Annotated in this window: 46 protein-coding genes, 1 tRNA gene and 1 riboswitch (2 of these 48 running past the window's edge); of the genes, 24 read left to right on the top strand and 23 right to left on the bottom strand. The window is 44.4% G+C overall.

Translation table 11 applies throughout. The features are described from left to right. The 9 genes from BQ8014_RS10650 to BQ8014_RS10605 all read left to right on the top strand — a co-directional run. Positions 1–281, top strand: the final stretch of a protein-coding gene (locus BQ8014_RS10650; RefSeq protein WP_160150072.1) for a 6-bladed beta-propeller. Its footprint begins 928 nt before the window's first position; only the last 281 of its 1,209 coding nucleotides appear in the window; the start codon falls outside the window, past its left edge; the stop codon is at positions 279–281. Between the two features lie 572 nt (positions 282–853). Beyond that, the gene (locus BQ8014_RS10640; RefSeq protein ID WP_160150071.1) at positions 854–2,059 is read left to right on the top strand and encodes a 6-bladed beta-propeller; all 1,206 of its coding nucleotides are present in this window, start codon (positions 854–856) and stop codon (positions 2,057–2,059) included. Between the two features lie 101 nt (positions 2,060–2,160). Beyond that, positions 2,161–3,273 carry a BF3164 family lipoprotein gene (locus BQ8014_RS10635; RefSeq protein ID WP_160150070.1) on the top strand — a complete coding sequence of 371 codons (1,113 nt, stop codon included), beginning with the start codon at positions 2,161–2,163 and terminating at the stop codon, positions 3,271–3,273. 149 nt (positions 3,274–3,422) lie between these two features. Next, positions 3,423–4,871, top strand: a complete 1,449-nt coding sequence (locus BQ8014_RS10630; protein ID WP_080904312.1) for a TlpA family protein disulfide reductase — start codon at positions 3,423–3,425, stop codon at positions 4,869–4,871. Between the two features lie 49 nt (positions 4,872–4,920). Further along, complete coding sequence (locus BQ8014_RS10625) at positions 4,921–7,500, top strand: hypothetical protein (protein WP_369808791.1); 2,580 nt, start codon at positions 4,921–4,923, stop codon at positions 7,498–7,500. Positions 7,501–7,841: 341 nt separating this feature from the next. Continuing rightward, on the top strand, positions 7,842–8,912 hold the full coding sequence (locus tag BQ8014_RS10620; RefSeq protein WP_080905927.1) for an efflux RND transporter periplasmic adaptor subunit: 1,071 nt from the start codon (positions 7,842–7,844) through the stop codon (positions 8,910–8,912). 16 nt (positions 8,913–8,928) lie between these two features. Then, on the top strand, positions 8,929–12,063 hold the full coding sequence (locus tag BQ8014_RS10615; protein ID WP_080904310.1) for an efflux RND transporter permease subunit: 3,135 nt from the start codon (positions 8,929–8,931) through the stop codon (positions 12,061–12,063). Next, positions 12,053–13,540 carry a TolC family protein gene (locus tag BQ8014_RS10610; protein WP_080904309.1) on the top strand — a complete coding sequence of 496 codons (1,488 nt, stop codon included), beginning with the start codon at positions 12,053–12,055 and terminating at the stop codon, positions 13,538–13,540. The genes BQ8014_RS10615 and BQ8014_RS10610 overlap by 11 nt, the downstream gene beginning before the upstream one ends. Then, the gene (locus BQ8014_RS10605; RefSeq protein WP_080904308.1) at positions 13,537–16,761 is read left to right on the top strand and encodes an efflux RND transporter permease subunit; all 3,225 of its coding nucleotides are present in this window, start codon (positions 13,537–13,539) and stop codon (positions 16,759–16,761) included. Before BQ8014_RS10610 ends, BQ8014_RS10605 begins: the two co-directional genes overlap by 4 nt. Positions 16,762–16,838: 77 nt before the next feature. Here BQ8014_RS10605 and BQ8014_RS10600 read toward each other — a convergent pair whose 3' ends face one another. The 8 genes from BQ8014_RS10600 to hisH form a co-directional block, all read right to left on the bottom strand. Next, entirely contained in the window at positions 16,839–17,936 is a 1,098-nt protein-coding gene (locus tag BQ8014_RS10600; RefSeq protein WP_234998029.1) for a glycoside hydrolase family 88/105 protein, read from the bottom strand. Positions 17,937–17,973: 37 nt separating this feature from the next. After that, a complete protein-coding gene (gene lysA / locus BQ8014_RS10595) occupies positions 17,974–19,131 on the bottom strand; it encodes a diaminopimelate decarboxylase (RefSeq protein ID WP_080904307.1) in 1,158 nt (385 codons plus the stop codon). 75 nt (positions 19,132–19,206) lie between these two features. After that, positions 19,207–20,529 (bottom strand): aspartate kinase, encoded by a 1,323-nt coding sequence (locus BQ8014_RS10590; protein ID WP_080905925.1) that lies wholly within the window; start codon positions 20,527–20,529, stop codon positions 19,207–19,209. 78 nt (positions 20,530–20,607) lie between these two features. Then, on the bottom strand, positions 20,608–21,312 hold the full coding sequence (locus tag BQ8014_RS10585) for a cell division ATP-binding protein FtsE (protein ID WP_080904306.1): 705 nt from the start codon (positions 21,310–21,312) through the stop codon (positions 20,608–20,610). A gap of 8 nt (positions 21,313–21,320) precedes the next feature. After that, on the bottom strand, positions 21,321–21,917 hold the full coding sequence (hisIE, locus tag BQ8014_RS10580) for a bifunctional phosphoribosyl-AMP cyclohydrolase/phosphoribosyl-ATP diphosphatase HisIE (RefSeq protein WP_080904305.1): 597 nt from the start codon (positions 21,915–21,917) through the stop codon (positions 21,321–21,323). A 21-nt stretch (positions 21,918–21,938) separates the two neighbouring features. Then, complete coding sequence (gene hisF / locus BQ8014_RS10575; RefSeq protein ID WP_080904304.1) at positions 21,939–22,694, bottom strand: imidazole glycerol phosphate synthase subunit HisF; 756 nt, start codon at positions 22,692–22,694, stop codon at positions 21,939–21,941. Between the two features lies 1 nt (position 22,695). After that, positions 22,696–23,430 carry a 1-(5-phosphoribosyl)-5-[(5-phosphoribosylamino)methylideneamino]imidazole-4-carboxamide isomerase gene (hisA, locus tag BQ8014_RS10570; protein WP_080904303.1) on the bottom strand — a complete coding sequence of 245 codons (735 nt, stop codon included), beginning with the start codon at positions 23,428–23,430 and terminating at the stop codon, positions 22,696–22,698. Further along, the gene (hisH, locus tag BQ8014_RS10565; RefSeq protein ID WP_080904302.1) at positions 23,427–24,026 is read right to left on the bottom strand and encodes an imidazole glycerol phosphate synthase subunit HisH; all 600 of its coding nucleotides are present in this window, start codon (positions 24,024–24,026) and stop codon (positions 23,427–23,429) included. The genes hisA and hisH overlap by 4 nt, the downstream gene beginning before the upstream one ends. A 682-nt stretch (positions 24,027–24,708) precedes the next feature. Between hisH and BQ8014_RS10560 the strand changes: the two genes are divergently transcribed. Next, positions 24,709–27,150 carry a TonB-dependent receptor gene (locus tag BQ8014_RS10560; RefSeq protein WP_234998028.1) on the top strand — a complete coding sequence of 814 codons (2,442 nt, stop codon included), beginning with the start codon at positions 24,709–24,711 and terminating at the stop codon, positions 27,148–27,150. Positions 27,151–27,189: 39 nt separating this feature from the next. Here BQ8014_RS10560 and BQ8014_RS19720 read toward each other — a convergent pair whose 3' ends face one another. Next, positions 27,190–27,693: a fibronectin type III-like domain-contianing protein gene (locus BQ8014_RS19720; RefSeq protein ID WP_139785113.1), complete on the bottom strand. Its 504-nt coding sequence runs from the start codon at positions 27,691–27,693 to the stop codon at positions 27,190–27,192. Here BQ8014_RS19720 and BQ8014_RS10550 point away from each other — a divergent pair. Next, on the top strand, positions 27,643–28,959 hold the full coding sequence (locus BQ8014_RS10550; RefSeq protein ID WP_234998027.1) for an outer membrane beta-barrel family protein: 1,317 nt from the start codon (positions 27,643–27,645) through the stop codon (positions 28,957–28,959). The two genes, BQ8014_RS19720 and BQ8014_RS10550, sit on opposite strands and share 51 nt — an antisense overlap. Before the next feature lie 39 nt (positions 28,960–28,998). Here the strand turns inward: BQ8014_RS10550 and xyl3A are convergent, their stop codons facing one another. The 4 genes from xyl3A to glyA form a co-directional block, all read right to left on the bottom strand. Then, positions 28,999–31,605 (bottom strand): xylan 1,4-beta-xylosidase, encoded by a 2,607-nt coding sequence (gene xyl3A, locus BQ8014_RS10545; RefSeq protein ID WP_080904299.1) that lies wholly within the window; start codon positions 31,603–31,605, stop codon positions 28,999–29,001. Positions 31,606–31,624: 19 nt separating this feature from the next. Further along, positions 31,625–32,302 carry a tRNA (guanosine(37)-N1)-methyltransferase TrmD gene (trmD, locus tag BQ8014_RS10540; RefSeq protein ID WP_080904298.1) on the bottom strand — a complete coding sequence of 226 codons (678 nt, stop codon included), beginning with the start codon at positions 32,300–32,302 and terminating at the stop codon, positions 31,625–31,627. Positions 32,303–32,312: 10 nt separating this feature from the next. Then, the gene (locus BQ8014_RS10535; protein ID WP_234998121.1) at positions 32,313–34,598 is read right to left on the bottom strand and encodes a family 20 glycosylhydrolase; all 2,286 of its coding nucleotides are present in this window, start codon (positions 34,596–34,598) and stop codon (positions 32,313–32,315) included. Positions 34,599–34,687: 89 nt separating this feature from the next. Continuing rightward, positions 34,688–35,968 (bottom strand): serine hydroxymethyltransferase, encoded by a 1,281-nt coding sequence (glyA, locus tag BQ8014_RS10530; protein WP_080904296.1) that lies wholly within the window; start codon positions 35,966–35,968, stop codon positions 34,688–34,690. Positions 35,969–36,201: 233 nt separating this feature from the next. Between glyA and ligA the strand changes: the two genes are divergently transcribed. Genes ligA through dapA form a run of 3 tightly spaced genes read left to right on the top strand, consistent with a single transcriptional unit; the run spans position 36,202 to position 39,663 of the window. Continuing rightward, a complete protein-coding gene (ligA, locus tag BQ8014_RS10525) occupies positions 36,202–38,205 on the top strand; it encodes an NAD-dependent DNA ligase LigA (RefSeq protein WP_080904295.1) in 2,004 nt (667 codons plus the stop codon). Next, the gene (locus BQ8014_RS10520; RefSeq protein ID WP_080904294.1) at positions 38,202–38,723 is read left to right on the top strand and encodes a DUF6913 domain-containing protein; all 522 of its coding nucleotides are present in this window, start codon (positions 38,202–38,204) and stop codon (positions 38,721–38,723) included. The genes ligA and BQ8014_RS10520 overlap by 4 nt, the downstream gene beginning before the upstream one ends. A gap of 46 nt (positions 38,724–38,769) precedes the next feature. Then, positions 38,770–39,663, top strand: a complete 894-nt coding sequence (gene dapA, locus BQ8014_RS10515) for a 4-hydroxy-tetrahydrodipicolinate synthase (protein ID WP_080904293.1) — start codon at positions 38,770–38,772, stop codon at positions 39,661–39,663. A gap of 171 nt (positions 39,664–39,834) precedes the next feature. Here the strand turns inward: dapA and BQ8014_RS10510 are convergent, their stop codons facing one another. Together BQ8014_RS10510 and BQ8014_RS10505 are read right to left on the bottom strand one after the other, a co-directional pair. Continuing rightward, complete coding sequence (locus tag BQ8014_RS10510; protein WP_234998026.1) at positions 39,835–41,214, bottom strand: DUF4270 domain-containing protein; 1,380 nt, start codon at positions 41,212–41,214, stop codon at positions 39,835–39,837. 3 nt (positions 41,215–41,217) lie between these two features. Then, complete coding sequence (locus BQ8014_RS10505) at positions 41,218–42,039, bottom strand: glycogen/starch synthase (protein WP_080904292.1); 822 nt, start codon at positions 42,037–42,039, stop codon at positions 41,218–41,220. A gap of 191 nt (positions 42,040–42,230) precedes the next feature. On the opposite strand from BQ8014_RS10505, the gene panC reads away from it, so the two are divergent. The 4 genes from panC to BQ8014_RS10485 all read left to right on the top strand — a co-directional run bounded on the left by panC (position 42,231) and on the right by BQ8014_RS10485 (position 45,206). Then, the gene (panC, locus tag BQ8014_RS10500; RefSeq protein ID WP_080904291.1) at positions 42,231–43,085 is read left to right on the top strand and encodes a pantoate--beta-alanine ligase; all 855 of its coding nucleotides are present in this window, start codon (positions 42,231–42,233) and stop codon (positions 43,083–43,085) included. A gap of 6 nt (positions 43,086–43,091) precedes the next feature. After that, the gene (gene panD, locus BQ8014_RS10495; RefSeq protein ID WP_080904290.1) at positions 43,092–43,442 is read left to right on the top strand and encodes an aspartate 1-decarboxylase; all 351 of its coding nucleotides are present in this window, start codon (positions 43,092–43,094) and stop codon (positions 43,440–43,442) included. Between the two features lie 78 nt (positions 43,443–43,520). Next, the gene (locus BQ8014_RS10490) at positions 43,521–44,843 is read left to right on the top strand and encodes an MATE family efflux transporter (protein ID WP_080904289.1); all 1,323 of its coding nucleotides are present in this window, start codon (positions 43,521–43,523) and stop codon (positions 44,841–44,843) included. A 286-nt stretch (positions 44,844–45,129) separates the two neighbouring features. Next, a tRNA-Pro gene (locus tag BQ8014_RS10485) sits at positions 45,130–45,206 on the top strand. A 61-nt stretch (positions 45,207–45,267) separates the two neighbouring features. On the opposite strand, the gene BQ8014_RS10480 is transcribed toward BQ8014_RS10485, so the two are convergent. From BQ8014_RS10480 to eno, 3 genes are read right to left on the bottom strand one after another with little or no spacing between them, the layout of a single operon-like run. After that, positions 45,268–45,702, bottom strand: coding sequence for a universal stress protein (locus BQ8014_RS10480; RefSeq protein ID WP_080904288.1), 435 nt, complete (start codon positions 45,700–45,702; stop codon positions 45,268–45,270). Further along, a complete protein-coding gene (gene crcB, locus BQ8014_RS10475; protein ID WP_234998120.1) occupies positions 45,699–46,070 on the bottom strand; it encodes a fluoride efflux transporter CrcB in 372 nt (123 codons plus the stop codon). Before crcB ends, BQ8014_RS10480 begins: the two co-directional genes overlap by 4 nt. Before the next feature lie 15 nt (positions 46,071–46,085). Further along, on the bottom strand, positions 46,086–47,369 hold the full coding sequence (eno, locus tag BQ8014_RS10470; RefSeq protein ID WP_080904286.1) for a phosphopyruvate hydratase: 1,284 nt from the start codon (positions 47,367–47,369) through the stop codon (positions 46,086–46,088). A 277-nt stretch (positions 47,370–47,646) separates the two neighbouring features. Continuing rightward, positions 47,647–47,715: riboswitch (Fluoride riboswitch) on the bottom strand. A gap of 219 nt (positions 47,716–47,934) precedes the next feature. Between eno and BQ8014_RS10465 the strand changes: the two genes are divergently transcribed. The 6 genes from BQ8014_RS10465 (at position 47,935) to BQ8014_RS10440 (ending at position 54,234) form a co-directional block, all read left to right on the top strand. Then, entirely contained in the window at positions 47,935–49,095 is a 1,161-nt protein-coding gene (locus BQ8014_RS10465) for a PCMD domain-containing protein (RefSeq protein ID WP_080904285.1), read from the top strand. Further along, the gene (locus BQ8014_RS10460; protein ID WP_080904284.1) at positions 49,092–49,853 is read left to right on the top strand and encodes an outer membrane beta-barrel protein; all 762 of its coding nucleotides are present in this window, start codon (positions 49,092–49,094) and stop codon (positions 49,851–49,853) included. The genes BQ8014_RS10465 and BQ8014_RS10460 overlap by 4 nt, the downstream gene beginning before the upstream one ends. A gap of 54 nt (positions 49,854–49,907) precedes the next feature. Continuing rightward, positions 49,908–51,149, top strand: coding sequence for a M64 family metallopeptidase (locus BQ8014_RS10455; RefSeq protein ID WP_087880503.1), 1,242 nt, complete (start codon positions 49,908–49,910; stop codon positions 51,147–51,149). 117 nt (positions 51,150–51,266) lie between these two features. Beyond that, positions 51,267–52,760 carry an IMP dehydrogenase gene (locus BQ8014_RS10450; RefSeq protein WP_080904282.1) on the top strand — a complete coding sequence of 498 codons (1,494 nt, stop codon included), beginning with the start codon at positions 51,267–51,269 and terminating at the stop codon, positions 52,758–52,760. A gap of 144 nt (positions 52,761–52,904) precedes the next feature. Beyond that, positions 52,905–53,699, top strand: coding sequence for a threonine/serine exporter family protein (locus tag BQ8014_RS10445; protein ID WP_080904281.1), 795 nt, complete (start codon positions 52,905–52,907; stop codon positions 53,697–53,699). 13 nt (positions 53,700–53,712) lie between these two features. After that, positions 53,713–54,234: a threonine/serine exporter family protein gene (locus tag BQ8014_RS10440; protein WP_080904280.1), complete on the top strand. Its 522-nt coding sequence runs from the start codon at positions 53,713–53,715 to the stop codon at positions 54,232–54,234. Positions 54,235–54,304: 70 nt separating this feature from the next. On the opposite strand, the gene BQ8014_RS10435 is transcribed toward BQ8014_RS10440, so the two are convergent. The 5 genes in view from BQ8014_RS10435 to pstC are tightly spaced (at most 33 nt apart) and all read right to left on the bottom strand, a layout consistent with a single transcriptional unit that may run on beyond the window. Further along, on the bottom strand, positions 54,305–55,006 hold the full coding sequence (locus BQ8014_RS10435; protein WP_080904279.1) for a response regulator transcription factor: 702 nt from the start codon (positions 55,004–55,006) through the stop codon (positions 54,305–54,307). Next, on the bottom strand, positions 54,990–55,658 hold the full coding sequence (locus BQ8014_RS10430) for a phosphate signaling complex PhoU family protein (RefSeq protein ID WP_234998025.1): 669 nt from the start codon (positions 55,656–55,658) through the stop codon (positions 54,990–54,992). Before BQ8014_RS10430 ends, BQ8014_RS10435 begins: the two co-directional genes overlap by 17 nt. 33 nt (positions 55,659–55,691) lie before the next feature. Next, positions 55,692–56,489 carry a phosphate ABC transporter ATP-binding protein gene (locus BQ8014_RS10425; RefSeq protein ID WP_080904277.1) on the bottom strand — a complete coding sequence of 266 codons (798 nt, stop codon included), beginning with the start codon at positions 56,487–56,489 and terminating at the stop codon, positions 55,692–55,694. Next, positions 56,474–57,352, bottom strand: a complete 879-nt coding sequence (gene pstA, locus BQ8014_RS10420) for a phosphate ABC transporter permease PstA (RefSeq protein WP_080904276.1) — start codon at positions 57,350–57,352, stop codon at positions 56,474–56,476. Before pstA ends, BQ8014_RS10425 begins: the two co-directional genes overlap by 16 nt. After that, positions 57,349–57,671, bottom strand: the final stretch of a protein-coding gene (pstC, locus tag BQ8014_RS10415) for a phosphate ABC transporter permease subunit PstC (RefSeq protein WP_080904275.1). The gene runs 526 nt beyond the window's last position; only the last 323 of its 849 coding nucleotides appear in the window; its start codon lies beyond the right edge, outside the window; the stop codon is at positions 57,349–57,351. Before pstC ends, pstA begins: the two co-directional genes overlap by 4 nt.

The following is a 57,671-nucleotide window of genomic DNA, read 5'->3' as shown; positions in this document are numbered from 1 at the left end:
GGGGGTATTATTCTAAATCTAATAAGAATACTTTATGTTCCGTTTTTTATACAATAGGGGATAACGAACTATTCGACGGGAGTGCAAATATATTATCTACGTATAACTCTTGGTTCATCGCAGAATACAACATAAGTTCTCTGATAGGTTGGAGCAATAATATCGATAAAAAGAAAATAATTTTTGATAATATATTCTTAAAGGAGAGAAAACAAATAGCAGAAAGTCTTTCGCCAGAGGACAATCCAGTATTAATGTTTTACAAATTTAAATCAATCTGAAATGAAAGACAATATCGATAAATATATCATCATATTTATTTTTATAGCATCGTATATAATGCCTTTGCTAATAATGAATTGGGGAAATATGAATCACCTTGTTTTTTTTATTCTACATTCTAACATGAGAATCTCTAATATCTCTATACCAGATCAATCTCTTCCAATTTTATTATTATGATACAGGTTCAGCGGAGAGTAGATCTATTATTAAAAGAAGATGATAATGACGTGATCGTTCTCTTTAAAGTAAAAGAATTATGAATAAGAAAACAATATTTATTGTTTCGATAATTATTTCCCTGAATTTAAATTTATAAAGACAAGAAAGGTCCGCATTAACTATTGTTGACAAAAACATATTAGGGTAAACCCTTTTTTTATTGTTCCTCTAATAAAATCGTTAATCTAATGCCATGGAGGAAAAAATAGAAAGAGCTATATATTCTGTAAAAAAATGCGAGAGTTACTTAAATTGAAATCCAGTTACAAATTCATTACCTATTAAAAGGCCATCATCTAAAGGTTAAATAATAGAAATGGCATTAATATTAAAAATAAAATATTGGTACATGAAAAAACTATATTTAATACTTTGCATTTCCATTTTATACTCTTGTTCTTCAGATAATAAAGATCAAAAATATTCTGATGGACTAACTTCCTATTTTTACGTAGTCGATCTTGATAAAGCAACAAAACAAGATACGATCAAACTTTCGTCTTATTTTAGGAATGTTAAGACCATTCTCTTGGAAACCAATAAAGAATCTTTATTCGGCCATATCGATGGCGTGCAAATTTGGAAAGATAAGATATTTATTTTAGATAAACAATACATAAAAGGAGTACTGGTTTTTAATAAAGATGGCCGTTTTATCAGACGAATAGGTTCTATTGGCCAAGCTCCGGGGGAGTATATAGCCACTTCCGATTTTACCATTGATGAAAATAAAGAAGGAATATACCTGATGGACCCAGAGTCGAGAAGAATTAATAAATATAAAATAGAAACAGGAGAATATATCAATGCAATCGGAATAAAAGAAAAGGGAATTAGCATACAACATATTCAATATGAAGACGGTAAATTATTTGGAGATGCTTTCTATGATAAAGAAACCGATAAAAGATATATGCTGAGAGAAATAGATTTACAAACTGGGTTATCTTTAGAGAAATACTTAAATGTATCAATTTATAATTGTGATTATAATGCATTTACGTTTAAAAATGAAAGTTTTTTCTATTGTAGAAACCAAGGTAGTCCAAAATATACACAATTTTTTATGGATACAGTTATGACAATTGATAAGGGTAAAATCAGACCATACTTGGTAATAAAATCTAAAGAATGGGTTACAAAAGATATTATAAAAAAAGTAAGAGAGAACAATTCTGATTTTTTGGAAAGCCCCTATTTCTTTGAACATTCTATAGCTCACGATGTATCGAACTTAATGGAATTCGGAGATTTTATTTATTTTAAATATTATAAAAAAGGGATTCCAACGTATGTTCTTTATAATAAAAAAACGGGAGAAACTCAATGTACAAACTTTTTGATCAATGACTTATTATACTCTATTAATTTTAGACTTCAAAATATCGGGTGTTCTTATGAAAATAAGATTTATGGTTATGTTGATAATCAACAAATTCCTATGTTTCTTGATGGAATACCCTATTTAGTTCCGGACTTAGACAAAATAGATAAAATACGCACATTAACACCAGACTCCAACCCAATTATTTTTTATTATGAATGTAAAAAATAAGTTTAAGGGTACGGAAGAAAATAAAAATGAAAAAGGATTGCATAAATTACGAATAATCCGTAATTTTCATGCCTTATTGTAACCTTTTAAAACTACCGAAGATGAAAACAGGCTGTTATTTTATGTTATGTTCGCTGATTACTCTCTGTTCCTGTTCGGGAAAGCAAAGTTCAGGACAACAAACGGATCAAAACGATACGGCCCGGATGGCACAGGAGTTAAAGATACCGGAACTCGAGGGTGGAGATATCTTTTACAAAGACAAGGATCCTTTCGGTCCGGATATCGAACTAAAGGGGGAACAAGTCATTGCGGATACTGTTATCTTCCAGATTAATCAAGCAGAAGCACTGATCAAAGGCGACCAACTGCTGCTGAAAACCGGCAGGTCGCTCATGTTATTCCGCCTACCGGAGATGAAATTTCTCGGATACAAGGGTAGATTTGGGGACGGTCCGGATGAGTTTCGATCTCCCCGTTTGGTAGAAACACCCGATACGACTTTGCTTTGCTATCTGTTTGAGAGCACTAACCAGAAATTGTATAAGGTTGACCGGCAAGGGGAAATCAGCTCCTATCCATATGCTTTTACAAAAGCACAAAGCCGTATGTACAGTGATAAAGACATCAAGAATATCGCTGATGCTGATTTTATCTATGCCGAAACCAGTTCGACAGGAAAAAGTATTTTCCGGACACATAATACCGGAGATTCAATCGGCACAAAGCTTGTTTTCGATCTGGGATTGAACCCTAAAATAAAATCGTGGACGGCCTATATCGGTGATTTTGCCGTCAATCCTTCCCAAAACAGGATGGTATATGCTTACAAGTATTTTAAACTCCTGAAATTTATGGATATGGATGCCCGGGCTGTAAGAACGATCGATTTCGAACGGGAAAAGTATGACGAAAACACGATATATAAGGTAGACGGCATGGATCAGAACGTAACGCATTATTGGGGGGTATGCCCGCAGGAGAAATATGTCTATTTTTTGTATAGCGGACGAACGCCCGCCGAAGTCTGGAAGGAAAATAATCAAAAGAAACATTATATCTATGTAGAACAGTATGATTGGAACGGCAATCCGATCCATAGGTATAAATTGGATCAATGGGGATATTTTACAGTCGACGAAAAAAATAAAAAACTGTACCTGTTATCCACAAACCATGACGATCCTTTCTTTGTATACCCAATACCCGAATAGGTATAATGTCTGTAGATAACAATTTTGAGTACATCATTAGGGGCTCCTTGGGATACTTCTTTTTTCATGGGATACTCCTTTTTTTCTTTTCTTTGTATGAAAAGAGGAACGAATGAAAGTTCTAAGTTAACCTTAAATATAGAATATAAATGAAACAAAGAAAGTTATACTTCATCTTGTTATTACAATTTGTAATAACTTTCTCTTTGCCGGCACAGCATAAAGCGTCCTTAACGCTTACGACATTGCCGGATAAGGAATTTATGTATTGGTTTTCTGGTACGGAGTATTTATCGGATTATGAGCAGGGGTTTGCCAGAAGTACCGCAGCAAAAACGGATCGTACGGGTCTCTTTTTTATGAAGTTTTCTATCGGTAAATCCGTCACCCTGAATATAGCAAAGATGAATCAAACGATAATGACCGTCCTGCCCCTGCATTTCACCCCCGGCAGCCGGGACACGGTTGCTATCTCGGAAGAATGCATCACTTTCCGGGGAACGAATGCAGACTATAATCGTTGTTTGCAGAAAACGGAGCAATACCTGGATTATTGCAACCAATTAATTATAAGAAAACCAGGTAATGATCTGCTTCTTCAAACAAATTCATTGCCGGAGTTTATAAAGCTGTTGGATGGGAAAAAGACGGAAGCCGAAAAGAAAATAAAAGGATCCGGTCTCGAGGCCGCTTTTGTTGATGAGCAGCTTACCCATCTGGATTTGGGAAGCCGTTTGGCATTTATGTATAAAATATTGTTCTATGTGCCGGACTCGTTGCAAACCGCCGATTGGAAAAAAGCTTTGGAAAATTGGATGGATAAGTCGGTCGATACGCCCTATTTCTCATCCTTCCGTGAGGTTTCTTTTCTGTTGGACGCTCTTTTAGCACTGGATTATAAATTGGAAAACGGGAATCTCGAAAACATCAGAAAAGCCTCTTTCGATAGTTTTGAAAGACTGGCTAAATATCTGAACGGTAAAAATCTGGAATATGCCTGGGCATCGTTGATCAATGAGGATATTTGTTATAAAACCTATGATCCGATCGTTCCGGAGCTTTATGATTTGCTGAAGGAACGCTTCCCCGGGAATACCTATCAGTCGTTTCTGGAAGCCGGAATTGAGGAGAATCACCGTTTTAATGCTGCCATGATAGCGGATGCCTCCGATAGCGATTATCACATCCTTCCATGCGATTCTTCTTTTCACTCTTTAGCGGATGCCATGAAATCGTTAAAAGGGAAAGTGATATATGTAGATCTTTGGGCAACATGGTGCGGCTCTTGCCTCAATGAATTTCCTTATTTGCCTCGGATAAAGGAAAAGGTCAAAGACTTGGGTATTGCTTTCCTTTATATCTCTACGGACAAACCGGAAAATAAGGAAAGATGGGAAAAGTCGATCCGACACTACAAATTGAAAGGCTACCATCTGTTGGCAAGTCCGGCGCTATCTAAGGCTATTTATAAAGAGTTCGGTAACTATATTCCTCATTATTTGATCATTGATAAAGCGGGTAATATCGTGGAGCGTAATGCCCCAGCATTAAAACAGACCGATACCCTATATGAAAAACTTGCCCGATGGAGTAAATGAACGAATAAAACGAATGCTATTCTGACTATAATCATAAAATAGTATTTTTATGATTTCATTAAATATGAGAGTTAATAGATTAATAGGATTCCTTTTCTTATGCCTGCTTTGTTTTCAAGTTTCGGGACAAAGTACAGACAGTATTATCGGTAAGTTAACTCATTATATCCATGCTATTGATAACTTTTCCCAATATATACCCCGGGAAAAGGTTTATTTACATTTTGATAATACGGGTTATTACCAAGGAGACAATATCTGGTTCAAATGCTACATTGTGGCTTCCGGATTATATAAAGCTACCGAATTAAGCAAAACTTTGTATGTAGAATTGTTGAATCCGGGAGGGGAAATGATTGACAAGCGAATATTAAAAATAGAAAAGGGGCAATGCCATGGTGATTTTTCCTTGAATTCACTTCCGTTTTATTCGGGTTTTTATGAAGTCCGGGCCTATACCAAGTATATGTTGAATTTTAGGGAAGACGCTATCTTTTCGAGATTGTTGCCTGTTTTCGACAAGCCTAAGCAAGAAGGTCGCTTTGAAGAAAAAAACATGCGAAGATACGGTACTGGTGGTTATCCGATGAAGCGGGAAAAACCTCAAAAGGAGAAAAAAGTAAATTTGCAATTCTTTCCGGAAGGAGGGAATTTGGTTCAGGGCATTGAATCGAAGGTCGCCTTTGAAGCAACGGATGCCTATGGCAATCCTATAGAAATAACCGGAGCTATTGTTAATGAAGCAGGAGAAGAGATAACTCCCCTCTCTGTTCTGCATGAAGGACGAGGAGTTTTAACTTATCTGCCCGGCAATGAGAAACAAAAAGCTGTAGTTTACTATAAAGATAAGAAATACAAGTTCGATATGCCTGTCGCCTTGCCACAGGGATTTGTCCTGAGAGTCGATAATTTATCGTATGCAGACAGTATCGAAATAGCCGCATGCAAGAACAAGCATACGCCAGGTGATATGCTTGGCATGGCAGTATTAAGCAGAGGGCGACGACAAAATTTTTATGTTGTCGACGTCACCGGTGACGAGGACGTTCGTTTTAAAATTGATAAAACACAATTACCTCCGGGAGTCTCCCAAATTGTGCTGTTCAATAGCAAAGGAGAGATTCTCTGTGACCGATTGATATTTGCCGGGCAGAATGAGTTTTTAGAGATTAAAGCAAGAACGGAGAAAGAGACGTATGAACCTTACGAATTGGTTGATATGGAATTTTCCGTCACGGATAAAGCGAAGAATCCGGTTCAAACGACATTTTCATTATCGGTGAAAGACGGTATGAATGAATTGGAATATGGGCATAATATTCTGACAGACCTGTTGTTGATGTCGGAAATTAAGGGTTATGTTCGCAATCCCTCTTATTATTTCGAGGCGAACGACCATACACATCGTACTGCACTCGATCTGTTACTGATGGTGCAAGGTTGGCGTCGTTATTTATGGGATCAAATGAGGGGGAAAGAAGCCTTTGAATTAAAATACGGACCTGAACAAGGGATAGAAACACAGGGACAAGTGGTTTCTTTTGTAAAAAAAGTGCCTAAACCCAATGTGGATGTATCTTTAGCCTTATTTAAGAAAGGAGATGAAAAGACAGCCAGTTATATTGAATCGATGGTGACAGATAGTCTTGGACGATTCTCTTTCATTTCGGATGTATATGGGAAATGGGATATGATATTGGCCGTAATGGAAAAAGGGAAGAAAAAGGATTACAGAATCATCTTAGACAGACTTTTTACTCCTATGCCAAAAAGATACCGGTATAATGAAATGCAAATAAATATGGCCGAAGCCTGGAAAGAAGAAGCTGCGGAAACAGAAATACTTGAAGACCTTGACACGATTTCTTCCATTAATGAAGATTCTTTGATAAAAGTAGGTATTGACAAGAAAATTCATCGGTTAAAAGAAGTGGTAGTCAGTGCTAAAAAAAGAAGTAGAGAAAAAGACATTTATAATAATAGATCGAAATCGATTGCCTATTATGATGTTCAGTCGGAATTAGACGACATTAAAGACCGTGGTAAATATATTGGCGATGACATACATGATTTTCTGAAAACTATCAATAGATATTTTTCCGTTATATGGGATAGAGGGGAACAGTATGTATTATATAAAGGAAAACTTCCGCTTTTTGTTATTAATTATGAACGGACGGATATTAAAGGGTCGGACAAATATAAGATAATAAGGGTCGGAGCCATCAAATCAATCTATATTAACGAAGAATTATCAGTCATGTGCCGATATGCCGATCCGCTTCTTTCTCCGTTTCAGGTAGACAAATTATATGGCTGTGCGGTATTTATTGAAACTTATCCTGAGGGTATGATACCGACAGAGGCAGGCAAAGGAGTAAGAAAAACCAAACTGGAAGGATACAGCTTACAAAAAGAATTTTACAGTCCGAACTATTCCGAACTTTCACCGGAACCGGATTATCGTCGTACATTATATTGGAATCCTTCAGTAAGTACCGATAAAGAGGGATATGCAAAAATCCGATTCTATAATAACAGCAGATGTCGTAAATTTAGTATCGATGCCGAATCGATTACTTCTGACGGAAGGATCGGTTTGTTTAATAGTATACCATCGACTCTATGAATATTGAACGATGGACAAAAATAAAAAAGAATTACAACCATGGCCTAAGTTAATTCCAGAGCCTTTAGTAGTACGAATTCTTTATAAAATAAAAAAGGAAAAAGAATTGTGTATATTACGAATAATCCGTAATTTTCACGCGCCTATTACAGGCTTATGAAAGCTATGAGAAATGTAAGTTAAAATAAATAAGTGCTTCCCTAAGCAAAAAAGTAAGAATTGAGTAAGAATTGAGTAAGAATTAGATGTGGTAAATCCTATTTCCTTTCCTTACTTTTACTCTGTTTTTAGAAGACAAGATGAAATAACCGGTTTGAATTGAATTATATATGAATTACCCGATGAAAACAGCTACGATTATTGCCTGCGCACTAGTATCCTGTGCCGTTTGTTCCTGCTCTTCTTCCAAAGAGAAAGGGGGGAAAGAAGAAAATGTATCTACCGTCTTGCCGGACGAACCCAACAGGGTAAAGGCCAAACGGCTGGTCTACTCGGATTTCCATCACGAATTGATCTCCAACGGTACCCTGTCGGCGCTTCAAAGGGCAGAACTAAAGTTCGAATCGACCGAAACGATCGCCGCCGTCTATGTAAAAAACGGGACACATGTCGCCAAAGGGCAGAAGATTGCCGCACTGGATGAATTCAAATTGAAAAATACCCTCGCCCAGGCGAAGGATAACCTGGAAAAAGCCCGGCTGGAGCTACAGGATGTATTGATCAGTCAGGGTTACAGCCTGAAGGATTCAGCCAGGGTACCGGCTGAGGTGATGAATATCGCCAAAATAAGAAGCAATTATAACAGTAGCCTGGCGCAATATGAATTGGCTTCCTACCAGTTGGAGAAGGCAGTGCTCTATGCCCCTTTCGAAGGAATAGTAGCCAATCTATCTTCCAAAGCATACAATCCCGCCTCTACAACCGATGCTTTCTGTACGGTTATGGGAGGAAATCAAGTGGAAGTGAATTTCAAAATTCTGGAAAACGAACTGCCGTTGATTAACAATGGAGACAAAGTTTCCATCCTTCCCTACTCCATCAGCGACCGCACCATTGAGGGGCGTATCACGGAGATTAATCCGGCGGTAGATAAAACCGGAATGGTCAGCGTGAAAGCCTTCCTAACAGGTGGAAACAGGGAAAAACTGTATGACGGCATGAATGTAAAAGTTAAGGTTCAGCGGCTGATTCCGAAGCAACTGATATTGCCCAAGGAGGCGCTGGTGTTACGAAGTAATAAGAAGGTCGTTTTCACGGCGAAAGACGGAAAAGCGATCTGGAACTATGTACAAACCGGTATGGAAAACTCAACGGATTATGTAGTCACCGAAGGGCTTTCCGAAGGAGACAGCGTTATCTACGAAGGGAATATCAACCTGGCGCATGAAACGCCGGTAATCGTTGTAAACTAAATAGGAATGACGAGAAATGATTAATTTTTTGATTCATCGTCCGGTTGCTGTACTGATGGCGTTCACGGCCTTTTTCATATTGGGAATAATCACTTACCTGAACATCCCGGTATCGCTTTTGCCGGATATTGCCATACCTGAAATTTCCATCCGGATCTCGGGGAAGAATACCTCGGCCAGGGAACTTGAAAATACGGTCGTCGCTCCGATCCGCCGTCAGCTCCTCCAAGTGGGAAAGCTCCGGGATATGCAAAGCGAGACAAGGGACGGAAGCGCCATCGTCCACCTGAGTTTTGAGTATGGTACCAATACGGATCTGGCCTTTATTGAGGTGAATGAAAAAATCGATGCGGCGATGGACCAACTTCCGCGTGAGATCGACCGGCCACAGGTAGTCAAAGCCAGTGCGACTGATATCCCTGTCTTTAACCTCAACCTGACACTAAAAAACGAGGCCGCTTACCAGAGGAATGACGATGAAGAGGAGTTTATGGATTTGAGCGAAGCGGCTGAATCCGTGATTAAACGGAGGATCGAGCAGTTACCCCAGGTAGCGATGGTGGATATGACCGGACTGGTACATAAGCAAATCGTTGTCATTCCGGATCAAAACCTACTGGAAACGACCGGCATCACCCAGAGTGAAATCGGATCGATTTTACAAAACAATAATATCGAACCGGGAAAGATGACGGTCAAAGACGGTTATTACGAATATAGCATCGCTTTTTCCACCGTCCTGCGCTCTATCGAAGACATACAAAACATATACATCCGCAAAAACGAACGCATCTTCCAATTGAAAGACCTGGCCGTCGTCAAGCTCGTTCCGGAAACGGAAACCGGTTTCGCCTTCTATAACGGTAAGCGTGCAATCAGTATGGGAATCATCAAGCAGGCGGATGAAAACATGAAAAACATGCAATCCGCCCTCGATGGAGTCATAAATGATCTGAAAAAAAGTTTCCCGGAGGTTGAATTCAATATCTCCCAAAGCCAGACGCAATTACTCGATTATACCATCTCCAATTTGCAACAGAATCTTATATTGGCTTTTCTTTTCGTCTGCCTGGTCTCCTTCTTTTTCTTGAACGACGTTAAGTCGCCTTTCATCATCGGCTTAAGCATGTTCGTGTCATTGATCATCAGTCTTCTGTTCTTCTACCTTTGCCACGTTTCGTTAAATGTCGTTTCACTGACCGGCTTAATCCTGGCGCTCGGAAATATGATCGACAGCTCGATCGTCGTCACGGATAATATAAGTCAGTACCGGAAGCGGGGACTCAGTATCGACAATGCCTGCGTAAAGGGTACGAACGAGGTGATCGCCCCGATGCTCAGCTCGTCGTTAACCTCCATTTCGGTATTCTTCCCGTTGATATTCCTCAGTGGAATTGCGGGTGCTATTTTCAGCGACCAGGCCTTTTCCGTCCTCGTCGGCTTGATGGTCTCTTACCTGACCGGTATTATGCTCCTGCCCGTTCTTTACAAAATATTTTATTCCCTCAAGACACCGGGTTTTCTTTCCAAACTAAGCCTTCTCAAAGAAAAAATCCATTCCGAATCTTCTTCCCGGGAGTCGATTCTTCAGAAGGGTTATCACTGGGGAATCGGCTGGATATTCCGCCATAAAACGCTGACCACTGTGATCATGATCGTCGTTCTACCCTTATGTGTCGGATCATTTTCCTGGATACGAAAAGAGAAAATGCCGGATATTAGTCAGAACGAACTATTGGTTTATATCGAATGGAACGAAAATATTCATATTGGGGAAAACCGGAACCGCTCCGAGGCTTTTATTGAAAGTATCCGTCCGAAGATTGTTGAAAACAATGTACTGGTCGGAGAGCAACAATATGTTCTAAACCGCGAACGGCAACGAAGCATTTCCGAGACTGAAATCTATCTGAAAGTACCCCAGCCCAAAGATCTTAAGGGAATCAAACAGACGATCGAAACTTATTTCCAAAAGAATTATCCGGGAGCCTCCGTATCGTTCGCTCCGACAGGGACGCTCTTTGAAAAAATATTCGTCACCGGGGAAGCCGATCTGACGGCCGAATATTATACCAAGAACCCGAACGTGGCGGTTACTCCGGAAGCTATCAAAGGAATTGCCGCCGGATTGAGACAGCAAACCGGCTTTACCTCTTCCATCCCTTCGTTCCAGAAGCAACTGGATCTCCGGATCGACCGGGAGAAACTGTTGCTTTATCATGTTTCCTACGACGAAGTATACCAGGCTTTACAGGCCGGTTTCAGAGCAAATGAAGTTACGACCCTTCGTTCATTTCAGCAATACCTGCCGATCATGCTCGGTAGCGAAGCCTCCAAGGTGAAAGAGGTAATCGACAATACTTTTGTTTACACCTCGAATGAGGAGCAGGGAAGAAAGATACAGGTTCCGCTCAGCGCCTTTGTAAGCCTTTCTCCTTCGGAAGATTTGAAAAGCATTGTTGCCGGGCGCAACGGGGAATACATTCCGTTCCATTTCTACGAAACCGGCAATCCGGAAAAAATAGTCGAAACGGTGAAAGCCGGCAATAAAGAAGAGGAAGATTGGGAAGTAGATTTTTCAGGATCGTTTTTCTCCAATAAAAAGATGCTGGGTGAATTGTTGGTTATCCTGTTCGTTTCGATCCTGCTCATGTATTTCATCCTGGCAGCCCAATTCGAGAGCTTTATTCAGCCGCTCATCGTCCTGTTGGAAATACCGATCGATATCACCGCTGCACTTCTGCTTCTGATGGCGTTGGGTCATAGTCTGAATCTGATGTCCGCTATCGGAATCGTAGTCACCTGCGGTATCATCATCAATGATAGTATCCTGAAAGTAGATGTCATGAACCAACTTCGCAAAAGCGGAATGCCGCTGATGGAAGCTATCCATGAAGCGGGACGGCGACGGTTAAACGCCATTCTTATGACTAGTCTGACATCCGTTGTTTGTATGGTACCGTTATTGTTCGGTCATGACCTGGGCTCTGAACTGGAAAAACCGCTGGCACTCGCCACCATCGGAGGAATGGCCATCGGAACCCCTGTGAGCCTGTTTGTAGTTCCGTTGGTTTACTGGTGGATCTACCGGAAAAAAGAAATTATCAACAAGATTGAACCCGAAGAAAAAAAGAACGACTATGAGAAATAAACTACTCCTTGCTTGCCTGCTTTTAACAGGAGCCAGTCAATTACCGGGTCAGACGGTAAAGACTTTAGACCTGGGTGAATGTATCAATCTGGCGATCGATAGTTCCCTTCAGGCTTTCAGGGCCAAAAACCTATACCAGTCGAGTTATTGGGAATACCGCAGCTATAAAGCGGGTCGTCTGCCCTCGCTCACGCTCAATATGACGCCGATCCAATATTACCGTGATTTTACGCGGAGATATGATTCCGAAAACAACATGGATGTCTATCGCCGGCAGCAGTCGCTTTACTCCTACGGCAATTTAGCCATTAAGCAGAATTTCGATTTGACGGGTGGTACCTTCTTCATTGATACCGAGCTGGGTTATATGCGTAATTTCGGAGACAACACTTATACCCAATACAACACTGTCCCCATCCGGGTCGGTTATAGCCAATCCCTCTTCGGTTTCAACAGTTTCAAATGGGAAAAGAAAATAGAACCCCTCAAATACGAAAAAGCGAAAAAACAATTCATTTATTCCCGGGAAGAGATTTCCGAATCGGTGATTCAATATTTCTTCGCCCTGGCCATGGCGCAAGCCGAATATGATATGGCCAGGGAAAATGTAGCCTCATCCGACACTCTGTACCGTATCGGACAGGAACGGCACAAGATCGCTGCTATCTCACAGGGCGACCTGCTCACGTTGAAACTGGATGCGGTGAATGCGCAGAATACATTAAAGAATACTGATATCGAACTGAAAAGGGCCATGTTCAGCCTTGTCTCTTTCCTGAACATGGATAAGGAAACGCAAATCCGCCTCAAACTGCCCGACCGTCCTCGTGACCTGACGCTCGAAGCCGGAACGGCGCTGGATTATGCACGGGAGAATAATCCGGATTTCTTAGCTAATAAACAAGAAATTCTGGAAGCGGAACAAGAGGTAGACCGGACGAAGAAAAGCTCCAATTTCGACGCCAGTTTCTCGGTTAGCGTCGGGTTCAACCAGGCGGCCGACCAACTCTCCAACGCCTATAAGAACCCGCTGCAGCAGGACGTCGTCAGTATCGGTCTGACCATCCCTCTGGTCGACTGGGGAGTACGGAAAGGAAAGGCGAACATGGCCAAGAACAATCTGAACGTGACCAAAATCTCCGTGCAACAAAAAGAACTGACACTCGAACAGGAGGTTGTCATGACGGTTAACGACTTCAATATTCAGCAGGATCTGATCGCCAGCGCCGAAGAAGCCATGGAATTGGCCAATAAAGCCTATGAGATTACCAAGCAGCGGTTTATCATCGGAAAAGCGGATATCAGCAGCCTGACCCTTTCCCTGAACCGGCAGAAAGAGGCGCAGAAAAACTATATCTCATCCCTTAAAAACTACTGGTTAAGTTACTTTCAGATCCGGAAGCTGACCTTGTTTGATTTTGAGCAAAGACTTCCCCTCTCCTCCTTGTTCGACCGACAGATAAATATCATAGAATGAGTGAAAAGAAACACATATCCTCTTTTTCCGTTATCCTGGCTTTTGTATGTCTCACGCTCGTCGGATTGGCCATGATACCCAAGCTTTCGGTAAAGCTCGCTCCTTCACAATCTTTGCCGCAGGTCAACGTCAATTTCTCCGTGTACGGCAGTTCCCCCCGTATGGTGGAGATGGAGGTCACTTCCAAGCTGGAGGCGATGTTCAACCGGATGAGCGGCGTACAGGAAATTACTTCCAACTCCGGTAGTGGCTGGGGACAAATCACGATCCGCTTCGACAAACATCGTGACATGGAGACAGCCCGTTTCGAAGTCTCTACCCTCATTCGCCAACTATGGCCTCTACTTCCATCCAACGTCTCCTACCCCACGCTCTCCCTGAACCGGACAGATGACAAAGCCAACCGACCTTTCCTGAGTTATACGATCAACGCTCCGACCGCTCCGTTGCTGATACAGCAATACACCGAAAAACAGATCAAGCCCAAACTTTCTCAGATCGAAGGAATATACCGGGCTACAGTCAGCGGAGCCACTCCGATGGAGTGGCAGTTGGTCTATGACTATAAGCAATTAGTCACTACCGGCGTTCGGCTCCAAGATATCCAGACTGCGATAAGCAAAGCCTTGGATAAAGATTTTCTGGGAATTGCTTCGCTCGAATCGGAACAAGGGGGAAAACAGTGGATCCGTCTGGTTTTAACGCCTGAAGAAGAGCAGCAAGGATTCTCTTTCGAAAAAATCGAAGTGAAGAACCTCGAAGGAAGAAACATCGCACTGAAGGATCTGGTACGGATCAACCGGGTCGAATCACAACCCCAAAGCTATTATCGGATCAACGGACTCAATTCGATCTACCTCTCTCTTTACGCCGACGAACAGGTGAATCAACTCAACTTGAGCCGGAAGATTAAGGATAAGCTTATGGAAATCGAATCAAACTTGCCGGCAGGATACGAGATACACCTCAGTTATGATGCGACCGAATACATCCAAACGGAACTGAACAAGATCTATTTCCGGAGCGCCCTGACACTGGCGATCCTGCTCCTGTTCGTTTTAATCACCTACCGGAACTGGAGGTATACCTTGCTCATTATCCTTTCTCTTTTTATCACCTTGAGTACGGCCATTATCTTTTATTACCTGCTAAGACTGGAAATGCAACTCTATTCTTTAGCCGGCATCACGATTTCGCTGACACTGATCATAGACAATACCATTGTAGTCTCCGACCAAATCATCCGCCGGAAGAACAATAAGGCGTTTCTCGCCATACTTACCGCTACGACCACAACAATTGTCTCCCTTTCCGTTATTTTCTTTCTTGAAGAAAAGCTGCGGCTTAATTTACAGGACTTCGCTCTCGTGATTATGATCAATCTGGCCATTTCCCTCTTTGTGGCCCTGTTCCTGGTGCCGGCCTTGTTGGAAAAATTACGGATCACCGGCAACCGTCCGAAGCGGGAGAAAAGAAATCGTCTGCCCCGCCGCTGGAAAATATTCGTACAGGAAAAAATAAACGGCAAACGGTTCATTGCCCGTTTAGACCGGGCCTATGCTTCTCTCTGCCGTTTCATGTACCGTTGGAGAGCTCTCTTCCTGATTTTACTCATACTGGCTTTCGGGCTGCCCGTTTTTCTATTGCCGGACAAATTGCAGGAGGAGAATCGATGGGAGGCGTTTTACAATAAAACACTGGGTAGTGCGACCTATAAGGAAAACATCAAGCCGTATGTAGACAAGTTGTTGGGAGGGACACTCCGCCTTTTTGCCCAAAAAGTACATGAAGGTTCTTATTTTGCCGATCGGGAGGAAACTTCCCTCTTTGTAACGGCCAGTCTTCCCAGCAATGCGACTATCTCACAGATGAACGACCTGATCAAACGTATGGAAAGCTATATCAGCCAATTCCCGGAGGTCAAACAATTTCAAACGAATATTTATAACGCCAGACAAGCCAACATTTCGATTCATTTCACTAAAGAACATCAACGAAGCAGTTTTCCCTATTTACTGAAATCCAAATTGATCAGCCGTTCTCTGGAATTGGGGGGCGGAAGTTGGGGAGTCTATGGCTTGGGAGACGGATTCAGCAACGATGTACGGGAAAATGCCGGTTCCTACCGCGTAACCATGTACGGTCCCAATTACGACGAACTATCCCTCTGGGCCGAACGGTTCAAGTCTCGCCTGCTACAACACCGGCGGATCAAAGAGGTGCTCATCAATTCCGAGTTCAGTTGGTATAAGGACGACTACGAAGAGTTCAAATTCGACCTGGACAAGGAACGATTAGCGCAGGAAAACATACAGCCCTACCAACTCTACGAAGCGATTCGCACGGCTTTCGGACAAAACATCTATGCCGGTGAGTTGCCTGTCAGGGAAGGAATGGAAGGTATTTATCTCTATTCACGCCAATCCCGCGAATATGATATCTGGAACCTATACAACATTCCGCTGAGAATCAATGAACGGGAATATAAACTTTCTGAACTGGCGGAGATCCGGAAAGTGCAAGCCCCGCAGAAGGTCGCGAAGGTAAACCAGCAGTACAGGCTTTGCCTGCAATATGAATATATCGGAGCGAACGAACAGGGAGAAAAAGTACTGGACAGGAATATCGAAGAATTCAGTAAGACCCTGCCTATGGGTTATACCATCGAAAAAGATAAGAACCGCTATTTCTGGTGGGGCGAAAAGGACAAAAAGCAATACCTGCTCCTGCCCCTTATTTTCGTTATTATTTACTTTACGACCAGCATTCTTTTCAACTCTTTAAGACAGCCGTTCCATATCATGTCCGTGATTCCGATTTCCTTTATCGGCATTTTCCTCACCTTCTATTTGTTCGATCTCACCTTTGACCAGGGAGGATTTGCCTCGTTTATTCTCCTTTCGGGTATCACGATCAATGCCAATATTTACGTGTTGGACGAATACAACAACATCCGGAGGAAATATAAGGGCAGGATCTCTCCCCTCAAAGCATACCTGAAAGCCTGGAATGCCAAACTCAGTCCGATCTTCCTGACGATTACCTCCACGATCCTGGGCTTCACGCCTTTCCTGTTGGGAGAATACAAAGAAGCCTTCTGGTTCCCGTTGGCGGCCGGCACTATCGGCGGGCTGATTGTCTCCTTTATTGCCACTTTCCTCTTCCTTCCCCTTTTCATGGGCGTCGGGAAAACCGTTATTAAGAAAAAAGATCCTGCGTAGAAGCAAACGCAGGATCGATATCTTTCTATAAACTCCTTCCAATCCGTAGTAGGAATTGGAGGAGTCTGGACGGCTTTTTATTTCAATTTAATGATTTCACTGCCGGCCAGGAGGAAGGCGCCGGTTCCGTAAACTTCCCAACTATCGGCGTCAAAGTTCTTACGCGGATCCGCCCCTACCGGCTGAACCCAACCAACACGGCCTTCTTCATTGACACAGTTTACCAAACTGACCCAAGCTTTTTTTACCGCCGGAAGATAGGTTTTCTTATCTAATAGTTTGTTGTTGATGCCCCAGGCCAATGCATAGCAGAAGAAACCCGAACCACTGACTTCCCCGCCCGGATAGGATGCCGGGTCCAACAAACTGGCTCTCCACAAGCCATCCTCCTGTTGTAGGGAAAGGATGCGCGCCGCCATCTCCTTATACAGGTTTTCATAGAACGGACGATTCGGATATTTTTTTGGCAGTTCCTGTAAAACGCGGACAAGGCCGCCCATTACCCATCCGTTCCCACGCGACCAGAATATTTTCTTCCCATTCGCTTCATAACGGTCTTTGCCGTCATTCTTGATGACATAACCCAAATCGCGGGCAAACAATTTTTCTTCCTTATCATACAGCAAATCGTATGATTCCTTAAAATATTGGTCGTTATATTTGAAATAAGTCGGATCGTTTAGAGTAACGCCCAATTTCACCAAGGTCGGAGGGCCCATAAACAGAGCGTCGCACCACCACCATTTGATGACTTCAATTCCCCGCGTAGGATAGGGATTGGCGAAAAGTTTCTTCACCGTATCGATGGTCGGCTGGATCATTTTTCGGTCTTTTTCGATCCGGTACAAGTCAATATAAGTCTGGCCTATCACAATATCGTCGGCATGGTACCAGCGATGGTAAGGACGCCAATGGACAGAATCTTCGCCCATATCCATCATCGCCTTGTAAATAGCTGGGGACTTAGTCGTTTCCCATGCGGCGAACATTCCGGCATAGAAGGCGCCGTTCGTCCAGTCGTTCTGGACATGTTTCGGATGGAGAATCTGCCATTCCGCAGCCTTATTCATTACATTTTTAATGTATTCTTTTTTGAAATACTCCTTCTCCGGCGATTGTCCGGATGCGAAAATTGCCGTCAGAAGCATAAATGCAAATAAAACTTGTTTTCTCATAGGTATTAAATTGTGATGATTATATATTTATGAATCCTTATAATGTATCGGAGTAATAGGCTTTGGGAAGCGACCGGCAGTTGTATTGCGACGCCATTACCTCCCCATAGGCTCCGGCGGAGCGGAGTGCGACGAAATCACCGCGACGGGTTGCATTTAATTCGACTTCTTTCCCGAACACATCCGATGACTCGCAGATCGGGCCGACCACATCATAGGTATCGACAGCCCCTTCGCTGGAAAGATTTTCAATGCGATGGTAGGCATCATACATGGCCGGACGGATCAGTTCGGTAAACCCGGCGTCGAGGATAACAAACTTCTTCACCTCTCCCTCTTTCACGTAGAGTACCCGCGAAATGAGCGAACCGCATTGCGCGACAATGGAACGGCCGGGTTCAAAATGTACTTGCTGTCCGGGGCGCACTTTCAGCAGTTTATGAAAAACGGCGAAGTAATTTTCGAAAGCAGGGATCTCCAGATGATTGGGGTGATAATAATCAATACCCAGGCCCCCCCCGAAGTTCAGGTTTTCGATTTTTACGCCGCGGTTTTCCAGGTCATCCTGCAGTTCATTGCAACGGATGCAAAGATTCTGAAAGGTCGAAAGATCCGTTATCTGGGAACCGATATGGAAATGAAGGCCGGTCAGCGTGACGTTTTTCATCTTCACTAATTCATCGATCACCTCATTCAGCATGCTGAGGTTGATTCCGAACTTATTTTCCTTCCTTCCGGTCGTTATCTTTATATGGGTATGGGCGTCTACGTTCGGATTGACACGCAAAGCAACGGTCGCCACCTTCCCCTTTTGGGCTGCCAGTTCGTTGATAATACGCAGTTCTTCTTTGGATTCGACATTGAAACAAAAGATATCCTTATCCAAGCCGAGATTAATTTCCCAATCCGCTTTTCCGACGCCGGCAAAGACGACTTTCCGGGCAGGGAACCCGGCATCCAAAGCGGCTTGGATCTCACCTCCGCTTACACAGTCTGCGCCCAGGCCATACGAGGCGATCAGCGAAAGAATGCGCGGGTTGGCATTCGCTTTCACGGCATAATGCACATGATAACCAAAAGCCGAAGACTCTTTGCATACGACATCCAATGTTCTCTTCAAAAGTGCTACATCGTAGTAATAAAACGGAGTAGCTAAATCTTTGAATTTATCTAAGGGGAAAGTTCCTTTTAGCATTATTTTCTTGTATTTGGTATGACAGAAAAGAAGGGTAAGTCCTACCGGGCCCACCCTCCGTCTTATTTGTTTGAATTATTTCTTATCGTTGAACAAATGATTGCTCAATGCCTGCAAAGCCCGTTTCTTGTCGGTAGCCTTCACAAGCAAGCTGACGTTGTAGTTGCTTCCTCCATAGGAGATCATGCGTACCGGAATATCTTTCAGGGCATAAATGATTTTAGCTTCAAAGCCTACATTATCCCATTCCAGATCCCCGACCACACAAACAATAACCAAGCCGTCATCTACGGTAACCGTTCCGTATTTTTTCAGATCGTCTATAATTTCCTCGAGACGTTTGCGGTTGTCGATGGTGACCGAGACGCCTACTTCCGAAGTCGTTACCATATCGATCGGTGTTTGATGTTTTTCAAAAATCTCAAACACTTTGCGGAGGAAACCGGTAGCCAGCAGCATCCGCCCACTCTTTATTTTGATCGAGATAATATTATCCTTAGCGGCCACGGCTTTGATTTTCCCCTTTTCGGTTTCATTGGAAATCAGCGTTCCGGGAGCTTCCGGCTGCATGGTATTCAATAGCCGGACCGGGATATTGTTCAATTTGGCCGGCAGGATACAGGTAGGGTGCAATATTTTGGCACCGAAATAAGCCAACTCGGCCGCTTCGTCAAAATTAAGATGGCGTACCGGCGAGGTATGTTCGACAATCCGCGGATCATTATTATGCATTCCGTCGATATCCGTCCAGATCTGTATTTCGGAAGCATGTATAGCCGCACCGACCAGTGAAGCGGTATAGTCGCTTCCTCCCCGTTGTAGGTTATCTATTTCACTGTAGGCGTTCCGGCAGATGTATCCTTGCGTAACAAACAAGTCTGCAGCCGGATGCTCTTCAAGCAATAAATTCAACCGTTCTTTGATGAAAGACAAATCGGGCTCCGCATTCTTATCCGTACGCATATAATCGAGCGCCGGGATAAGTATCGAATTCACTCCCGTTTCATTCAGATAGAGGTTCATCAGTCCCGTTGAAATAAGTTCGCCCTGCGCAAGGATTACTTTTTCTTCGAAGAGGGTAAAAAGGTCTTTGGTATAGGAACGAATCAGATCGAAATGAGACTGAATCAGCTTTTTCCCTTTTTGTTTATATTCGGCGGTAGCATATAATTCATCTACGATACCCATGTATTTCAGGGCGAGTTTGTTGATCACTTCATTGGCTCCATCCGGATTCTTCTTGTAAAGATAGTCCGAAATTTCAACCAATGAGTTGGTTGTGCCCGACATTGCCGACAAGACCACAATTTTGCGTTCGTCACTACAAATCAGCTTCGCTACGTCCTTCATCCTTTGCGCAGATCCCACAGAAGTACCGCCAAACTTTAAAACTTTCATCTTCAAATTTATTTCTTTTATTTTCTAATTCTTCTTCTATGCAAATGTATAGGAAATTCGGTAAATACAACCGATTTATCAGTCGGAATTTACATTGGCTGACGATTCTTCCCCTATTTCTATCAAACGGTCGTCTTCGCATTTGACGATCCGCGCCGGATAATTATGCACCATCGGATAATTATGAGTCGTCATAATCACAGCCGTTCCTTTTTTACAAATATCATGAAGGAGCTGAACGATCTGTCCGCCCGTCTCCGGATCCAGATTCCCGGTCGGTTCGTCTGCCAGAATCAATTCGGGATCATTCAACAATGCGCGTGCGATCACGATACGCTGCTGTTCGCCTCCCGACAATTCATGCGGTAATTTATATCCTTTGTTTTGCATGCCCACCTGGTGAAGGACTTGCTCGATCCGGTCTTCTATTTCATCTTTATTCTTCCATCCGGTTGCTTTTAGTACGAACTCCAGGTTCTTCATGGCCGAACGATCTATCAGCAATTGGAAATCTTGAAAGACAATACCCAACTTACGACGCAGATAAGGGATCTCCCGCCTTTTCAATTTACACAGATTGTATTCCATAATCCAGGCTTTTCCCTGGCTTAAGGGGATCTCTCCGTATAACGATTTCAGCAGGCTGCTTTTTCCTGAGCCCACTTTCCCTATTACATAAACGAATTCCCCTTTATGAATGGTCAAAGATGCCTGTTGCAGGATTACGTTCTCATCGCGTGAAATCTCTACATCTTTCAGTTCGAGCAATGTATTCTCTTCCATCATGCAATTTATTCTTTATGACGCCTCCGGAGTTCACGGGCCAGATCCTCGAGGCGCAAGCCCTTGCTGGTAAGGAGTACGATCAGGTGATAGATCAGGTCGGAAGCTTCGTAGATAAAACCATCTTCCGTCCCGTTCGTTGCTTCGATTACGGTTTCGACGGCTTCCTCGCCGACTTTTTGCGCCATCCGGTTTACGCCACGGGTGAAAAGGGAAGTAGTATAGGATCCCTCCGGCATTTCCTGCCGGCGTTTATCGATGAAATCCTGCAAATATTTGAGGAAATAGATGTCTTCATTGTTCTTTTCCCCGAAACAAGTATCGGATCCGGTGTGACAAACGGGGCCGTTCGGATGCGCTTTTACCAGGATGGTATCCTGGTCGCAATCGATCAGAATGTGCACGACGTCCAGCGTATGCCCGCTTGTTTCGCCCTTCATCCATAAACGTTGTTTCGTACGGCTGTAAAATGTAACCTTTCCTGTCTGTACGGTTTTTTGATAGGCTTCCTCGTTCATAAAGCCCAGCATCAACACTTTTTCCGTATTTTCATCTTGTACAATGGCAGGAATCAACCCTCCTAATTTTTCAAAATCCAATTTCATAATTATTCTATATTTCTATACCTATAATCTGACAGTAACCCCTTCATCGGAAAGATACCGTTTCAGTTCTGGAATCCGGATCTCACCGAAATGAAAGACAGATGCCGCCAAGGCTGCATCGGCTTTTCCGATCTGAAAAGCATCCCGGAAATGTTCTTTCTCTCCGGCCCCCCCGGAAGCTATTACCGGAATATGGAGACGGTCCGCGAGCGTTGCCAGGGCCTCATTTGCATAACCGGTCTTTACGCCGTCATGGCTCATGCTGGTAAACAGTATCTCCCCGGCTCCACGTTGTTCGGCTTCTTCTGCCCATTGGAATAACTTCTTCCCCGTTGGGATGCGTCCTCCATTCAGGTAGCAGATCCATTCTTCTTTCTCCCATTTGGCATCGATTGCCACGACACAGACCTGGCTTCCGAAGTTTGCGGCGATTTCATCGATCAGTTCCGGTGTCCGCAAAGCGGCGGAATTGACGGATATCTTGTCGGCTCCCGCGCCCAGCAGCCGGTCTACATCCTTTAATTCATTGATTCCTCCTCCTACGGTGAAGGGTATATTGATATGCGCCGCCACTTTCTTCACTAATTCCGTGAATGTTTTCCTTCCTTCATGAGAGGCGGTAATGTCAAGGTAAACCAATTCATCCGCCCCCTGTTCGCTGTACAATGCCCCCAGTTCCACCGGATCGCCGGCGTCTCTGAAATTGATAAAATTGACGCCTTTGACGGTCTTGCCGTCTTTTATATCCAAGCAGGGAACGATTCTTTTGGCCAACATCTTATTCTTCCATTTTATCAGTGAAGCGAACCAATTCCTTCAACGATATTTTCCCTTCATAAATAGCCTTTCCAAAGATCACCGCCGGGATCCCGGCTTCTTCGAGCGATTCGATATCGCCAATCGAGCCGACTCCTCCGCTGGCAATCAGGTAAAGATCCGGAAACGCCTCGCGAATCTCCTTATACAAATCGATGGAAGGGCCTTCCAACATGCCATCCTTGCCGATATCCGTGCAGATAGACTTTGTTATGCCTTTTTTTATATAACTGTCGATAAAAGGAATCAGTTCTTGCTCTGTCGTATCTTTCCAACCGTTAATCGCAATCTTCCGGTCTCGGACATCCGCCCCCAGAATGATCTTTTCACCGCCGAACTTCCCGATCCAGGCAGAAAAAAGTTCAGGTTCCTTAATGGCAATGCTTCCGCCGGTAACCATCGCCGCACCACTTTCAAAGGAAATCAGCAGGTCTTCATCGTGCTTCAGCCCTCCGCCGAAATCTATGACCAGGGAGGTACGGGAAGCTAATTTTTCCAGTGTCCTGTAGTTGACGATCCGACCCAAACGGGCTCCGTCGAGGTCGACGACATGCAAGCGGCGGATTCCGTGATCCTCAAAAGCTTTGGCGACATCCAACGGATCTTCGTTATATACTTTCCGGGTTTCATAATCGCCCTGCGTCAACCGGACACATTTCCCGTCAATCAAATCAATAGCCGGAATTATTTCTATCATGCGTTCCTTATATTAAGAAAATTCGTCAATATACGTTCCCCTACGCTCCCACTCTTTTCCGGATGAAATTGGGTAGCGTAGAAATTATCCTTATGCAACGCCGCCGAAAACGGAAGAATATAATCCGTCGTCGCAGCGGTATATTCATTCAATGGGACATAGTAGCTGTGAACGAAATAAACAAACCGGTTTTCCAGTGTCCCGTCAAACAGGGGGGTACTTACGCCCGTCAGGTTATTCCATCCCATATGAGGTACTTTATCTTCATGCCTTTCGGGAAGGAAACGCTTGACAGGAACGTCGAAAACCCCCAGGCATTCGGTGCCTCCCTCTTCGGAATTGCGGCAGAGCAACTGCATCCCGATGCAAATGCCCAGGACCGGCTGCTTCAAATCCCGGATAAGCCGATCCATCCGATGTTCCCGCAGGTATTGCATGGTCATGCTGGCCTCACCCTGTCCCGGGAAAATCACCCTATCGGCTGCTTGTATTTTCTCCTTATCCGATGTAATTTCGGGAGTAATACCCAATCGTTTCAATGCATAATCAACGGAGTAGATATTACCCGCATTGTATTTAATAATGACAACATTCATTATTAGTCGCTCTGTTTGTTATTCTGCACAAAAGTAACAAATATTATGACATCTCACATGATAAGGGCTATAGAGTGATAAAAAATTGAAGTCACGGAAACGAAGGAGGAAGGATGAAGTATGAGCGGGTTTGGGCGAAACAGCTTACAAAAAAGGTACATTGGGAAAGTCGTAGGGCTCCCTCTTAATTCTCTTTTTGACATGATGCGTGGAAAATTGGCAGATGATGCTTGAGGTTGTCTGTGTTGGGTACATCGTGTTGGGTGTTTTACGGCTATGAAACACGTGTTTCATGGCTATAAAACACCTGTTTCACATCCGTAAAACACGTGTTTCACATCTGTAGAACACCTGTTCGATAGTCATCAAACACTTAATCGTGTGTAGTTTAATGATTTCAGTTGACTACATCTTCTCTAACTTGTAAGTTAGGCTGACTTGTTTATTACTTAGTTATGAATCACGTTAACTCGTTTTGTTCAGTAAAAAAAATACAGAGAGTGTACATCTGTATGAAAATCAGTACAAAGGAGCACCTTTTACTTATGATTCAGTAGAATTAGGGCGAATTGGATTAACTTTTATTACTTGAAGGATAAGCTTTTTTACCCATTTTCTTGTCTACTTATCAGAAATCTTCCTTTTATTTTGTAAAAAAGGAAGAATTAAGGTATTTATATCTATGAGATCATTTATAATGGGATGTTTCCTGCTTTTTTCACTAGTCTCATCCATCTATGCTGAAAATGGAAATATAACAGGAAAAGTAATAGATTCCCAAAACAAACAGAATATAGAGTATGCGAACATACGGGTTTTGAATGCACAGACAAAGGATTTTGTATTTGGTTCCGTAACAGATCAGAATGGAATATTCAATATAGGAAATTTAAAAATCGGTAGTTACGTCGTACAAATCAGTATGATTGGATATAAGACTGTGGAGAAGGCTTTCTCGATAAACAGTAGCAATGCGACGGTTGATTTCCGTACTATCCCCCTCTCCGAAGACCGGCAGATGCTTTCGGAAGTGGTGGTCATCGGGCAACAGCCCCAGATGCGATTCGAAATCGATAAAAAGGTCTATAATGTAGGGCAAAACCTGTCCGCCATCGGAGGTTCGGCCAGCGATATCCTCGGCAATATCCCGTCCGTCAACGTCGATGCGGAAGGGACAATCTCCCTACGGGGCAATCCGAGCGTTACGATCTGGATCAACGGTAAGGCCTCCGGACTAACCTCCGACAACAGCGCCCAGATCATGGAGCAACTGCCGTCGGAAAGCATCGAGCGTGTCGAGATCATTACCAATCCTTCGGCAAAATACAATCCCGAAGGGACGGCGGGGATTATTAATATCATTCTCAAACAGGACCGGAAGACCGGTTATTACGGAAGCGTACAAACCCGGGTCGACACCCATGGAGGCTATAATTTAGGCGGTAATCTGAATTACAGCAATAATAAGTTCGACACCTACCTGAACCTGAGCCACCGGGTCAGGAAAGGGAAAGGAAAAGGTTACACATACCGTAACAACCTGGACGATGCGGGTAACACTGTTTCTTTCCTGAACCAGCAGAGAAGGGATAAGGAAAAGGAATGGCCTTATTTTGCGCGGGCGGGCATTACCTATCATCTGACCGGTAAAGATCATTTAGGGTTCAACTTTTTCGGAATGCTGGACAACGAAAAAGAAGATGACATGATGGATTATACTAGCGATGTCCCCGGCTCCTACCAGACGAGTTTCCGTTTATCGGAAGACAGGAACACGATGAAAATCGGCCACTTCGAACTGAATTACAAACGTCAGTTCCATGAGAAAAGCACGCTGGATCTGTCCGTTTCCCGCCAATATTTCGAAAGGGAAGCAACCCCGGCATACAACCAGCGTTCGGAATATGCAGACGGAAGCATTGTCAATTCCTACCAACGCCAATTGAACGATAACAGTTCGCGTTCCTGGGAGATACAGGCTGATTATCTGAATGAATTCGGTGAAGGAAATAAAGTCGAACTCGGCTACAAAGGAGATCTGGCGCGGAGGGAAAGTCCGGTTGAAACTTATTCCGGAAGTACGGAACAGACGGCCACTTTTGATGAAAACCTCTACAACCTGTTCAATTATGACCAAGATGTCCATGCGCTTTACGCAACATTTTCCAAACGCATTCATAATTTCGGCATCCAGTTGGGCGCACGTGGCGAATACACCCGCATGAATACCCAATCGCTTGCTTATGGAGAGAGCGAGGACGAAATCGATCCGTACAAGAAAAACTATTTCAGTTTCTACCCGAGCGTTTTCCTCTCTTATGCCTTGCCCAATGAAAATGAGTTGCAACTCAACTATACCCGGCGGGTTTCACGCCCTAACGGCCGCCAATTGAATTCCTTCATGGATATCATGGATTCGACGAATATTTCCTATGGAAATCCCTATCTAAAGCCGCAATACGCCAATGCTTTCGAACTGAATTACATAAAAAACTGGGAGAACCATACCTTATCCCTATCGGCCTTCTACCGGACGACGGACGATGTCATCCAGCGCATCAGCTATCTTGAAGATAATATCATCAAGACGACGTATGAGAACATAGCCAAGACACACGCGACCGGTACGGAATTCATCCTGAAAAACCGTTTCTTCCAATCCTTGGACCTGACAACAACAATGAGCATGTATTATAACAAGCTGGAAGGTTTCACTTATCTTCCCCAAGGTGTCGAGCAGCCGATCGTGGAGGAAGACAACGATAACTTTTCATGGAACGGAAGGATCATTGCGAATATGACATTACCCTATAAAATTTCTTTCCAGGCAACGGGAAATTTCAATTCCAAACAAATTACAGCCCAGGGATACCAGAAAGCAAGCGGCTCGCTGGACCTGGGAATCCGGAAATCTTTTCTCGATAATGCCCTGAGTTTTGCCGTAAGTGCCCGGGATGTATTGAACAGCCGGAAAAGAGTCAGCATTACTTCCGGCAACGGATTCTGGCAGGAAAACTCGTTCCAGAGAATCGGGCGGAGAATCGGATTCACTCTCACCTATTCTTTCGGGAACATGGGACAGAAAAGCAAATCCGTCGATGAGATGAATTCTGATGAATTATAAGAAGAAAAAACAGGAAGGGAGGCTCAATGCCCCCCCCCTTTATTGGATCGTAAGTTTTAATCCCTGCAAATCACGGTCGTCGGAAGAACTCCCCAACAATACCGTGTATTCTCCCGGACGGACTTCAAAAGTCTGAGTCCGGTCATTAAACGAACGGAAGGATTCCGGCTTCAGTTCAATGGACACCTCAGCCGATTCTCCGGCTTTGACCGGCACCCGTCTGAAAGCCTTCAAGGCTTTTAGCGGCCCCTCCGGATCATTCGGGTTCTTCAGGTAAACTTGTGCCACCTCTTCCCCATCCATCGCGCCTTTATTTTCTATCTTAAACATCAAGGTGACAGGCTGATCTTTTTCTATGCTTACAGCGGACAGCTTGGCATCTTTATAAGTATACGTGGAATAACTCAATCCGTAGCCGAAAGGATAAAGCGGCTTCTGAGTCATATAACGATAGGTACGCCCTTTCATGGAGTAATCCTCAAAGTCGGGCAATTGGTCGGCCGAACGATAGAAGGTTACCNGGATCTGTCCGTTTCCCGCCAATATTTCGAAAGGGAAGCAACCCCGGCATACAACCAGCGTTCGGAATATGCAGACGGAAGCATTGTCAATTCCTACCAACGCCAATTGAACGATAACAGTTCGCGTTCCTGGGAGATACAGGCTGATTATCTGAATGAATTCGGTGAAGGAAATAAAGTCGAACTCGGCTACAAAGGAGATCTGGCGCGGAGGGAAAGTCCGGTTGAAACTTATTCCGGAAGTACGGAACAGACGGCCACTTTTGATGAAAACCTCTACAACCTGTTCAATTATGACCAAGATGTCCATGCGCTTTACGCAACATTTTCCAAACGCATTCATAATTTCGGCATCCAGTTGGGCGCACGTGGCGAATACACCCGCATGAATACCCAATCGCTTGCTTATGGAGAGAGCGAGGACGAAATCGATCCGTACAAGAAAAACTATTTCAGTTTCTACCCGAGCGTTTTCCTCTCTTATGCCTTGCCCAATGAAAATGAGTTGCAACTCAACTATACCCGGCGGGTTTCACGCCCTAACGGCCGCCAATTGAATTCCTTCATGGATATCATGGATTCGACGAATATTTCCTATGGAAATCCCTATCTAAAGCCGCAATACGCCAATGCTTTCGAACTGAATTACATAAAAAACTGGGAGAACCATACCTTATCCCTATCGGCCTTCTACCGGACGACGGACGATGTCATCCAGCGCATCAGCTATCTTGAAGATAATATCATCAAGACGACGTATGAGAACATAGCCAAGACACACGCGACCGGTACGGAATTCATCCTGAAAAACCGTTTCTTCCAATCCTTGGACCTGACAACAACAATGAGCATGTATTATAACAAGCTGGAAGGTTTCACTTATCTTCCCCAAGGTGTCGAGCAGCCGATCGTGGAGGAAGACAACGATAACTTTTCATGGAACGGAAGGATCATTGCGAATATGACATTACCCTATAAAATTTCTTTCCAGGCAACGGGAAATTTCAATTCCAAACAAATTACAGCCCAGGGATACCAGAAAGCAAGCGGCTCGCTGGACCTGGGAATCCGGAAATCTTTTCTCGATAATGCCCTGAGTTTTGCCGTAAGTGCCCGGGATGTATTGAACAGCCGGAAAAGAGTCAGCATTACTTCCGGCAACGGATTCTGGCAGGAAAACTCGTTCCAGAGAATCGGGCGGAGAATCGGATTCACTCTCACCTATTCTTTCGGGAACATGGGACAGAAAAGCAAATCCGTCGATGAGATGAATTCTGATGAATTATAAGAAGAAAAAACAGGAAGGGAGGCTCAATGCCCCCCCCCTTTATTGGATCGTAAGTTTTAATCCCTGCAAATCACGGTCGTCGGAAGAACTCCCCAACAATACCGTGTATTCTCCCGGACGGACTTCAAAAGTCTGAGTCCGGTCATTAAACGAACGGAAGGATTCCGGCTTCAGTTCAATGGACACCTCAGCCGATTCTCCGGCTTTGACCGGCACCCGTCTGAAAGCCTTCAAGGCTTTTAGCGGCCCCTCCGGATCATTCGGGTTCTTCAGGTAAACTTGTGCCACCTCTTCCCCATCCATCGCGCCTTTATTTTCTATCTTAAACATCAAGGTGACAGGCTGATCTTTTTCTATGCTTACAGCGGACAGCTTGGCATCTTTATAAGTATACGTGGAATAACTCAATCCGTAGCCGAAAGGATAAAGCGGCTTCTGAGTCATATAACGATAGGTACGCCCTTTCATGGAGTAATCCTCAAAGTCGGGCAATTGGTCGGCCGAACGATAGAAGGTTACCGGCAAACGGCCGGCCGGATTATAGTCGCCGAACAAAATATCTGCCACGGCGGTTCCTCCCTCCTGCCCGCCATACCAGGCGTTCAGGATGGCATCCGCATGTTCCTGCTCCCAACCGATTGCCAGGGGGCTACCGGTACAACAGACGTACACAAGTGGCTTGCCGGTGGCTTCCAGGGATTTAATCATTTCATGCTGCACTTTCGGCACTTCTATATTCAAACGGTCTCCTTTCCTGAATCCTTCGGCGTCAACCGGCATTTCCTCCCCTTCCAGGCGCGGGGAGATACCGCCGGCAAAGATAATCACATCCGCATCCTTCACCTGGGCAACCGTTCCGGCATAATCAACGGCGGAGCGGGCGCCGATAGTAAAGTTCAGATCGGCACTTCCGGTCTTTTGCAAGTATTCTATCTTCAACGGATATTTCCGCCCTTCTTCTACCTTCAGTTTGTATTTCCGGCTTCCGGTATATTCACTGGTCCACATTTCAGCCGCTTTTTCTTCTCCGACATAAAGACGGAAGCCATCATTCCCGGAAATATCGAACTCGACTTCCCCGGTTAGGGGCGCTTCAAACGTGCCGGTAAAGCGCGCTGAGAAATGAGTCAGGTTCACTTTCGGAGCGAACTGGGTATTGCCCCCCGTCGTATAATGAAGGCTCTGCACTGTCCCCGTATGGACAGGCTCGCCCTCGAACGATTCATTGTTGTAAAATTCAGCGGCAAAGCCTGTACCGGAAGGATTCGTGACGGAAGCCCCCAAGTCCTTGATCATAAAATCATCAGTATGATTACAGCCCAAAACGTAAACCACCTCGGCATCGGGAACTTTCTTCCGGATACCTTCGAGGATCGTGACGGTATGGGTAGGGAAACCGTTGTAATTTGCCCAGAGCATGGTCGAATCCGCTGCATTCGGCCCGACTACGGCTATCTTACGGATCCCTTTTGAGAGCGGAAGCGTCCGGTCCGCGTTCTTTAAAAGCACCATGCTTTTGCGGGCCATCTTCAACGCCTGTGCGATGTGTTCGGGACTCTCCACGACATCGTAAGGGATTTTGGAATAAGGTACCCGTTCGTCCGGATCGAACATTCCCAACTCAAAACGCCCTCTCAATAGGCGGCGAAGGGATACGTTCAATTCGGACTCTTTGATCGTTCCTTTTTTGACGGCTTCCAGCAAACTCCGGTAACTACCCCCGCACTCCAGATCCGTTCCGCTGCGCACGGCATCCACCGAAGCACTTTCCCGGTCCGGATGCGTCTCGTGCCGGGGCGTGTTTTCATCCTTCTGCCAGAAGTCATCAATCGCCCCGCAGTCGGAAAGAATAATATCATCATATCCCCAGGCATTCCGGAGAATATCAACCAGGAGTTTATCGCTTCCGCAACAGGGTTTGCCTTCGTACCGGTTGTAGGCGCACATAACCTCCTGTACATGTCCCTTCTTAACCAAGGCTTCGAACGCAGGCAGATAGGTTTCCCATAAGTCACGCGGCGAAACTTCCACGTCGAACGAGTGCCGGTTCCATTCCGGCCCGCTATGCACAGCATAATGCTTGGCGCAGGCATGGGTCTTGAAATAATTCGGGTCATCGCCCTGTAAACCTTTCACAACAGCAAGTCCCATTCTTTCTGTCAGGTAAGGATCTTCTCCATATGTCTCCATTCCCCGTCCCCAGCGCGGATCCCGGAAAATATTGATATTCGGCGTCCAGAAGGTCAATCCCTTATAGCGATCATATTCCTTCAGTTTTTGGTAATGATGATATTTTGCGCGCGCTTCATCGCCCACCATCGAAAAAGTCGTATACAAATCCGCGTCGTCGAAAGTAGCCGCCAAGGCGATTGCCTGCGGGAAAACCGTTGCTTTCCCTGCACGAGCCACTCCGTGCAGCGCCTCATTCCACCAGTCGTAAGGAGGTATTCCTAACCGTTCGACGGAGGGTGTCTGATTCATCATCTGCCCGACTTTTTCCTCCAGGGTCAGCCGTTTCAGCAAATCTTCAATCCGTTCTTCGGTCGGAAGATCCGGATTCCGGAATGGATACTCATATGTTTTCCGGCTACAGCCCGCTAAAACCAATATGAGTAGGAAGCAAAGACAAAATGAAAGCTTTTTCATACTCTATGGAGAATTAAGATTAATCACTCAATAAGTCGGGACGCAGGCGGGCGGTCCGTTCCTGCGCCTGTTGTAGCCGCCATTCTTCAATCTTAAGCGTATGGCCGGACAACAGGATATCCGGTACCTTCCAACCTTTGTATTCAGCGGGGCGCGTATAGACCGGCGGCGCCAGCAGGCCGTCCTGGAAGGAATCGGAAAGAGCGCTCTGCTCGTCGCCAATGGCTCCCGGCAGAAGACGGACTACCGCATCGGCGATTACCGCCGCCGCCAACTCTCCGCCGGTAAGGACATAATCGCCGATCGAAATCTCTTTCGTGATCAGATGCTCCCGGATCCGGTAATCGATTCCCTTGTAATGCCCGCACAACAAGATCAGGTTGCCCAACATCGACAAACGGTTGGCCATCGGTTGGTCGAACCTCTCCCCGTCCGGGGAAGTGAAGATCACTTCATCGTATGTCCGTTCCTCTTTCAGGGCGGAGATCGCCCGGTCGATAGGTTCGATCTGCATCACCATGCCCGCTTCGCCGCCAAAGGGATAATCATCTACGCGTCTCCATTTATCCGTACTGTAGTCACGCAGGTTATGCAGATAGATTTCGGCAAGCCCCTTCTCCTGTGCCCGCTTCAGAATGGAACAATTCAATGCCCCTTCGATCATCTCCGGCAAAACGGTCAATATATCAATTCGCATCATTCTTCAGTCAGAAAGACAACATTTCCGGGGTTACCGGCGTAAACGCTTCGGCATCCGACCTGCGGATGTTCACGCTTCCATTGTTCCAGTTAGACGGCCAACCACCGATGATATGCCCGAGGAAGACAACTTTAATCTCGTGCAATCCCTTGGCTAAAGCGACGGAACGATCATTCCGGGAGAATCGTTTCACTTCTCCCTTGTTGCTGATCAATAGTTTGCCGTCGATCCAGACTTCTTCCAAGTCGGAAGAAAAATAATACACGCCGTCTTCCGGTATAGTTACATATCCCGAAGCGATGGCGGCATATTGCTTGACTCCGCGCATGGAGGACGTGGATTTCACAATCTGTGTAATCTCGCCTAAGCTTTTGAGAGTGGATTCCTTCCAATCGGTCACGTTTGCCAACTTGGACGATTCGAGGAACATTCCGTCGGCGACCTGTAATTTCAATCCCGGTTTCTTCGAGGTGACTTCCTTGGCCGGAGCCAGTGTTTGTTTCTCTACGGTGATGGCGCGGACCGGACTCATTTTCCCGGAAGGAAGAACCGATCGGATTTTCAATACGCCGGATTCGGTCATTTCTATCGGCGATTCATAAATTGCCGACTTCGGGGTAGGCTCCGTTCCGTCTATCGTATAAACGACTTTTACCGGACGAACCGTTTTGAATGCCAGGGTTGCCTTGTCTGTAAAAGCGACAAAGTTGCAGGATCCGTTCGGTTGCTCGGGTTGTGGAATATGATAGTTTATCTTGTGCCCGTCCAAACGAACAAGTGCATTGTCGATGCGGCGTTCGAAATCTTTGTAATCTTTCTTATCCAAAGCCGTCCAGGCAATTTCGGACAGGGCCAGGATACGCGGAAAGATACGGTATTCCATGATATCCGTATTATATATATATTCCGTCCATATATTACATTGCACTCCTTTAATGAAATGCCCTTTACCGGCTGTAGCCAGCGTATCCGGCACCGGATTATAGGCATAGACTTTCTCCAGGGGAGCATAGCCGCCGATGGCAACTGGTTCTGTTCTATAATCGGACTGGAACTGGTCCAGGTACATGCCGTTTCCGCCAGGTGTCATGATCGCATCGTGATTCATCGAGGCCGCTGCAATTCCGCCTTCTTCGCCACGCCATGACATGACGGTTGCAGACGGGGCCAAGCCGCCTTCCAGGATTTCATCCCAGCCGATCATCTTCTTGCCGTATTTAGTCAACACTTTTTCAATCCGTTGGACAAAATAACTTTGCAATTCGTGCTCGTCTTTCAGATGGTTTTCCCGCATCCTTTTCTGGCAAAGCGGACACTTCTCCCAACTGATTTTCGGACATTCGTCCCCTCCGATATGGAAATATTCGCCCGGGAACAAAGGAATGACTTCGGCAATCACATCTTCCAGAAACTTGAAAACTTCCTCTTTTCCGGCGCAAAGCACCACGTCTTCCACTCCCCACACAATCCGAGGAGTAATCGAGTCACCGGTACAGGATAGTTCCGGATAAGCGGCGATGGCTGCCAGTTCATGCCCCGGCAGTTCGATTTCGGGAATTACGTTGATGAAGCGTTCCGCGGCATAAGCTACAACCTCCTTGATCTGTTCTTGGGTATAATAGCCTCCGTACTCATTTCCCTCGCCCTCAATACGTTTCGAGCCGACTTCCGTCAGTTTGGGATATTTCTTAATCTCGATCCGCCAACCCTGGTCATCCGTCAAGTGCCAATGGAAGGTGTTGATCTTAAACAGGGCAAGTACATCCAACTGTTTCTTGATATTCTCTACCGGAATGAAATGGCGGCAAGGGTCGAGCATCATGCCGCGGTATTCGAACCTCGGCTCGTCTTTTAATGCGACGGAAGGCGCCTTCCAAGCAATGCCCTTCACCACCTCGGGACTTTCTATCTCCGCCGGAAGTAATTGTAGGAAGGACTGCATTCCGTAGAAAAGTCCTTGTGGCGTTTTAGCGCGAACCGACACTTTCTCCGGGGTTACGTCCAGTGTGTATCCTTCCTTGTTCAACTCCAAAGCCTGATCTATGACCAAAGAAATAACACCGGACGGTTTCTCTTCATCCGTTATACCTAATTTATATCCTGTCGAAGCCTGGATCTTTGCCGCGATAAAGCCGGCGATCGTTTTTGTTTCCGGCGTCGGGGCGTAGAAAACGGTATTCTTTTTCAACGTAAAAAAACCTTCGTTCTGTACCAAGCTCACCGGTTTCGGGATGATATTGATTCCCTGATTATAACTCTTCTCTTCTTCCGGAACATTGTTACAGGCCGTCATAGCGGCCAGTAACAAAGAGACTCCTATTGTTTTAATTCTTTTTTCATGCATAACTATTGCGGCTTATATTCTTTATCCCATAGTGTGGTTTACCAGGCAAAAAGAGGATACCCGTTCATCGTACTGTTTACTTTTTGCCGAACGGCCACGATTGTCTTCTCGTCTTCCGGATGCGAAAGAACGGTATCAATCAATTCTACGATTTCGCCCATCAACGGCTCCTTGGCCCCACGGGTAGAGATAGCCGGAGTCCCAACACGAATGCCGGAAGTAAGGAAAGGAGAACGGCTGTCAAAAGGCACCATATTCTTATTAACAGTAATGTCGGCAGCCACCAAAACTTTTTCAGCCACCTTACCGGTCAAATCGGGAAATTTAGGGCGCAGGTCGATCAACATGCTATGGTTGTCGGTACCTCCGGAGATAATTTTATATCCTTTATCGATGAAAGCCTGCGCCATAGCGGCGGCGTTCTTTTTCACTTGGGTCTGGTAGGTCTTGTATTCGGGCTCCAGCGCTTCGGCAAAGGAAACGGCTTTCGCAGCGATCACGTGCTCCAGCGGGCCTCCCTGGATACCCGGGAATACAGCGGAATCCAGTAGTTGGGACATCTTTTTGATTTCTCCCTTTGGTGTTGTCTTTCCCCATGGATTATCGAAGTCTTTGCCTAAAAGGATGACTCCGCCACGCGGGCCGCGTAATGTTTTATGAGTAGTAGAAGTGACGATATGGGCATATTCCAGCGGATTGTTCAGCAATCCGGCGGCGATTAACCCGGCAGGATGAGCCATGTCGATCATCAGGATGGCACCGATCTTGTCTGCAATCTCGCGCATCCGTTTGTAATCCCAGTCTCGCGAATAGGCCGAACCGCCTCCGATAATGACTTTCGGGTGCTCCCGCAAAGCGACCTCTTCCATTTGATCATAATCCACACGCCCGGTTTCCTCTTTTACGTTATAGGCAACAGCACGATATAAGATACCGGAACTGTTAACAGGAGAACCGTGCGAAAGATGTCCTCCATGCGAAAGGTTCAAGCCGAGGAACGTATCGCCCGGATTCATGACAGCCAGCAAAACGGCAGCGTTAGCTTGGGCACCGGAATGCGGTTGTACATTTGACCATTCGGCATTAAACAGCTTCTTCAGGCGTTCGATAGCCCACGATTCGCTTTCGTCCACCACTTCACAACCTCCGTAATAGCGCTTACCCGGATATCCTTCCGCATATTTATTGGTCAGGCAACTCCCCATCGCCTGCATAACCTGGTCGCTCACAAAATTCTCCGAAGCTATCAACTCAATACCTTTCAGTTGACGTTGTCTTTCTCTTTCGATAATGTCAAAAATGATGTCGTCTCTTTTCATTCCTTTAAATTGATCTTATTTATATAGTAAAGTATACTTGCAAAAAGCATAAGGTGTTTGCAAATTTACCTTTTTTTTGATATCACACGATGATTCCGCTTAAAAAATAGCGCTTCCCGGCGAAAACGAACCAAAGGAGGAAAGGCCTTTTATGCTATTATTCGTTAATCGCCAAGAAAGAAGAAACTAAAAAAACTATATTTGCAAACTGACAAAATCGATAAGATAGATCCATGAATGAAACAGAAGCTAAGATAAAGGCGCTCCGTGAGGAATTGGAGCTTTATAATTACCAGTATTACGTTCTAAATACCCCCACAATTTCCGACCGGGATTTCGATTTCAAGCTAAAAGAGCTGGAGGCGTTGGAGAAAGCGCATCCCGAATACGCCGACCCTTGTTCGCCGACCCGACGCGTTGGCAGCGACCTCTCCAAAGATTTTGAACAGGTGACCCATCAGTATCCCATGCTTTCTCTGGGGAATACATATTCGAAAGAGGAAGTCAGGGATTTCTACGAACGGACGGCCCGCTTGTTGAACGAGCCTTTTGAGATTGTCGCCGAATTGAAATATGATGGTACTTCCATCTCCTTACTCTACGAGAAGGGAAGGTTGGTTCGCGCCATAACCCGGGGAGACGGCACACGTGGAGACGACGTGACGGTTAATGTCAGGACAATCCGATCCATTCCGCTGAAATTAAGGGGGAATGATTATCCTGAATCCATCGAGATACGGGGGGAAATCCTGCTTCCTTGGGCTGAATTCGACCGCTTGAACAAGGAACGGGAAGAACAGGAGGAGCCGCTTTTCGCCAACCCGCGGAATGCGGCGTCGGGAACATTGAAACAGCAGAATCCGGCCATTGTAGCCTCCCGCAAGCTAGACGCCTATTTCTATTATATTTTAGGAAAGGAACTGCCGGCTGATACGCATTACGATAATCTTCAAAAGGCGCGCAGCTGGGGAATAAAAATATCGTCCTTCATCCGCAAATGCATGACGTTGAGTGAGATCTTCAATTACATCGACCATTGGGATACGGAACGAAAAAAACTTCCGGTCGCTACCGACGGAATCGTACTGAAGGTGAACTCTCTCCGCCAGCAAAAGTTTCTGGGATTCACTGCTAAAAGCCCTCGCTGGGCCATTGCCTATAAATTCCAGGCCGAACAGGCTGTCACCCGCCTCAACCGGGTGACTTACCAGGTCGGGCGTACCGGCGTCGTTACTCCGGTTGCTAATCTGGATCCGGTCTTATTGGCCGGAACGACCGTAAAGCGCGCCTCTCTGCATAATGCCGACATCATCGAAAGCCTGGATCTGCATATTGGAGATAAGGTCTTCGTGGAAAAAGGCGGCGAGATCATTCCGAAAATAGTCGGAGTAGATACCGAAGCCCGCCCCATGTTGCTCGGCGAGAAAGTCCGGTTCATCCGGAATTGTCCCGAATGCGGAACGCCCTTGATCCGGCCGGAAGGGGAAGCGGCCTACTATTGCCCGAACGAATTGGGTTGTCCGCCTCAGATTAAGGGTAAGATCGAACATTTTGTTACCCGCAAGGCGATGAATATCAATATCGGGCCGGAAACGGTCGAAGATTTGTACAATGCCGGTTACGTCAAAGATGCCGCCGACCTTTATACGCTCAAAGCCGCCGACCTGCTCCGCTTGGAACGCTGGGCGGAAAAAAGCGCCCAAAACCTTATCACCAGCCTGGAAGAATCCCGGAAAGTTCCTTTCGAACGGGTGCTTTACGGTTTGGGAATCCGATATGTGGGCGAAACGGTCGCCAAACGGCTTGCCAAGGCTTTCCCGTCGATGGAAAAGCTGGAAGAGGCGAGTTTCGAATTACTGGTCGACGTGGACGAGGTGGGTGAACGGATTGCCCGCAGCGTGCTAAACTATTTCGCTGACGAACGGAACCGGGATCTGGTTTACCGGCTGAAAGAGGCGGGACTCTCGATGTCGGTTGCCGAAGAAACCCTGGCTGCACATACCGACAAACTGAAAGGCGCAACCATTGTCATCAGCGGTACTTTTGCGAAACATTCCCGAGAGGAATATAAAGCGATGATCGAACAGAACGGAGGAAAAAACAGCGGCTCCGTATCCGCTAAAACCGACTACATCCTGGCCGGGGAAAATATGGGGCCTGCGAAATTAGAGAAGGCGGAGAAATTAGGCATTAAGATTATTAATGAAGAAGACTTCTTAAATCTATTGGCAAAATGATACTCACTCCTTATTTTATAAAGAAAGAAATTCGAAAGAACAGCAAGGGAATACCCGAACGGGTACATTGTTACCGCTCACTGGATCAAATCAGAACCGTACTTTTACTATTCGACGCCCCAAAGCTGAATGAAATCCAACCCTGTATCCGGCAATTGGAAGAGCGGAACATAAAAGTAACATCCTGTGCATATACAAGAGAAAAGATCTCCGGTTGGCCTCCTTCCATCCTTCTAATTTATGAAAAGCAGGATGTCAACCGGTTGGGCTTTCCTTCCCCCAACTTGGAAAAACAGTTCCGGCAAATTCCGGCAGATTTATTAATCGACTTGACAGGCCTCCAATCGCATAGCATGCATCTGCTAATGCTAAAGCATCCGAGCCATTTTAAAGTCGGGACCAAACCGGCGGAAGGAGAGCAGTTGCATGACCTCTCCATTACGATGACAGATAAAAACGACATCAGCTACTTATTTGAACAGATTTTATTTTATTTGCAGTCGATCCGTTCAGAATAATATTATTTACGTACTTTTGTATTTGTAATAGAGGAATTATTTTTCCATGGCGAATATAGATTTAAGAGGAATGGGTGTAGCATTGATTACACCTTTCAAAGAAGATGAGAGTGTCGATTATGAGGCTTTGGTAAGATTAGTAGAGTTCCAGATCCAAAATGGAATCGATTACCTGGTAGTTTTAGGGACTACAGCCGAAACGCCGACTCTGACTGAAGAGGAGAAAAAAGAGATACTGCGTGTTGTCACGATGCAAGTACGCCGTCGAGTCCCGATCGTTTTAGGATTGGGAGGAAATTGTACGCGCCAGATTGTCGAAAAACTGCACAAGGATGATTTCAGCAATATCAATGCCATCCTGTCGGTTGTTCCTTATTACAACAAACCCTCGCAAGAAGGCATTTATCAACACTATAAAGCCATATCCGAGGCGACCGACCTGCCGGTCGTCCTATATAATGTGCCGGGACGTACCGGCGTTAATATGACAGCGGCAACCACTCTTCGCCTGGCGCGCGAATTTCCCAACATCGTAGCGGTCAAGGAGGCCTCCGGCAACATCACCCAGATGGATGATATCATAAAGAACAAGCCGGCCAATTTCAATGTGATTTCCGGTGACGATGGAATCACTTTTCCTTTAATTACGTTAGGTGCTATCGGAGTCATATCCGTCATCGGGAATGCCCTGCCGAAAGAATTCAGCAGGATGGTACGCCTCGCTTTGGCAGGGGATTATGAGAATAGCCGTACCATTCACCACGGCTTCACCGAACTTTTCGAGCTTCTATTTGTCGACGGCAACCCGGCCGGAGTAAAAAGCATGTTGAGCATGATGGGCTACATTCAAAACAAGCTGCGTCTCCCTCTGGTGCCTACCCGGATTACCACTTATGAGAAAATACGTGAAGTTCTCCGACGCCTCAGCATCAAATGCTGACAAATAATAGACCGTCCTTCTCACATTATTTTAATAAAGATCTTTTCGCCCTCTAACAAAATTGGTGTCAGGTTCATCTCACTGGAGAGATCTGCCTGACACCAACCTATATTTGCTTTAAATCCGAATGGCGAACATCTCAACGATCTACATCGTGCTCATCATTCATCATTATTTCTCATATTTGCTCGACACCACTTCCATCTTCATACTCTCTTTGTCTCTCCGGATCTTTACTGCAGAAGGAGACATTAAGTTCGTCATAGAAGTCGTTTGCGTTATATTATTCACCGTTCCGGTTTCCCGGGTCACAGGCACAACAACCAGACGAAGGTCTTCATCCGGGCTATTCTTTATATGAACTTTCAGGATATTGGATATATTTCCGAAATTATACTTCCGCGTCGAAGTTGTATACGTTATCGGGATAGCCAGGCTATTCACATCCGTATATCCTTTCTGGAAAAAGAAACTTAGGGAATCCTCCGGCATCAAGACGACGGTAGGAGGAGCCAAAAGCGGAAATTGAGTCTCTTCCTGCGGCATCGCCATCAATGAAAAAGACATATTGTTGATTACCCGGCCTTCCACCAAAGGAGCAATCTCCTTAGCCGGAATAACCAGCTTGGTCACCGCGCCGGCCGGCGTCTTCATGTAGACATAATCCGGATCGTTGACCAGTTTATCAAGCCCCATGTTCCTTACCCTGTTCAACTGGATGACTTCAGGGGTTGCATAAAATACTTCCTGAGTTTTTTTGATAACGACGGAATCCGCGACTCCCGAACTGGAGACAAGCGTGTCCCGGTAATGATAATAAATTGCGAAGGAAGAAGAATAAACATTCAGCATATTGCCTGATCCGAATGTGTTTGTAACGTAAATACCCGGGAAAAAGGCATTAAAAGCCGCCTGATTCTTAAAAGATGCCGGGTTATGGATCGTTTCATCATAAATCCGCTGTCCCAGAGATTTGTCCATCCGGATTCGTACATGAGGAGTGTAATAAAGGGAATCGGTCGTATCCGTAATCCCCCGGATCGAATCGGAAATACTTGCGTCATAGGCTGTATAGGTCTTAGCTCCGAGCGGTATGGAACGATCGCAGAATTTGCTCGGATCCACATTCGTATAATAGTTCTTTTCCAGGGCGGAGTTGACTTGGTAAACCTGTGCCCGCATCGGAGTCAGGGAATCTCCTACAGAACCGGAATAGACAATAAAAAAGTCGACCGAATCGATCTTACCGTCGACCGGCGTTTTTGCAAACTGATATTCATCCATGCAATAGAACTGACAGATATAATCCGCTTTCAGGTATCCGTAGGTAGGATCATAGATTTCCCCTAAAAGGCCTACCGTCGTCTTGGCATAAATCGAATCCAGCAAAACGGTCGATGCCTCTACTTGGAATGTATCCGTATAAACGCCTATCTCATCCTCTCCGGGTTGAATCGAACCTCCAACCAGATTTAAATCATCCTTACAGGCGCTAATCCACAAAATAGATAAAAGCGCTAATCCTAAAATAAAAGGCTTTGTATTCATCATTCGTTATTTGTTAGAATCCATCACTAAATCATAGAATTCATTGAAAGCGTCCACATACGTTTCCGGCGACTGATAGTCTAATTTGGGACACTTTTCATAAGCGGAAAAGTAAGAAGCCAGCTCCTTGTTGATTACCTGGCTTCCCTGGATGATACCATCGGAAAACTGCATGGCCAGTTTAGATAAGGCAACGAAATCAGTTCCTTCGCTCAAACAGGATAGGTCCTTAGCCGTCGCTCCGTCCAATTTCAGCTTTTTTACAAAAGATTCGCTAAACGGCTTTTTGAAATCATCGTCATAAATGGAATAAACCAGCTTCGTATCTTTGAAGCAAGGATCGTCGGCATACATTCTTCGGATATATAACGGGGTCAAAGCGGTAATCCATCCATGACAATGGATTAGGTCAGGTATCCAACGCAGTTTCTTTATGGTCTCAAGCACACCGCGGATATAGAATATCGAACGATCTTCATTATCGTCAAACTCTTCCCCCTTTTCATTCCAAAGCGTAGCCTTACGTTGAAAGAAGTCATCATTGTCAATAAAATAGACCTGCATCCGCGCAGATTGAATGGAAGCCACTTTGATGATCAGCGGATGATCCGTGTCATCTATGATTAAATTCATCCCGGAGAGACGGATTACCTCATGCAGTTGGTTACGGCGTTCGTTGATATTCCCATATTTAGGCATAAAAGTCCTGATTTCACGACCATGTTCTTGAATGCCTTGGGGAAGGTTTCTACATATTGTTGCAATTTCTGATTCTGGAAGGTAAGGCGTAATCTCTTGGGTAATAAATAAAATTCTTTTTGCATCCATTCGATAAAAAAGTTTATAAAGTCGAATACAAAGATAGTAAAAAAAAATGGTTAATAATCAAAGACATTTCGTGAATGATTCTTCAGCACCTTTTAAATAAACGTAAAACCCGCTGAAAAAGGAAAAGAGCTTTTCTTTTTTATCCCATAATTATTTATTTGCTTTGCACTCGAAAACGAACCTCAAATAGAATGAAAACAATTCAATCCATACAAGCGCTCAAATCGCTTTTGGATACGCTGCGCAAAGAGCGGAAGACGATCGGACTGGTTCCGACCATGGGAGCCTTACATCCGGGGCATCTCAGTTTAGTCAAACAAAGCAGGGCTGAAAACGATGTGACCGTCGTCAGCATTTTCGTCAATCCGACCCAATTTAACAACCAACAGGATCTTCAGACCTATCCCCGTACGCTGGAGGCCGATTGCCGTTTACTGGAAGCCGCCGGCTGCGACCTGGTTTTCGCACCGTCCGAAACTGAAATGTATCCGGAGAAGGATATCCGTGTATTCGACCTCGGAGCGGTAGCGAAAGTGATGGAAGGCAAATTCCGTCCGGGACACTTTAACGGTGTGGCACAGGTAGTCAGCAAGCTGTTTTATATCGTAGAACCCGACCGGGCCTATTTCGGAGAAAAAGACTTCCAGCAGATCGCGGTCATCCGCCGGATGGTGCAACTATTGAATCTCCCTGTCGAAATCCGCACCTGCCCCATTATCCGCGAAAAAGACGGACTGGCACTCAGCAGCCGTAATACGCGCCTGACCGCCGGGCAGCGTCAAATTGCCCCCCGGATTGCTGCCACATTAAAAGAAAGCGTTACCTTTGCAAAAGGAAAATCCGTCAAGGAGGTAATAGACTTCGTCGTCGACACCCTGAATAGACAACCCGGACTGGAGGTGGAATATTACGAGATTGTTGACGGCAGTACACTGCAACCCATCGAAAAATGGGAGGAAAGTACGGAACCGGTCGGCTGTATAGCCATATATTGCGGGGATGTACGATTGATCGATAATATAAAATATAAAAGAATTACAACCTGAAAGGTCATGTTTATAGAAATTGTAAAATCAAAAATTCATCGCGTCACGGTCACCGAAGCCAATCTGAATTATATTGGCAGCATTACCATCGATGAAGAGCTGATGGATGCCGCTAACCTGATTGCTAACGAGAAAGTACATATCGTAAATAACAATAATGGCGAACGTTTCGAGACTTATGTAATCAAAGGAGAACGGGGAAGCGGAGTGATCTGTCTCAACGGCGCAGCCGCCCGAAAGGCACAACCGGGCGATATCATCATTATTATGTCATATGCACAGATGGACTTCGAAGAAGCCAAGCGTTTTAAACCGGCTGTGATATTTCCGGACACAAGAACCAACAAATTGATTTGAGCCGACTTTCTTTCTGAAAATAAAACGAAAAGGCCTGTCGATCGAAGTCAGGCCTTTTTTGTAATAATCACACAAGGCATGTATACAAACAAACAGATCTGGAACGTCAGTTATCCTATTTTTCTAAGCCTTCTAGCACAAAACATCATTAATATCACCAATACAGCATTCCTCGGACGCGTAGGGGAAGTCGAACTGGGCGCCTCCGCCTTGGGAGGACTCTATTATATCTGCGCCTTCACGATTGCCTTCGGTTTCAGTATAGGCTCCCAAATTGTCATTGCCCGCCGGAACGGGGAAGGTAACTACCAAGCGGTAGGGCCGGTGATGATCCAGGGAATCTTTTTCCTGTTAATCCTGGCGGCTTTTATTTTCTCGATTTCCCGTCTCTACGGACATCAGATTATGGGCCTTATGATTTCTTCCGACGCCATTCTTCACAAAACGGTGGAATACCTGGATATTCGGGTCTTCGGATTCTTTTTCTCATTTGTCAACGTGATGTTCCGTTCTTTATTCGTCGGAATTACGCGAACCAAGGTTTTGACCTTAAACGCCATAGTGATGGCCATTACGAATATCATCCTGGACTACCTGCTTATCTTCGGGAATGCAGGCTTGCCGGAGATGGGCATTCAGGGAGCGGCGATAGCTTCGGTAGCAGCCGAAGCGGTTTCCATCCTTTTCTTTGTACTTTATACCTACTTCACTGTAGATCGTCGAAAGTATGCATTGAACAAAATCCGTTCGTTCAGTTTCAAACTGCTCCGGCATGTATTGGGTATCTCCATTTTTACCATGTTCCAATATTTTATATCGATGAGCACCTTCTTTCTGTTTTTCATTGCCGTGGAGCATATCGGGCAGCGGGAATTGGCTATCGCCAATATCGTACGCAGCGTATATATCGTTCTCTTTATCCCGATCAATGCCCTGTCGACGACAACCAATTCCTTCGTCAGCAACGCTATCGGAGCCGGAAAAATTAACGAAGTACTGCCGACTATCCGGAAAATCGCAAAGATATCATTCCTCATTATGAGCTTTTGCGCAATAGCCATCACACTTTTCCCCCAGTTGGTCTTGTCGGTATACACGAACGATCCCTCCCTCCTCGCCGACTCGGTACCCTCCATTTATGTTATCGCTATCGCCATCATACTGAGTTCTGTCGGCAGCATCTTTTTCAGCGGAATATCCGGCACAGGCAATACACGTTCTGCTTTCATACTGGAATTATTGACGCTAAGTATCTATTGTACACATTTATATATTTTCGCTATCCACATGAAGCAGCCGGTAGAGATCTGTTTTACCACCGAGATCGTTTACTTTGGCATTTTACTGATAACAAGCGCCTTGTATCTAAAATATGCCGATTGGCAAAAGAAAAAGATTTGATAGAGAATCTTTTATGAATTAGTGCTGTTGCATTAACTTAAAATATCTATCTGTAATATGCAGATAGAATCGATCTTTGATTTTTTGAAATTATTTGTCTGTGCTTGAAAGTCCGCAAGGGAAAACTTTATCATTTAGGCATCATCGTTTGTCTCAGACAAAGAAACGCCTTCGTAAGAGTGTATAAGCATATTCCAAGGCATTAGCATCGGATATTATTATTTTTTTGTCTTTCCTTATTGCATCTTCCAAAATATTTGTACCTTTGCACGCAGAAAAGAAAAAGCGGGATGTAGCACAGTTGGCTAGCGCGCCACGTTCGGGACGTGGAGGTCGGACGTTCGAATCGTCTCATCCCGACCAAAGGCTGAATCGAAAGGTTCGGCCTTTATCATTCATAGGGCATGATATAGAGAGAATGTTATCACCTGTTAGGAACAATCATCACCGGAAGAGGCGAATGTAAAACGATAAATTGTGCGACACTTCCCATTACCCAAAGGGAAAGTCCGCCTTTTCCGTTCATACCCGTAACAATCAAATCAGCCTCCCAGTTTGCCGCAATTTTAAGAATCGTTTCTTTTGGCAGACCTTCAGGCATAAATTTCAAAGTCTCCTTTTTTTGATTATTAAGTAATATTAATTGATCTAATGCCTCTTGCGCTTCCTTTTTCAACACCAATAATGCTTCGTCCGGCATAATTCCCGTATCAGGATTACCAATCGCTTTTGATTTATCCACGACAAAGATTAGGGCAGCTTCAGCTTGAAGCTGTGCAGCTAACTCAAAACCCTTTCGTGAAACATTCATTGAATTTTCCCTATTGTCTACAGCAATCAGGATTTTTTTATAACTCATTGTATTATTAATTTAGATAGTATGTTCCCAACCCATAACATTATAAATCCCAGCACGATACTGGCACTTATATAAAAAGCTAAAGTCCAGTAGTTACCTGTTTCAAACAAGTTCAAATTCTCCGCAGAGAACGTTGAAAAGGTAGTATATCCGCCACAAAAACCGACTATCAGCAATAGTCGAAGTTCATCATTAAATGATGTAAATCGGGAAAACAGGCCCATCAAGAATCCGATAATGAGGCAACCCGAAATATTTATCAGAAATGTACCCAAAGGAAAAGTATGTGGAAAATGCCTTGTAATCCATAAAGAACCAAGATAACGAAGTACACTCCCGAGACTTCCCCCTAAAGCGACTAATACCATACGTTTAAACATGCTTTACCTATTATTTTTGAATGTTTTCTTTCCTGCAAAAATAGAATTATTTGCAAGAGCATGTTCAATTCGCAAAAACCGGTTGAATTTCTCGACGCGTTCTCCCCGACATCCACTTCCTGTCTTTATATGTCCGGCATTCAGACCTACCGTTAAATCGGCTATGAAAGTGTCCACCGTTTCACCGCTACGATGGGAAACAAAACAATTATATCCATGAGTCCTGGCAAGCTCTATCGTCTCCAATGTTTCCGTGACTGTCCCAATTTGATTCAGTTTAATAAGAATAGAATTTGCGATCTTTTCATCAATCCCTTTCTGTAATATTTCCTTATTTGTACAAAAGAGATCATCACCGACCAATTCTATCTTATCTCCTAACTCTCGGGTAAGATTTTGCCAGCCTGACCAGTCATTTTCTGCCAATCCGTCTTCAAGCAAGACAATCGGGTATTGCCGGATCCAATTTTCCCACATTTCTATCATTTCGTCGCTGGACAGAGATTTTCCCGAACTTTTATACAACTTATATTTGCCATTATCCCATAATTCGCTGGTCGCCGGATCAAGGCAGATGCTTATGTCCGTACCAGGCTTATAGCCTGCTTGGGTTATGCCTTCAAGTATTATTTCTATCGCTTCTTCATTCGATTTCAAATTGGGGGCAAAACCTCCTTCATCTCCGACACCTGTACTATAACCTTTTCCATTCAAAACTGATTTCAGCGAATGAAACGTTTCTTCTCCCATGCGTATGGCTTCTTTGAAAGATGACGCATTATGAGGAGCAATCATAAACTCCTGAAAATCCACATTGTTGTCGGCATGCTTTCCACCATTGATTACATTCATACAAGGAACAGGAAGTACATAGGCATTACTTCCGCCTAAATATTGGTACAAGGGAGTTTTTGTACTCAACGCCTTGGCACGGGCATAAGCCATTGAAACGGCAAGAATCGCATTAGCGCCAAGTTTTGATTTATTCGGCGTCCCATCCAAATCTATCATAAGAGAATCAAGTTCGCGTTGGCTGATAAAACTTTTACCGATAATTTCTTTTGCAATAATCGTGTTTACATTCTTTACAGCCATTAATACCCCTTTCCCCTTATAACGTTTTTTATCGCCGTCGCGAAGTTCAGTGGCTTCTCTTTCTCCTGTTGACGCTCCGCTAGGAACCATTGCACAAGCTTGCGTTCCGTCTTCCAATGTTAAATCGGCTTCTACCGTAGGATTTCCTCTTGAATCTAGAATCTCAAGAGCTTCAACTTTTGTAATCTTCATAATCTGAATTGTTTAATTAATATATTATGTAACATGTAAAGGGGCTGCACCAAAAGAAGATCCTGTCAAAAATCATAACTATGAATGCGCGCAATCATAACTATGAATCCACTTGTTCATAACTATGACTGCACTTACTCACTACTATCATTTTTTCAGTTAATAAACGATGACTTTTGACGCACCCTTGTATATCATCATTTTTGCTTTCGGATATTATTCGACGGATTGGATAGCCTATAGATACAAAATTCCTACTCATAATCATTATAGATTAAAATAAGTAGGAACTATCAGCTACTTTATTAGCGGTTTATAACAGGGAAGTCCCATTCCCTTTATTGAATTTCACACGACAAAGATAAAAAACATTTCCGGCCAAATGAAAAATCAATTAAATAATATCATAAAAAGGAGAAAGAGTACATTTTGCTGTAAAGACCTAAAGGGAATATGCTATTTATAAAAGCATTTTCTCAATCATCCTTTACCGATCGATATAAGTTTAAGAAAAATATTACACATTTCTTTTTATCTTTGAAAACGCAATTAAATAAAGAAATGAATGAAAAAAATAAATTTTATCTTTCTTATATTACTGTTTCTTTCCTCCTGTATCCAAGAAGAGCCTAAAAACCCGGAAGCGGATATCTTGTCTTTCTTGGTACCGGAATGGAATATAAACTACGGGGAGAATTATTTTTCGGGACTTACGGGAAACGATTTGGACATTTCCGTCTTTGCCGCCCAAACAAGCATTACAAATACGAAAATTGTTCCCCAAATAACGATCACTCCCGGAGCGACGATCACTCCTTCACCTACAGTTGAACAGGATTTTAAAGAACCCATCACATACACCGTTACCTCGGAAAACGGTAAAACAATACGCCGGTATACATTCTCCGTGATCTATAGATTACAGGCAGAATACGACTTTGAGCATTGGGAAACCAACCAGACGGCAAATAAGGGGTATGAAACACCGGTCGAATATATCGATGGAACCAAACAGACAATCTGGGATTCGGGAAATCCGGGAGTGGCCATCTATATGAATGGCAATGCAGCTGATTTCCCCACCCATTCGACGACTGTTATGACAGCCGAAGGCCAATATGCAGCGGAATTGATTACCAAGCAAGGACCGGGAAATATTCTCGGCATCCAATATATTCCTATCGTATCGGGTTCGTTGTTCATCGGAAAATTGATTCCGCTTAATGCATTGAATAATCCCCTTACCGCCACTCAATTCGGTACGACTTACACTTTCAGTGAAATGCCGGAACGATTGACCGGATATTATTATTACCGCCCGGGAACAGGGGATTATATTTATGTGAATCCGAACGACAAATTCTCGTCTCTTTCCGACCCGAATAAAAAGGATATGTGCTCGCTTTATGCGATCTTATATGAGACAGACAACGACTATAAATTTACACTGGACGGAACGAATATCACGAGTGATCCAAGCATCGTCTCTATGGCCGTTTTACCGGATGAATTACGGAAAGGCTCTCCCGGAACAGGCTTGTATGCTTTCGATATTCCGTTTGAACTGAAGGTCGACCCCTCCACTGTTGACCTGGAAAATAAACATTACAAAATTGCAATTGTCTTTGCCGCCAGTTACGATGGAGACAAATATGCCGGAACCCCGGGAAGCAGGCTTGTCGTAGACAATGTAAAACTAATTATCCAACCGAATCTGAAAAAATGAAAACGACCTATCCAATTATATTATTTATTGCCTGCTGGATGACGATCCCATATATGAAAGCTCAGGAGCAGTCTTCTGAAAAGAGGGAATATCATCTTTTGGTAGGACTGAATATCGGAGGCACGACTCCGATTCCCCTTCCCCGGGAGATAAGGAAAATAAATTCGTACCAGCCTGGACTGCAACCGGTTTTGGCCCTGCGCGCCACACATTGGCTTGGGAGTTATCCGGGATGGGGCATAACCTCCGGACTTTATATTGATTATAAAGGATTTGAAGAAGAATCCGAGGTAAAATATTGGTATACGAACTTGCAGGTAGGGGAAGGAGAAGCAGCCGGGACTTATTCGGGAACGTTCTCCGGAAAAAATAAGTCAAAGGTGAAAAACGGTTATTTTACCATTCCGCTCATGGCTTCTTACCGCCCATTTGATGGATGGACCTTTCATTTGGGAGGCTACTTCTCCTGGATGCATACGTCTAAATTCGAGGGAACCGCTTCGGATGGATATATCCGCAACGGAGGTCCCAACGGAAGTAAGACGATCATCGAATCGGCAACCTTCGATTTCAGCGACAAAGAGAAAGATATCGATGCTGGTTTGTTGGCTGCCGCAGACTGGAACTTCTACCGACGCCTTTCGCTGACCTGCCAGCTGAACTATGGCCTGATTCCGGTTTTCCCCTCTGATTTTAAAGGTGTTTCCTATTCGATGTACAATATCTATTTCACGATTGGATTTTCATACAAACTATAAGAGACAATGAATTACAAAAATTGGGTATTTTGCTGCGTCACCTTATTTTACAGTATGGTAACGCAGGCACAAAACAACTTTGACGCCTTTTTCGAGAAAAAAAGCTTGCGAGTTGATTTCGCATTGAGCGGTAATGTGGAAGAACAGTCTGCCGCACTCCGGCAATTGCGGGAAGAGCCGGTATGGGGCGGCCCGGTAAAAAATCTGATCGACAAGTTCATATACGGCAGCAACTACATTAACCTCTATGACAAGCAGAGTGGCCGGTTAATTTACTCAAGGGGTTTCAATACGCTCTTTGATGAATGGATAACAACCGACCAGGCGAAGAACGAAACCCAGTCCTGGGATAATTCCGTTTCTGTCCCTTTCCCAAAAAGAACAATCATTCTGGAAATCACGGCAAGAGAACGAAAAACAAATAAATTTCATCCTTTGCTGCGGATGGATGTCGATCCCGGCAGTATTTTTATCGATAAAGGGAAATTAAAGGAGAATAAAATTGCAAGAATCCAACATAAGGGAGATCCGGCTGAAAAAGTCGACCTTGTCTTTATCGGTGAAGGCTATACAGCCTCCGAGCAAGAAAAATTTGAAGCGGACGCCCGGCGTTTTACCGAATTGCTTTTCAAGACAGATCCCTATGGCAGCCGGCGGGATGATTTTAATGTATGGGCGGTAGGTGTTGTTTCCGAAGAATCCGGTACGGACTCCTCCGGGAAAGGAATCTTCAAAAACACAGCATTAAATTCCGGTTACTATACCTTCGGCATCGATCGTTATCTGACCACTCCGGATATGAGATCCATCAGGAACGCCGTCTGGAACATTCCCTGCGATGCCATCTTTATCCTTGTCAACGTCCAAACCTACGGAGGGGGCGGGATGTATAATTTTTATGCTATCGGAACCGCCGATAACGAAAAAACGGCTCACGTCTTCGTCCATGAGTTCGGGCATAGCTTTGCCGGCCTAGCAGATGAATATTTCTCTTCGGAAGTTGCTTATAATGATTTCTATCCGCTCAATATGGAGCCGTGGGAGCCCAATATCACAACCCTGATCGATTTCGACAGCAAATGGAAAGACTTGCTACCGGCCGGCACCCCCATCCCGACTCCATTGACGGATGCCTATAAGGATAAAGCAGGTGTCTTCGAAGGAGGAGGATATGTGTCCAAAGGAGTCTACCGCCCGATGGATCATTGCATGATGAGGGATTATCATCCGTTCTGTCCCGCCTGCCAGAGAGCGATCCTCCGGATGATTGATTACTTATGTGATAAAGACTATTAAGGTCTTATTGCTGCAAGGAGCGGACAGCATGCAAATCATTACACAAATATGATGTTCGATTCAACGAAATTGAGTACTTTTGCAGAAAAATATAAAATCCTCCAAACATTTTAAAATATGGCAATCTATTTAGATGATGTATCAAGAACTTTTGGTGAATATCTCCTGATTCCAGGATTGACAACTAAGCAATGTGTACCTTCCAACGTCTCATTAAAGACACCGCTCGTAAAATATCGGATCACAGAAAAGCCTGCAATAGAACTTAATATACCTTTTGTTTCGGCGATCATGCAATCGGTTTCCGGCCCTGAACTGGCTATCGAGCTGGCACGAAACGGAGGATTATCTTTCATCTTCGGTTCCCAGCCGATCGACTCCCAAGCGGAGATGGTACGAAAAGTAAAGAAGTTTAAGGCGGGATTTGTTATAAGCGATTCAAACTTAACGCCTGAGCATACATTGACCGATGTAGTCACCTTAGTGAAAAAGACGGGACACTCTACGATCGGAATTACAGATGACGGTAGCGCCAACGGAAAATTACTCGGTGTTGTCACCAGCCGGGATTACCGGGCAGAAAGAGAAGCGGGAGATATGAAAGTAAAGGAATTCATGACACCGTTTTCCAAATTGATTGTCGGTGATTTGGGTATAAGCCTGAGCGAGGCCAACCAAATTATCTGGGATCACAAACTGAATTCATTGCCGATCATCGACTCGGATCAACGATTGGTTTATTTCGTTTTCCGTAAAGACTATGACAGTCATCGCAATAATCCGGCTGAATTGTCCGACAGTACCAAAAAACTGCTGGTAGGTGCCGGAATCAACACGCGGGACTACAAAGAACGTGTACCGGCATTGGTAGAGGCCGGAGTCGATGTCTTATGTATCGACTCTTCGGATGGCTATTCCGAATGGCAATCCGATACGATCCTCTGGATCAAAGAACAATACGGCGACCTATTGAAAGTAGGAGCCGGTAATATTGTCGACGAGGAAGGCTTTGAATATCTGGTGAATGCCGGAGCCGATTTCATCAAAGTGGGTATCGGAGGCGGTTCTATCTGCATCACCCGCGAACAAAAAGGAATCGGACGAGGACAGGCGACCGCATTGATCGACGTTGCTCATGCACGTGATAAATATAAGGAGAAAACAGGCCTCTACATTCCTATCTGTAGTGATGGCGGGTTGGTACATGATTACCATATGATGTTGGCATTGGCTATGGGAGCCGATTTCCTGATGATGGGACGTTATTTTGCCCGCTTTGACGAATCTCCGACAAAGAAATTAAAGATCGGCAATAATTATGTCAAAGAATACTGGGGCGAAGGTTCCAATCGTGCCCAAAACTGGCAACGCTATGACATGGGAGGAACGGAATCACTGAAGTTTGAAGAAGGGGTAGACAGCTACGTTCCCTATGCCGGCAAGATGAACGATAACCTGTCCATAACTTTAGGCAAACTCAAAGCGACTATGTGTAGTGTGGGGGCAATTACAATCCCCGAACTTCAGAAAAATGCGAAAGTGACATTGGTTTCCTCCACCAGTATTGTCGAAGGAGGCGCTCACGATGTCATCTTAAAAGAACAAAAATAAAAGAAGGAAAAAAGGAAAGGCGACTTATAAAAATAAGCCGCTTTTTCATTTTATAAGCAAATAACGATCATAACAAAAAGACAAGCATCTTCCGAACGTGAGTTTGAATGTTGTTATGTCTCAAAATTTCAAACCTATTTATCTATGGAGCAAAACAAAGCCCTGTGCGATCGACCGAACGCTAGGAGGGTTGTAGATTTAATTCTGGATGTCAGTGTCTTACTTATTGAATCCGGAGCCCATTGCGGAAGGATCAGCCGAAATGTGAAACGCCTGGCTGACACGCTGGAGTTTAAAGTAGAGTTATTCATTTCTTTTTCAGGAATCTGCGCAACCGTAATTGATAATTATAATCCGGATAATACATACAGCCGTATCCGGAATGTCAGCAAACAAGGTATTCATTATTCAATTGTTACAGAAATCAGTTTACTTACATGGGATGCTTACGAAAAGCATGCAAGCATCGATGAAATCGAATGGAAAGTCCGATTGGCTCGTCAGGCCCCGAAACATAATATATGGATGATCCGTCTTTTCATCGCTTTGGCATCCGGCAGTTTATGTCTTTTGGCCGGAGGAGATTGGGTAGACGGAACTTTTGGCTTTTTTGCCGGACTATTAGGATTAGTTACCCGGCAAATCGTATTGAAAAAGGGCTTCAACCAAATGCTTTCCATCGCATTAGGTTCTTTTGTAGCCACTTGCGTTACGAGCCTGGATATGATAACCCAACTAGGAGCTTCTCCCGAAAAAGCGGTGGCTACCGGCGTTTTATTTTTGATTCCGGGAGTGCCTTTGATCAACTGTGTCATCGATTTGATACAGGGCTTTTTTACAGCGGCAATCGCACGCGGCGCTTATGGGGGATTCATATTGCTTAGCATTGCTATCGGGATGTTTTTCAGTATGACACTTTTCGGATTACATAACTTTTAAAAGATAAGATAAGATGACTATTTTTCAAATACTATCGGATGTGTTTTTCGCCTTTTTCGTGGCTGTCGGTTTTGCCATGATTTTTGAAACGCCCAAACGAGCGCTTCCCATCGCCGGGATATTAGGGGGAATCGGGCATTGTATCCGCAGTCTGATGGTCGTTTATGGATGTGAGCTCGTACCTTCGACTTTTTGTGGAGCGGTAACAATTGGGATATTAGGTATTTTCTGTGCACACTTAATCCATACGCCGCCCGTTGTTTTTACCTTACCGGCCTGTATTACGATGATTCCGGGACTCTATGCATATCGTACTATTCTCGGGCTTATCCAGATTTTCAACGAAGGCCCGGATGTCGAACAAAGCCATTCCTTACACGAAACTGCTTATAATTTCATCCTGACGTCCAGCCTGCTTTTCTGTCTGGCTATCGGAATATGCATCGCAATGCTACTATTCAGGAAGAAAAGCGTCAAAAATATGCGATTCAAACAGTTGAAAGGAATAAAGAAATTCAGATTGAAGTTATTCTAATAAAAAAAGATCCCATTAAGAATTGCTACTTAATGGGATCTTTTTTTATTAGAATATTCCGTAACCTTCGTTATTTTCCACTCGGATTGAAGTTATATCCATATCCTGTACGATTGATTATATAATCGCCATATCTCCCTATTTTTTTGCGAAGGCGGGTGATATGTACATCGACTGTCCGGTCTAATACGACCCCGTTTCCTTCCCATGCTTTTCCTAAAATCTCGGTCCGGGAAAAGGTCTTGCCTTCATTTTGCATAAGCAAGACAAGAATATTAAATTCCGTTTTTGTCAGATCAATAACTTCCCCATCGGCGGTTACAATTTTGGAATCCAGATTAATGGTTAATCCTTCAACCGTTAACTCTTTATTGACCGGCAATTCATTCTGTTGTTCAGCCCTTTTCAGAACGCTCTTGACCCTTGCTATTACTTCCTTTATGGAAAAGGGTTTGGAGATATAATCATCCCCCCCGATAGAAAAACCGGTAAGCATATCGTTTTCGGTATCTTTGGCCGTCAGAAAGATGACCGGAATATTATTTCCCTGCTTCCGAAGAAGGTCCGCCATCTTGAAACCGGACATTCCGCCCATCATTATATCTAATAGAATGAGGCGATGGGTGGGCCTTAGAATCTCCAGCGCACTTTCCGCCGAATCAGCCAAATCAATCTTAAATCCTTCATGCTCCAAGTTGAATTGAAGGATTTCGCGAATATCCGATTCGTCATCTACAATCAGAATAGAGACGTCATTATTCTTTGTTTCCATGCCTGATGTCCTTCCCTTCTGTTAGATAAACAGTTGATTCCGCAATATTCGTTGCACTATCACCGACACGTTCCAAATTATGGGCGATTGAATTCACATTGATAATCTGGATGATTTCCTTTTTAGTCAACTCTTTGGAAGCATAGATATCTTGCAGCAGAATACCGCTTCTATGAAACAAAGCATCGACCTTGTCATCTTCTTCGATAACCTGGTAAGCCGTATAGCTATCTTCATTGGAAAAAGAAATGATTGCTTTACGTAACATTTCGCTGACATACTGCAACATATCCTGCAAAAGTTTCTTAATCGGTACAAAGTCCGAAGAAGACAAATCCGTTTCCCGAAGAAAATAAATTACATTTAACAGCATATCTCCGACACGCTCCAGATTGGTCGTGATATCCTGATAGGTAATGATTTTCCGGAGATCGGATGCCTTCGGAGTAAATTTAAATACAGTAAAAACGACCTCTTCCCGTATTTTAATTTCCAACCGATCGATTATTATCTCATTGGATTCCGCATCTTCATACAGAGCGGCGTTCGCATTGTCCGTCAATACTTTCGTCACAATCTGTAACTGTAACAATGCCGTTTTTGACAATAACTCGAAATCATGTAATAAGATTTCAAGTTGTTTTTGTTTCATATTAATTGCCATAGCTCCCTCCCTTTTCTCTTTTTATCCGAATTGACCTGTCAAATAATCCTCCGTCCGTTTGTCCTTCGGCTTTGTAAACATCTGTTTCGTATTATCATATTCTATTAATTCTCCTAAGTACATGAACATGGAATTATCCGACAGACGCGCCGCCTGTGACATATTATGAGTAACAATCACAATGGTGTATTGTTCTTTTAACTCCAAGATTAATTCTTCAATGCGATTGGTCGAAATCGGGTCTAATGCCGAGGTCGGTTCGTCCATCAACAAAAGTTCCGGTCTAAGGGCAATTGTCCGGGCGATGCATAGGCGTTGTTGCTGTCCGCCTGAAAGGAATGTCCCTTTCTTACCTATTGCATCTTTCACTTCACTCCAAAGTCCGACGCGTTGCAGGCTGCTTTCCACAAGTTCTTCTTTTTCCGATTTTGAAAGTTTAATATTATTCAGCATGTAACCGGAAAGTACATTCTCGCCAATGCTCATGGTCGGGAATGGATTCGGACGTTGAAAAACCATTCCGGCCAAACGGCGAACCTTCATCGGATTCATCTCAAAGATATTCTGTCCTTTCAAAAGGATCTCACCGGTAGTTGTGATACTTGGATAGAGCTCATGCAAGCGGTTGATTGCCCGCAGCAAGGTGCTTTTACCACAACCTGAAGGTCCCATAATTGCAGTAACGGTATTCGGCAGAATGTCTGCACTTACTTCGTTTACCGCATTCTTTCCAGGCGTGTAAGAAACCGACACGTCTTTTAGCTGAAGAATATAATCCTGTGATGACGGATTTTCTATTATATCTATTGTATTTTCCATCTACTGGCTACACTTTTTGCAAATATATTAACACCTAAGACAAAGAAAAGAAGTAAAAGAGAAGACGACCAAACTAAATCCGCTAAATTCGGATCATTATAGAATTCCCAGATCAAGAGGGAAATGGCACTGGTCGGTTGCGTCACATCCCAATTCACCATAGCGGCTCCTAAAGCTGTTACCAACAAGGGCGCCGTTTCTCCCGTCACTCTCGATATGGCAAGCAACGAACCGGTAAAGAGTCCCCCAAAAGCAGAAGGGAGGAGAATACGCAAAATAACGGACATATAAGAACCGCCTAATGCCAGTCCGGCCTCTTTTAATGACAGGGGAAGCATTTTCAAACTCTCTTCCGTCGAACGGATAACCATAGGCAACATCATGATCGCCAAGGAAATGCTACCTGCCAAGGCCGAATAACCATGCATAGGCTTTACAACCCAAGAATATACGATTATACCGATTACAATTGAAGGAATACCCTGCATAAGATCCGTAAGGCTGCGGATAAACTTTGCAAACCTCCGCTCTCCGTTCTCTGCTAAATAGATTCCTACAAGAATCCCCAAAGGTATGGCGATCATAATAGCTATGGACAGTATCAAAACGGTTCCTGTCAATCCGTTTAATATTCCACCGGGAATCAACTCATGATTCATTCGGGCTATCATGGCTTCCATCGTTGTCGGAGCAATTTCCGTAAAAAGGTTAAGATTTAGTTGCTTATATCCTTTCCGAAGCAATTCGGACAAAATAAGGAATAACGGAACCATCGTAACCGATGTTAGCAGGCAAATGCATCCGAACACGATCTTATCTTTGGCCAATCTGTAGCGGGCGCTGGTTTTATAGGTCTTTTTCATCGGCTTACCAATTTCATGATATATTTCGCTATAAAATTTATTGACGCTGTAATCAAAAACAACAATAAACCGATAGCCATCAAGGAACTGAGTTTTAAGCCGCTCGCCTCTCCGAACTGATTGGCTATAATACTGGCCATTGTATTCCCTGTATCGCCTATACTAAGTGCAATATTATTAGTGTTACCGATCAGCATCGTCACCGCCATCGTCTCTCCCAAAGCACGTCCGAAAGCAAGTACATAAGATGCAAATATGCCCGAACTCGCAACCGGAAGATTAACGGTTGTTATAACTTCCAGATTGGTCGCTCCCAAGC

The organism is Parabacteroides sp. Marseille-P3160 (assembly GCF_900162725.1).
Classification (GTDB): Bacteria; Bacteroidota; Bacteroidia; order Bacteroidales; family Tannerellaceae; genus Marseille-P3160.
The sequence above is the reverse complement of the archived record's forward strand: the minus strand, read 5'-3'. Positions and strand labels throughout refer to the sequence as shown.

What these genes read in the sequence shown, in the direction of transcription:
- BQ8014_RS10620 (WP_080905927.1), top strand. Translation starts at nt 7,842, where the DNA reads ATGAAAACAGCTACGATTATTGCCTGCGCACTAGTATCCTGTGCCGTT.
- BQ8014_RS10490 (WP_080904289.1), top strand. Translation starts at nt 43,521, where the DNA reads ATGTATACAAACAAACAGATCTGGAACGTCAGTTATCCTATTTTTCTA.
- BQ8014_RS10615 (WP_080904310.1), top strand. Translation starts at nt 8,929, where the DNA reads ATGATTAATTTTTTGATTCATCGTCCGGTTGCTGTACTGATGGCGTTC.
- BQ8014_RS10560 (WP_234998028.1), top strand. Translation starts at nt 24,709, where the DNA reads ATGAGATCATTTATAATGGGATGTTTCCTGCTTTTTTCACTAGTCTCA.
- BQ8014_RS10625 (WP_369808791.1), top strand. Translation starts at nt 4,921, where the DNA reads ATGATTTCATTAAATATGAGAGTTAATAGATTAATAGGATTCCTTTTC.
- BQ8014_RS10505 (WP_080904292.1), bottom strand. Translation starts at nt 42,039, where the DNA reads ATGGATGCAAAAAGAATTTTATTTATTACCCAAGAGATTACGCCTTAC.
- BQ8014_RS10590 (WP_080905925.1), bottom strand. Translation starts at nt 20,529, where the DNA reads ATGAAAGTTTTAAAGTTTGGCGGTACTTCTGTGGGATCTGCGCAAAGG.
- crcB (WP_234998120.1), bottom strand. Translation starts at nt 46,070, where the DNA reads ATGGTATTAGTCGCTTTAGGGGGAAGTCTCGGGAGTGTACTTCGTTAT.
- BQ8014_RS10430 (WP_234998025.1), bottom strand. Translation starts at nt 55,658, where the DNA reads ATGAAACAAAAACAACTTGAAATCTTATTACATGATTTCGAGTTATTG.
- panC (WP_080904291.1), top strand. Translation starts at nt 42,231, where the DNA reads ATGAAAACAATTCAATCCATACAAGCGCTCAAATCGCTTTTGGATACG.
- BQ8014_RS10465 (WP_080904285.1), top strand. Translation starts at nt 47,935, where the DNA reads ATGAAAAAAATAAATTTTATCTTTCTTATATTACTGTTTCTTTCCTCC.
- BQ8014_RS10480 (WP_080904288.1), bottom strand. Translation starts at nt 45,702, where the DNA reads ATGAGTTATAAAAAAATCCTGATTGCTGTAGACAATAGGGAAAATTCA.
- ligA (WP_080904295.1), top strand. Translation starts at nt 36,202, where the DNA reads ATGAATGAAACAGAAGCTAAGATAAAGGCGCTCCGTGAGGAATTGGAG.
- BQ8014_RS10585 (WP_080904306.1), bottom strand. Translation starts at nt 21,312, where the DNA reads ATGGAAGAGAATACATTGCTCGAACTGAAAGATGTAGAGATTTCACGC.
- panD (WP_080904290.1), top strand. Translation starts at nt 43,092, where the DNA reads ATGTTTATAGAAATTGTAAAATCAAAAATTCATCGCGTCACGGTCACC.
- lysA (WP_080904307.1), bottom strand. Translation starts at nt 19,131, where the DNA reads ATGCTAAAAGGAACTTTCCCCTTAGATAAATTCAAAGATTTAGCTACT.
- BQ8014_RS10460 (WP_080904284.1), top strand. Translation starts at nt 49,092, where the DNA reads ATGAAAACGACCTATCCAATTATATTATTTATTGCCTGCTGGATGACG.
- BQ8014_RS10635 (WP_160150070.1), top strand. Translation starts at nt 2,161, where the DNA reads ATGAAAACAGGCTGTTATTTTATGTTATGTTCGCTGATTACTCTCTGT.
- BQ8014_RS10450 (WP_080904282.1), top strand. Translation starts at nt 51,267, where the DNA reads ATGGCAATCTATTTAGATGATGTATCAAGAACTTTTGGTGAATATCTC.
- dapA (WP_080904293.1), top strand. Translation starts at nt 38,770, where the DNA reads ATGGCGAATATAGATTTAAGAGGAATGGGTGTAGCATTGATTACACCT.
- hisA (WP_080904303.1), bottom strand. Translation starts at nt 23,430, where the DNA reads ATGATAGAAATAATTCCGGCTATTGATTTGATTGACGGGAAATGTGTC.
- BQ8014_RS10520 (WP_080904294.1), top strand. Translation starts at nt 38,202, where the DNA reads ATGATACTCACTCCTTATTTTATAAAGAAAGAAATTCGAAAGAACAGC.
- BQ8014_RS10600 (WP_234998029.1), bottom strand. Translation starts at nt 17,936, where the DNA reads ATGAGAAAACAAGTTTTATTTGCATTTATGCTTCTGACGGCAATTTTC.
- BQ8014_RS10510 (WP_234998026.1), bottom strand. Translation starts at nt 41,214, where the DNA reads ATGATGAATACAAAGCCTTTTATTTTAGGATTAGCGCTTTTATCTATT.
- glyA (WP_080904296.1), bottom strand. Translation starts at nt 35,968, where the DNA reads ATGAAAAGAGACGACATCATTTTTGACATTATCGAAAGAGAAAGACAA.
- eno (WP_080904286.1), bottom strand. Translation starts at nt 47,369, where the DNA reads ATGAAGATTACAAAAGTTGAAGCTCTTGAGATTCTAGATTCAAGAGGA.
- xyl3A (WP_080904299.1), bottom strand. Translation starts at nt 31,605, where the DNA reads ATGAAAAAGCTTTCATTTTGTCTTTGCTTCCTACTCATATTGGTTTTA.
- BQ8014_RS10640 (WP_160150071.1), top strand. Translation starts at nt 854, where the DNA reads ATGAAAAAACTATATTTAATACTTTGCATTTCCATTTTATACTCTTGT.
- BQ8014_RS10440 (WP_080904280.1), top strand. Translation starts at nt 53,713, where the DNA reads ATGACTATTTTTCAAATACTATCGGATGTGTTTTTCGCCTTTTTCGTG.
- BQ8014_RS10535 (WP_234998121.1), bottom strand. Translation starts at nt 34,598, where the DNA reads ATGACGGCCTGTAACAATGTTCCGGAAGAAGAGAAGAGTTATAATCAG.
- hisH (WP_080904302.1), bottom strand. Translation starts at nt 24,026, where the DNA reads ATGAATGTTGTCATTATTAAATACAATGCGGGTAATATCTACTCCGTT.
- BQ8014_RS10605 (WP_080904308.1), top strand. Translation starts at nt 13,537, where the DNA reads ATGAGTGAAAAGAAACACATATCCTCTTTTTCCGTTATCCTGGCTTTT.
- BQ8014_RS10425 (WP_080904277.1), bottom strand. Translation starts at nt 56,489, where the DNA reads ATGGAAAATACAATAGATATAATAGAAAATCCGTCATCACAGGATTAT.
- BQ8014_RS10445 (WP_080904281.1), top strand. Translation starts at nt 52,905, where the DNA reads ATGGAGCAAAACAAAGCCCTGTGCGATCGACCGAACGCTAGGAGGGTT.
- BQ8014_RS10610 (WP_080904309.1), top strand. Translation starts at nt 12,053, where the DNA reads ATGAGAAATAAACTACTCCTTGCTTGCCTGCTTTTAACAGGAGCCAGT.
- BQ8014_RS10630 (WP_080904312.1), top strand. Translation starts at nt 3,423, where the DNA reads ATGAAACAAAGAAAGTTATACTTCATCTTGTTATTACAATTTGTAATA.
- trmD (WP_080904298.1), bottom strand. Translation starts at nt 32,302, where the DNA reads ATGCGAATTGATATATTGACCGTTTTGCCGGAGATGATCGAAGGGGCA.
- hisIE (WP_080904305.1), bottom strand. Translation starts at nt 21,917, where the DNA reads ATGAAATTGGATTTTGAAAAATTAGGAGGGTTGATTCCTGCCATTGTA.
- BQ8014_RS10455 (WP_087880503.1), top strand. Translation starts at nt 49,908, where the DNA reads ATGGTAACGCAGGCACAAAACAACTTTGACGCCTTTTTCGAGAAAAAA.
- BQ8014_RS10435 (WP_080904279.1), bottom strand. Translation starts at nt 55,006, where the DNA reads ATGGAAACAAAGAATAATGACGTCTCTATTCTGATTGTAGATGACGAA.
- pstA (WP_080904276.1), bottom strand. Translation starts at nt 57,352, where the DNA reads ATGAAAAAGACCTATAAAACCAGCGCCCGCTACAGATTGGCCAAAGAT.
- hisF (WP_080904304.1), bottom strand. Translation starts at nt 22,694, where the DNA reads ATGTTGGCCAAAAGAATCGTTCCCTGCTTGGATATAAAAGACGGCAAG.